We start from the raw sequence: 56,196 nt of genomic DNA, 5'->3' as shown, positions 1-56,196 counted from the left end.
CAGGCGAACCGCATCGTCGCTGTCAAATGTGGCTGCGAAGATGCGCTTGGCAGCGCATCCTACGGGTCAGCGTAACGGCGCACCTAAGTTAGCGGGCGCCCCCGTTGCCACGCGCTCGATCCGCAGCATCCTGCGGATCGGCGCCCCACGTTTACTTCGCCTTCGCCGGCGCGGCGGCGGGCGCGGCCGCAGGCGCCCCACCCGTCAACACCTGCGCATCGCCGTACGGGCCGCGACCGAGCTTGCCGGTCTTGATCCAGTCCAGCTGCATGCGGAAGTAGCCGTCGGCGATTCGGGTCTCGGTGCGTTCGCCTTTGGCGTCGGTTTCGAACTTGAGGATGCCGTGGTCGGTTTCGGGGAACACCACCAGGGTCAACGGGCGGCCTTCGGCGGCCACCGACTGCAGGCGCTGGCGGGTTTCCTCCGGCGGCGCTTCGCGGTCGGCGCCGGCCAGCATCCACAGCTGCGGTACCTTGAGTTCGCGCAGCACCGGCATCGGGTCGTAATCCCAGCTGGTGCCCTTGTCCAGCTCGGGCTCCATCGCCTTGAGCTGCTGCGGCGTGTGCGAGACGACCAGGCCGGTGTACTCGCCCTTCATCGCGCCCCACCACTTCTCCTGCCCGTACTTGTTGCGCGCCACGGTCAGCGCGTCCCAGCCGTCCTTGCCGTGCGAGGCGACGATGGTGCCGGTGGCGTCGGTGACTTCGCGCGCCTTGGCCACCACGTCGTCGCCGTAGCCGGCGTTGCGCAGATCCAGCGCGACCTGGCCGGCGTCCTCGCCCAGGGGGCTGATCGCCATGCCGTAGCCGACCGCGACGAAGGCCGCTTCCGGGGTCTTGCTGGCGGCCAGCGGCGCGATCCAGCCGGCCTGGCTGCCGCCCGAAAAGCCGATGCGGCCGGCGCGCTTGCCGGCCAGGCGCTTGGCCTCGCGCAGCGCGGCCTTGGCGTCGTCGGACAGCAGGTAGAAGTCCTGGGTGTACTTGCCGCCGGATTCGCCGGTGCCGCGCTTGTCGTAGACGAACACGCCCACGCCGTTGGCCGGGAACAGGTTCTGCACGTGGTAGCGGTTGACGCCGGAGTAGTCCTCCGAGCCGTGCACGGTGACGATGATCGGCACCGGGCCGGTGCCGCGCGGCAGCACCAGGCGCCCACGCAGGTTGACGTCGTTGCCTTCGAAGCGGGTCTCGGTGATGTCGAACTGCAGCTTGCGGCCGTTCTTGCCGTCGAAGGCGATCTTGCCCTGGCCGCAGCCGCCGAAGCTCACGCGCACATTATCGGGGCGGTCGGTCCAGCCCAGAGTGCCGGTCCACTGGCCGTCGCGCTCGCTGATGCGGCCGGTGCGGCCGTCGATCAGGCGCCAGCGCAGGGCGCCTTTGTCGGCGTTGGCCACGTCGACGATGCTGCCGTCGTCCAGACGGTAGGCGCCGGCATGGCAGCTGGTGGTGTCGGTGGCGTTGGAGGCGAACGCGGCCGGGCTGATCAGCAGCAGCAGCGGCAGCAGGGAGCGCGGAATTCGGCTGTACGGCATGGGCTTCTCGGTGGTCGGCGTGCGGCGCCGGGGTGGTATCCACAGGATCGATGCAATAGCGTGCAGTTGGGTTGCAGTTTTTTCTGCACCTTAGCCACAAGTAATGCGCAAGACGATCATAGACCGCGCGCGGCGTACCGGGATCGGGCGATCCGTCGCCGCGGCGCCGATGCTCGCCCGCAGGCAGGCATGCTACGGCAGAAGCGCTCGCAGAGGAGAGGAGGGCCGGGACGCGACGCCGGGCCGGTTGGCAGATGCACCGGCCGCACCGCATCGCGCCTGGAAGGTGCAGGGCCGGCCCGAGGCTACGACCCCGCGGACCGGCCACTGCTGTTGCGCCGGATGGAACGGCCCGATGCCGGAAGGCGCTGACATCGGCGGGAGGCGTCGCCGCTATCGACAAAGCCCGGCGGGCGTCGTCCGCACCACCGGAACATCTCCGAACCGTCCTGTTCCCGGACAGCCGGCGTTCGATCGGACTTCGGTCCTTGCCGCGTCCCGGCCTGGCTCATGCCGCCCGCGGAATGCGTATGGAGCGGGTGCGGTACTGCGATGGCGGGGTCGCAGCTTACGCCGCTCCTACCCCGCGTCGGCAGCTTTGGGAGCCGCGATCGCGAGCGGCGACGGCGCGCGCCGGATCAGCAATCGTCGTGATCGTGTTCCGCCTGCTCCAGGGCATCGCCGTAGCGCGTCAGTTCGGCGGCCGGGGCGCGGCGCGCGCGCAGGCTCACCGGCAACAGGCGCTCGCCGTCGGGACTGAGCCAGCGGCCTTCGAGGCGGTCGCCGTCGGCATGCAGCAGCATCGCGCCGGTGATGCCGGCGCCTGGCACGGATTCGACCAGGCTCAGGTGACGGCGGTCGCGGGTGGCGCGCAGCAGCAACCACTTCGACACACCGTCGTAGCGATAGATCGCGCGCACCGTGCGCTGATCGCCGCCGCAGGGCGCGGGCTCGTCGACCAGGTACAAGGTGACCGCGCGCGTGCCGACCTGGCCGGTGTAAACCCGCTCGGCGGCGGCGTCGCTGGCGCCCTCCTCCACCCAGGCCGGCGCGGCGGGCGGTGCCGCCAGTGCGGGCACGATCGCCAACGCGATCGCGGCCGCGGCGATCCACCGCAGCGCGCGGCGGAAGTATCGGTGCTGACTCATGGCGTGCGTTCCCCGTCTCGCGTCGGCGCGCAGCATGGCATACCCGCGGCCGTCCTCCGGCCTTGGCCGAAGAACGGTGACCCGCCCACGCCGATCAGCGCGACGCGGCGGCCGGCGACGCGGCGTCCGTCGCGGCCTGGCGGTCGGCGACGAAGCGGCGCATCTCGCGCTCCAGCACCGGCAGCGGCACCGAGCCCAGGTTCAACAGCGCGTCGTGGAATTTGGCTTCTTCGAAGCGCGTGCCCAACTGGCTCTCGGCTTCGCTGCGCAGCTGTCGGATGCTGCGGTAGCCCAGGTAGTAGGCCAGGGCCTGGCCGGGCCAGCTGATGTAGCGATCGACCTCGGTGCGGATGTCGTGCGGCGCCAGCGCGGTGTGCTGGGATAGATAATCGATCGCCTGCTGGCGGCTCCAGCCGTATTCGTGCAGGCCGGTGTCGATGACCAGGCGCGCCGCGCGCCACATCTCGAAGCTCAGGCGGCCGAAGTCCTCGTACGGCGTTTCGTACACGCCCAGCTCGATGCCCAGCCATTCGGTGTACAGGCCCCAGCCCTCGCCGTAGCCGGAGAAATAGGTCTGGCGGCGGAAGTCCGGGCGGTCCGGCGCTTCCAGCGCCATCGCCGCCTGGTGGCTATGGCCGGGCACGCATTCGTGCAGGGTCAGCGCGGCCAGGGTGTACAGCGGCCGCGACGGCAGGTCGTAGGTGTTCATCAGGCACGAATCCAGGCCGCCGCGCCCGGAGGTGTAGATCGGCGCGATGTCGTCCGGCACCGGCAGGATCGCGAAGCGCTTGCGCGGCAGCTGGGTGAACAGGTCTTCGAGGCGGCCGTCGACCTTCTTGGTCACGTAGGCCGAGTACGACAATAGTTCGCGCGGAGTCTTGGCGTAGAACTGCGGATCGCTGCGCAGGAACGCCAGGAACTCCTCGAAGCTGCCCTTGAAGCCGGCCTTGCGCATCACCTCGCGCATCTCGGCCGAGATGCGCGCGACCTCCTGCTTGCCGATCTCGTGGATCTGCGCCGGGGTCAGCTCGGTGGTGGTGTATTCGAGAATCTGGCTGCGGTAGAAGGCCTTGCCGTCGGGCAGCTCGCTCGCGGCGGTGCTGGTGCGCGTGCGCGGCAGGTATTCCTCGCGCATGAAGCGCAACAGCTTGGCGTAGGCCGGCGCGACCTCGTCGCGGATCGCGCGCTCGCCCTCGGCCTGCAAAGCGCGCCGCGTCTCCTCGCCCAGGTGCGCGGGAATCGCGGCGAAGGTGGCCGAGAACGGATTGTCGGCGCCGGTCTTGGCATAGGGCTCGATGGTGCGGTCGCGGCCTTCGACCGCGACGCGCGGCACGCTGTAGCCGCGCGCCAGGCCGGCGCGCATGTTGGCGATGTTCTCGTCGAAGTAGCGCGGCAGGTCGTGCAGACGGCCGAGCAGGCGGCGGTATTCCTCGGCCTTCTGATAAGGACGACGCGGATTGAGCCCGCCCCAGAAGAAGGTGTCGCTGTTGAACGGCGCCTCGAAGGTGCGGTAGCGCGCGTTGTTGAGTTCGATCGCCACCGAGGTGCGAAACACCGCGGCGTTGATGCGCTCCTCGTCCGACAACTGCGCCTGCGGCAGCGCGTCGAGCTCGGCCAGGGCCTTTTCCCAGTAAGCGATGCGACGCTGCCAGGCCTGCGGGGTGACGCTGGGCATGCGGTCGCCGTCTTCCCAGCGGCCGTCGGGTTCGCGCACGCGCACGAATTCCTGCTGGCGCCAGCGCCACTCGGCGTCGTACAGCTCGCGCAGGCGGCGCGTGGCCTCGTTGGGCGCGGCGGCGGCGGCGCTGGCTTCGGCGGCGCCGGCCGGCGCTACGCCCGCCAGCGACAGCACGGCGAGCAACAAGGACGGACCCAATAGGCGAACGATCATGCGTGGACTCTCGGCGTAGGCGGATGCGGGCGGGACACGAGGACGCGCATCGATACGGTCGCGTCAGGCGCTCGAATCGAGATCGGCGGTGGTCCAGATTCCGTCGATACAGCGTTGCACGCCGCCGGGGTCGGCGTCACCCAGCCCGGGCGGCAGGCGGTTGCCGTAGCGGTGCAGCACGGCGGAGCGATGGATGGGCGCGGGCATGCCGACCGAAGTGAAGCCGGCATGGCTGGCGCTGGAATATGGCAGGCGTCTGTCATTTGCGAATGCTTGCCAACCGGCACAGCTCTTCTTCGCTCAAGGCCGGCCCGCCCGCGGCAGCGATGAGCTCTGGCGGAAATTGCGGCAACTCGCCTGTTCCCGAACGCCGCAGGCCCTCGCCCGCCTGGATCGGCGGGCCGCCTTCTTCCATGTAGCGCCGAATGTGCTCGTACAGGCGCCAGAGCAGTTCATCCTCCCACCAGCCCTTGTAGCCGATGGTCACGATCTCCTGGCATTGCCTGGGTTGCTTGGGGGCACCCCACAGCAGCGCCAGTAGATACGAAGAGCGCGCCGCCTCACCGGTCATCTCGCTGAGTTGATAGCTGCGCGCATAGGCGTCGTCCCACCGATAGGTCTTGACTTCGCCAACGCCGGCGCGTTGCCAGAACTTCCAGAACCTCATCGGGATGACGGTGAAGAACGAAACCTCTCGGGTCTTGCGATTGAAGAGGACCGGGAGATCGCGGGGAGTAAGAAATCCAACCCTGAAGAAGAATATTGCCGTCACCAGAAAGAACAGCGCTGCGGCCGCCGAAATGACGGAGATCAATGCATCCAACAAATGATCCGACTTGTTGGGATCCAGATCCATGATGGAGTCAACCGCCCCCCATCCGAACAGGCATGCGGCGAATCCGATGAGAATTGTGTACAACCCCATCATGAATGCGATTTCGGTGGTCCCCGCCGGCGCGCCGATGACGATGGCATTCGAATGGACACTCAACAAGGAATCGCACGAACTCGCCTTCCCATGCACCGACTCGTGCTTTTCACGCGGGGCGACGCGCCGGGGAGCCTTTCCTCCCAACAGCGTTTCCTTTCGATCCTTCTCGGAAAATTCGAACTGCGGATCGGGCGCATTCCATTGCGGCAGCCGAATATCGTAGTCCGGATTGTTTTCACGACTCATGATCTGTCACTTGGCGAATGGATCGATGCGGTCGGGACACGAAGACGCGCATCGATACGATCGCGTCAGGCGCTCGAATCGAGATCGGCGGTGGTCCAGATTCCGTCGATACAGCGTTGCACGCCGCCGGGGTTGGCGTCACGCAGCTCCGGCGGCAAACGATCCTGGCGCACGTTGTCGTAGCTGTGCAGCGCGGCGTAGCGGTGGATCGCCGCGGGCATGCCGACCGAGGTGAAGCCGGCATGGCTGGTGCTGGGATAGGGGCCGCCGTGTTGCATGGCCGGGCTCACGGCCACGCCGGTCGGCCACTTGTCGTCGATCAGGCGGCCTACGCGCGGACGCAGCGTCGCGGCGATGCGCGTGCGCAGGGCTTCGTCGCCGCCGTCGGCGGCGCTGTGCAGGCTGCCGGTGAGATTGCCGTCGAAGGCGCGCGCGATCGCGACCGCCTGATCGCCGTCGCGGTAGCGCACCAGCAGCGACACCGGCCCGAAGGCTTCTTGTTGCAGCGCTTCGGCGGCGGCGAGGAAATCCGCGCCGTCCACGGTCAGCAGGCTGGGCGCGTAGCGTGCGCCCGGGCCGGAGGCCTGGGCGGCGCCGGCGGCCAGGTGCGCGCCAGCCGCGCGCAGGCGCGTCACCGCCTGGTCGAGCTGCTGCTGCACGCCCTGCGAGAACAGCACCGCCGGCGCGGCCTCGGCGAAACGCGCCGCGGCCGCGGCCACGAAGGCATCGCCGGCCTCGTCCAGCGGCAACATCACCACCCCGGGATTGGTGCAGAACTGGCCGCTGCCCAAAGTGCAGGAGGCGAAGAACTCCTGCGCCAGCGCCTCGCCGCGCTCGCGCAGCGCGCCCGGCAGCAGGAACACCGGATTGACGCTGGACATCTCGGCATAGATCGGGATGCCGGCGCGATCCGCCGCGGCCTTCAGCGCCAAACCGCCGCCGCGGCTGCCGGTGAAGCCGATCGCGCCCAGGCGGCGGTCGCCGGCCAGCTGCAGGCCACGCTCGGGGTCGAGGTCGTACAGCAACTGCACTGTCGCCTCCGGCAGCCCGCTGGCGTGCACGGCCTCATGGGCGATGCGCGCAAGCGCGCGGCTGGTGCCCGGATGCGAGGGATGGGCCTTGGCGATCACCGGATTGCGCGCGGCGATGGCCGAGGCGAAATCGCTGCCCGCGACCGCGTTGAAGGCGAACGGGAAATTGTTGGGGCCGAACACCAGCACCGGCTTGTGCAACGGCGCGTAGTGCGCGCGCAGGCCGGCCTGGGTGTCGATGACCGGATGGGTCCAGGCGTAGGCGCGCACCGCGGCCGCGGCCAGGCGCAGCTGGCCGGTGGTGCGCGGCAGTTCGACCGCCGACAGGCGCGGCGCGACCGCCAGCGCGGTCTCGGCGTGCGCGATCGCGACCAGTTCGTCCGCGGCCGCTTCGATGCCGGCCGCATAGCGTTCCAGGAAGCCGGCGATGGACGCCGGCGCGGTCGCGGCGAGCTCGTCGGCGATCGCGCTGGCCGCGGCCAGCGCCGCTTCCACGTCGCGCGGCCCCGAGCGCGGAAATTCCGCGCCGATGGCCGCGCCGTTGCTGGGATCGAACGCGCGGAAACCGCCCGCGTCGTCGCGGCTGCGCTGCCATTGGCCTGCGATCAGGATCGGTTCCATGCGCTCACTCCTCGCCGTCGTGCCGCATCAGAGCTTGGGGCGGGTCGCCAGGGCGTGGTCGATCACCGCCAGGGCCTGGGCACGCTCTTCGCCTTCCACCACCAGACGCGGCGCGCGCACGCGCTCGTCGCCCATGGCCACGCGCTGCTGCATCAGTTTGATCAGCTGGACGAACTTGGGCACGGTGTCCATGCGCAGCAGCGGCAGCAACCAGGCGTAGAGTTCCATCGCCGCCGGCGCCCCGCCGTCGCGGGCCTGTTCGAACAAACGCACCGATTCGGCCGGGAAGGCGTTGACCACGCCGGCGATCCAGCCCACCGCACCCATCGCCACGCCCTCGACGATGGCGTCGTCCATGCCGACCATGAGCTCCAGCCGATCGCCCAGCAGGGCCTTGATCGCGGCGAAGCGGCGGATGTCGCAGGAGGATTCCTTGACCGCCTGCAGGGTCGGATAGGCGGCGGCGAGTTCGGCGATGCGCTCGGGCACGAAGTCGGTCTTGTAGGCGACCGGGTTGTTGTACAGCAGCACCGGCAGGCCGGTGGCTTCGAGGATCGCGCGCATGTGCGCGCCCATCTCGCGCCAGTCGGTGGAATACACGTACGGCGGCAGCGCCATCAGCCCGCGCGCGCCCAGGCGCTCGGCGGCCTGGGCCAGGCGCACGGCCTCGGCGGTGGACAGGGCGGCGATGCCGGGGATCACCGGCGCGCGCTCGCCCAGCGCCCCGACCAGGGTTTCGATGATCGCCAGCTTCTCGTCGAACGACAGCGTCGCACCCTCGCCCAGCGAGCCCAGCGGCACGATGCCGGTGCAGCCGGCGTCGATGAGCTGGTTGGCGTGGCGGGCGAGGAAGGCGTGGTCGACCGTGCCGTCCGCGTTGAACGGCGTGGTGATGGCGGGCACGACGCCGCGCCAGAAGCTTGCATTGCTCATGTAAGGGTCCTGTCTCGAAACATGGGAAGGGATTCGCGGCGCGCGGCGTCTACTCGGGACGCACGCCCCAGGCGAAGGGATCGTCGTCCTCGACCAGCAGCTGGCCCTGCGCCATCAGATGCGCGCGGCCGCTGATGCGCGGATGGATGCGGCCGGGCGCGGCGGGCTGGTAGCTGCCTTCGAACACGCTGCCCAGCACGCTCTCCATGCGCGTGATCGCGCCGGGCGCGAGCGCGCCGTCGGCGGCCAGACAGGCCAGCTTGGCCGAGAAGCCGGTGCCGCAGGGCGAGCGGTCGTAGGCCAGGCCCGGACAGAGCACGAAGTTGCGCGCGTCCACGCCGGGCGTGAGCGCGGCGCCGTTGAGTTCGATGTGGTCGATCTGCGCACCGTCGGCGCCGCGCACGCCGGTGGCCTCCAGCGCATGGCGGATCGCCTCGGTGTAACGGGTCAGCTCGCGCCAGTGCGCGACCGCGAGCGGGATCGCGCAGTCGCGCGTGATGTAGAACCAGTTGCCGCCCCAGGCCACGTCGCCGCGCACCTCGCCGTAGCCGGGCACGTCGAGCACGACGTCCTGGGCGTGGCGGTAGCTTTCGACGTTGTCGATGGAAACCAGGCCGTCGTCGTGCAGCTGCGCCACCACCGTGCCCACCGGCGTGTCGATCGCATGCCGGCCCGGGCCGATCCGGCCCAGGTGCGCGAGGGTGCGCACCAGGCCGATGGTGCCGTGGCCGCACATGCCCAGGGTGCCGACGTTGTTGAAGAAGATCGTCGAGGCCACCGAGAACACGTGCTGCGGCGGCAGCAGCAAGGCGCCGACCATGGCGTCGGAGCCGCGCGGCTCGCAGGCGATCGCGCTGCGCCAGCGGTCGTGCTGGGCGGCGAAGACCGCGCGCTGCGTGGCGAGATCGCCCATGCCCAGGTCGGGCAGGCCGGACAGCACCACCCGCGTGGGTTCACCGCCGGTGTGCGTGTCGATGTAGTCGATGCTGCGCATGCCGGCCATGGTCCCGCCGGGGGCGCGCACGGGTCTAGCGGGCTTGCGCCGCGCCGGATGCGGAAATCGGCACAAAGTTTCGCGCGCCGCCGCATAATCGGCCGATGCCTTCCGCACCGCTGCCGCTGGTGGATCCGGACCTCCTGCAGGAGCTGTTCGATCGTTTGCCCGACGTGGTGTTCTTCATCAAGGACCGTCAGGGCCGCTACACCCACGCCAACCAGACCCTGGTCCAGCGCCTGGGCCTGGGCGGGCGCGAGGCGGTGATCGGCCGCAGCGCCAACGAATTGTTCCCGCCGCGCCTGGGCGACGGCTATGCGGCCCAGGACCGGCGCGTGCTGGCCGGCGGGCGCATCGAGGACCAGTTGGAAATGCACATGTTCCAAAACCGCGCCGCCGGCTGGTGCCTGACCAGCAAGCAGCCGCTGTGGCATGACGGCCAGATCCAGGGCCTGATCGGGATTTCGCGCGACCTGGCCCAACCCGACGGCCGTCATCCGGGCTACGCGCGCCTGCGCCGGGTGCTGGACCACATGGAAGCGCATTACGGCGAACCGGTGCGCATGCAGGCGCTGGCGCAGCTGGCGGGGCTGTCGCTGTCGCAGCTGGAGCGGCAGTTCCGGCGCGTGTTCCAGTTGGCGCCGCAGCAATGGCTCACGCGCCTGCGCATCGAGGCGGCGATGCAGCGCCTGCACGGCGAGGACACCATCGCCGCGATCGGCCACCTGTGCGGCTTCACCGATCAAAGCGCCTTCAGCCGCCAGTTCAAGGCCAGCGTCGGCCTGACTCCTCGCGACTACCGCCGGCTCAAGCCCGCGCCGCCTTGCGCGCGGACATGAGCATCTGCGCGGCCGCGTACAGCACCACGATCACCACCAGCCAGCGCAGCCATTCCAGCGGCAACGACTTGACCACGAAGGCCGCGATCAACACGCCCGGAATGCCGCCCAGGGCCAGGCCCAGCGCGGCGCGCAGATCGTAGCGCCCGGAGCGCACGAAGGCGGCGCCGCCGACCGGCATCAGGAAGGCGCAGGCGCCCATCATGATCGGGAACGCGGCGATCGGATTCATGCCCAGCAGGCTGACCAGGATCAGGCAGGGCGCATACAGGCCGATGCCCAGCATCATCAGCGCGCCCAACAGCAGACTCACCGCGATCGCGAACGCCAGCTTGCCGCGTTCCAGTCCCAGCGCGTCGCCGCCGCCGGGCAGCCAATGCAGGTTGGCCGCCAGGAACAGGCCCGCCGCGATCAGCAGGGCCACGCCCATGCCGATCTGGATCGCGCGCCGCGGCAGCCGCGCGACCACGCGCACGCCCAGCCAGGCGCCGACCACCGCCGCGGCGATCATGCCGATCAGGGTGGCCAGGTCGACCTGCACCACCGCGATGAAGATCAGCGCCTGCACCACCGTCGGCAGGGCGTGGCCGACGTTCAAGGTGCCCGGGATGTGCTCGTCGGCGATGCGGCCGCGCAGCTTGAAGATGGCGGTGGTGGTGGCGAAGGAGCCGATGCCGAGGGTGTCGAAGAAGTTGGCGACGAAGCCGGTGGCCAGATCGCGCGCGTCCGGCCGCCGCGAGGCCTCGGCGGGCGCCTGCGCGCGGCGCGCGCGCTCTATCGCCCACCAGCGCCAGGCATAGCCCAGGGCCAGCAGGCTCAGCGCGGAAAGCAGGACGATGCTGCCGTGCTTGGGATCCATGGTCCGACTCCCTGCGCACGCGGACGCGTGCCCGACGCATGTTCGGCGCGACCGGGCGCGCGCGGCTTGTCTCGCTTCCGCGCGCGGCGTGCGGATAATTGCGTAGTCGGCCGCCGCGGCCGCGCCTAGCATCGAGGCTCCTCGTCCGCCCGGGCCGCGCGCTTGAGCCGAACTTCCACCGCGTCTTCCGTGCTCGTGATCGGCGCAGGCGTGATCGGCCATGCCTGCGCGCTGGCCCTACAGCAGCGCGGCTGGGCCGTGACCCTGACCGATCCCGACCTGCAGGGCGCGGCCGCGTCCTGGGGCAACGCCGGCCACATCGCCACCGAGCAGGCGCAGCCGCTGGCCTCGCCGGCGACCCTGCGCTCGGCGCCGCGGCGCCTGTACGCCTTCGGCGGACCGCTGGCGCTGCGCGATCCGCTCAGCATCGCGCCCTGGGTCTGGCGCTACCTGCGCGCCTGCACGCCCTCGTCCTACGAGCGCGGCCGCCTGGCGCTGCGCGCGCTGCTGGCGCAGGCGATGCCGGCGTGGCGGCGGCTGGCGCGGACGCTGGAGCAACCGGACCTGCTGCGCGAGACCGGGCATTGGCTGTGCTGGGAATCCGAGCGCAGCGCGCTGCACGGCCGCGACGGCTGGGAACGCGCGGACATCGGCGACACCCGTTTCGAATCCCTGGCCGCGGCCGACCTGCAGGCCCTGCGCGCCGGCCTGCGTGCGCCGATCGAGGCCGGCATCGCGTTTTCCGGCACCGCCCAGATCGCCGACCCGCGCCGCCTGTCGCTAGCGCTGCAGGCGCGCTTCGCCGGCTACGGCGGCCGGCGCCGGTACGATCGCATCGCGAGCTTGCGGCGCGAGGGCGACGGCATCCTCGCCCGCGGCAGCGACGGCGCCGAACTGCGCGCCGATCGCGTGCTGGTTTGCGCCGGCGCGCGCTCGCGCGCGCTGATGGCCTCGATCGGCATCCATGCGCCGCTGGTGGCCGAACGCGGCTACCACCTGCAGTGGGCGGACCACGACTGGCCGGACCGGCCGCCGGTGGTGTTCGAAGACCGTTCGATGATCGTGACCCGCTTCCAGAGCGGCCTGCGCGCGGCGGGTTTCGTCGAATACGCGCGCGTGGACACGCCGCCCGATCCGGGCAAATGGCGGCGCCTGCGCCGGCACGTCGCCGAACTCGGCCTGCCGGTGCGCGGCGAGCCCAGCGAATGGTTCGGCGCACGCCCCACCCTGCCCGACTATCTGCCGGCGATGGGGCATAGCGCCCAGCCCGGCCTGTACTACGCCTTCGGCCACCAGCACCTGGGCCTGACCCTGGCCGCGATCAGCGGCGAGCTGGTGGCCCAGGCGATGAGCGAGAGCGCACCGCCGCCGGAGCTGGCCGCGTTCGATCTGTCGCGTTTCGACCGCTGACGCCGCCGGATCCGCGGCGCCGCAGGCCGGCGCGGCACGGCCTTACACTGGCTGCATGCCCACCGATCCCGTCGCCCCGGTCGAAGCCGATGTCGTCGCCGCGCAGATCCGCGATGCCTTCGCCGATTACCACGCGCGCTTCGCCGCGATCACCCGCCGCGCCAAGGGCCGCTTCGAAACCTGCGACTGGAACGGCGCGCGCGACGACGCAGTCGAGCGCATCGCGTTGTACGACCGTTGCGTCGCCGAAGCCAGCGACGCCCTGGAGACCCGCCTGGGCGCGCAGGCCCACGACCGCGCGCTGTGGTCGGCGGTGCACGCGCGCTACGCCGAGCGCATCGAGCCGCTGCTGGACCGCGAGCTCTACAAGACCTTCTTCAACACCCTGACCCGGCGCTTCTTCAAGACCCGCGGCGTGGACGCGGCGATCGAGTTCGTGGCCCTGGACATCGAGCCCACCGACGCCATCACCCACCCGGTCGCGCGCCACAGCTACGCGGTGTCGGAGGACCGGCTCACCGAAACTCTCATGCGGGTGCTGGACGATTATCCGTTCGCGGTACCCTACGCGCACCGCACGCGCTGCGCGGCCGGCATCGCGGTGCGCCTGCAGGACGATCTGCACCATTGGGGCCCCAGCCCGGTGCGCGCGATCGAGTTGCTGGACGCGGTGTTCTACCGCGAGCGCCGCGCCTATCTGGTCGGGCGCGTGTTCGGCGAGCGCGCGTTCTCGCCCTGCGTGATCGCGCTGGTCAACGACGGCGGCGCCCTGCGCGTCGACGCGGTGTTGACCCTGCGCGCCGACGTGGTCCAGCTGTTCAGCTATTCGCGCAGCTATTTCCACGCCGACCTGGGCACGGTCGGCGACGCGGTGGTGTTCCTGCGCACGCTGTTGCCGGGCAAACCGATCGACGAGCTCTACACCGTGCTCGGCCGCGCCAAGCAGGGCAAGACCGAACGCTACCGCACTTTCTTCCGCCAGTTCGCGGCCCAGGCCGGCGAGCGCCTGGTGCGCGCCGACGGCGAACGCGGCATGGTCATGGCGGTGTTCACCCTGCCCAGCTATCCGCTGGTGTTCAAACTGATCCGCGACCGCTTCGCCTATCCCAAGGACATCGCGCGCACCGAGGTCGAGGCCAAGTACGCGCTGGTGTTCCACCACGACCGCGTCGGCCGCCTGGTCGATGCGCAGCCGTTCCGCTTCCTGCGTTTTCCGCGCGCGCGCTTCGCGCCCGACCTGCTGGACGAGCTGCTCGGCACCTGCGCCGGCAGCATCACCCAGGACGGCGACGACCTGGTCTTGCACCTGTGCTACGTCGAGCGCCGCCTGCGACCGCTGAACCTGTACCTGCGCGAGCAACCGCTGGAGGCCGCGCGCGCGGCCGCGATCGACTACGGCCAGGCGATCAAGGACCTGGCCCTGGCCAACATCTTCCCCGGCGACCTGCTGCTGAAGAATTTCGGCGTCTCGCGCCACGGGCGCGCGGTGTTCTACGACTACGACGAACTGTGCCTGGTCACCGACTGCCGTTTCCGCGCCGTGCCCGAGGCGCGCAATCACGAAGACGAGATGGAAGCCGCGGCCTGGTTCTATGCCGCCGGCAATGACGTGTTCCCCGAGCAGTTCCCGCGCTTCCTCGGCCTGGCGCCGCCCTTGCTGGGCGCGCTGCTGCATACGCACCCGGAGATTTTCCGGGTGGAGTGGTGGCAGGGCGTGCAGGCGGCGCTGCGCGAGGGCCGCTACACCGACGTCGCGCCGTACCCGCTGGACCGGCGCCTGCCCTAAGCCTTCATGTTCAGTTGTCGCGAAACGCCGCAGGCAGGTTGGGCAACGAGTACAGATCCAGTTCCAGCCGCGTCGGCTCGCCTTCGATCTCGACGCCGACCGTAAACACGCCTGCGGCGATCAGGCGCAGCTCGGCGCGACCCTCGATTGGCGCCACCGGCTTTTGCGACGGATTGAAAGTGGGGTGCAGGTGAAAGACGACCGTGCCCTGCAACGGCGGCGCGTCGTCTGTTGCGCGCACGCTGAGCAGCACGGTGCACAGGCTGCCATCCTGGTTCAAGGGGTTCACCTCGGCGCTGAGCACCCTGCCGTTGGCACTGGCGCTGCCGCCGAACCGTCCCTTGTTCGGATCCGAATCCCACAGCGGCGTGTCGCTGCGCAGGGCGGTCGTGGTGCCGGTACGTTTGGTCGAGGGCGTCGTGGCGGGCGGCGCGGTGCCGCGCGCGATGAAGGCCACCGCGTCGTCCAGCGTAGCCTGGCTTTCGCGCGCGCGCAGCTCGGCATCCTGGCGTCGGCGCCGTTCGGCCGCGACCGCGCTCTGGCTGCTTTCCAGGTACTGGACGAAATCGGTGCGGGTCCAGATGTAGGACGCCAGGAAGCCCAATAGCGCCGCAGTCGCAAGCAGGAACCCGGCGGTGGTCGCGCCGTTCGTCAGCCCCCAGTCGGCAGCCGCTTGCACGGACAGACGGTTGAAACCGACAGCGATTTCGCGCGCCTGCACCAGGCTCACGCCGACGACGATCTTGGTCAGCCAGTCGCTGATCTGTTCGAGGTTGGTGTTGTGGCTGAAGCCTGGATCGGCACGTTGCACTCCGCCTTCGCGCGCAGGGCCGGCGACGATCGTCGGCGCCGGCTCGGTCAGCGCGCGCGGTATGCCGAACAGGAACCCCAGCAGGGTGCCGAGCAAGGCCGCGCACAAGACCCCGGCGACCGCGGCGCCGGTCTTGAGCTGGAAACCGATCGCGGCTGCGGCGCTGAGGAGTATCAGCACCGCCAGGACGGCGGCGACCAGTGCCGCCCGCACGATCGGGCGCGAGGGCGACTCGCCCGGGTCGCGGGCGCGTGGCGGCGGGGAGGTGCGTGGTGTCGGCTGCGTGTCCATCGCGGCGCTCTCGATTCCGTTCTCGCGCTAGTCAACGCGAACCGGCGCGCCCGGCGGCCTTCAGCGCCAGCTGGACGGATCGATCGGCAGGTCCATGCGCGGATCGTGCACCTGCAGCTGGTCGTCGGCGCCGAGCAGGTCGGGATAGACCACCAGGTTCAGGCCGCCGATGCGGCGCGTGGACGGGAACACGATCGCGGCCAGGCCGGCGGCGCGCACGTCGTCGGCGATCACCCAGCTCGGCGGTTCGATCTCGTCCAGGAAGGCCAGGCGCTTCCAGTTGCAGGACAGCTCCTGCCACAGCGGCGCCCAGTGCGCGGGGTCGTAGCCGTGGCGGAAGTCGGCGACGCGGGCGATGCCGACGCGGTAGGCGACCAGGGTGCCGGGGCGTACCAGCGGATCGTCCTGGCGGAACTCCTCGATCGCGGTTTCCGGTTCCAGCGCCAGGTAGAGCGCGTCGATGCCGGGCCGGTTGAGGCGGCCGCCGGCGATGGCCGCGCCGGCGCCGCTGAGCGGCTGGAACGACCAGCGCGGGGTGTGCATGCGATACGCCGGGAGCTCCGGCCCCAGCCCCGCGAGGATCATCCGCTGGCGCCGCCTTCCAGCGTCGCCAGGTAACGGATCACGGCCTCGGATTTGCCGTCGCGCACCAGCTCGGCCGCGGTGCGGTAACCGAACTCGGCGATCGGGTGGTTGATGAACCAGAACAGGGTGCGCTCGCGGTCGTCGTTCACCCGGTAGGCCGCGGCCAGCACCTTGACGATGTCGCGCAGGGCGCCCTGCAACTGCGCCGACTCCGGATTGCCGGTGACCGTGTTGCGGTGCACACGCGCCAGGCCGGCCAGGTCGCTCACGCCCATGTGCAAGGCCTGGGCCATGCGCACCGGCGACAGCGTCGGGCGCGAGGGCTCGCGCAAGGTTTCCAGGAAAGTGTCGAAGGCGGCGGCGGACACGGCGGGCTCCTGCTCGGTTTGGGCCCATGATACGCCCAAATTACGCACAAGCAAGGCCCGCCCGAAGCGCATGAAGCAGAAGGCCCGGACGAACCGGGCCTTCTTAGGGGAAGGAATGCGGGCGACCCAGCACTGTCAGCAGCACGCGCCGATCGCGCCCGGGGCGCCGCAGCTGGCGGCGGCCTGGGAGACGCCCGCCAGGATGGGCTTGGGGGCCACCGCCACCGGCTTGGCGTCCGCTGCGGGCACGGCCTCGGGCGGGTCGAAGAAGCGGTGATCGGTCAGGTACCCCTGCATGAACAGCAGGTCCTTGTAGATGCTCAAGACGCTCATGACGTGCTCCTGGCGGGCCGGACGCCGGTCCGGAATGGACTGGCTTGTTGAGTAGGTTGCAAGTTACGCTTGGTCCTTAGCTTGAAAAAGCGATAATTCTGCAAGCTAGACTTGAATTGAATTCAACATGAGCCGCCCTCCTCTGCACGCCCTGCTGGGTTTCGCCGCCGCCGCCCGCAGCGGCAACCTGACCCGCGCCGCGGGCTCGATGCACCTCACCGTGAGCGCCTTGAGCCACCAGATCCGTGCCCTGGAGGAACGCCTGGGCCGGCGCCTGTTCGAGCGCGGGCCGCGCGGGGTCAAGCTGACCGCCGACGGCGAGCGCCTGCTGAACCGGATCGCGCCGCATCTGGAAGCGCTGGACCATGCCCTGCGCCCCTACGCGCCCTGCCGCGACGACGTGCTGACCCTGAGCCTGATGGCGTCGATGGCCTCGGCCTGGCTGGTGCCGCGCCTGGGCGATTTCCTGGCCCTGCATCCGCAGCTGGAGCTCAACCTGCAATCGAGCACGCGCTTGGTCGATTTCGCGCGCGAGACCAATGTCGACGCCGCCCTGCGCGGCGGCTACGGCGGCTGGCCGGGCGTGGTGATCGAACACCTGTTCGACGAAACCCTGACCCCGGTCGCCAGCCCCAAGCTGATCGAGCGCATGGGCGGGCTGCCGGCGCGGGAGGATCTACAGCGCTGGCCCCTGCTCGGCGATCCGGCCGATCACTGGCGCGACTGGTTCGAGCACTACGGCGGCCGCGAGCCCAACCGCTACGTCGCCCACTTCGACGATTCCGAAACCATGCACCGCGCCGCGGTCGAAGGCATGGGCGTGGCGCTGGCGCGCATGGCGCGCACGCGCCTGCTGATCGAGAACGGCCAGCTGGTGTCGCTGCGCCCCGAACGCCTGCGCACCGACTACGCCCACTACCTGGTGTATCCGCAGCGCTCGGCCGACCACGCCGGCCTGCTCGCCTTCCGCGGCTGGGTGCACGAGCAGGCCCAGGCCTACGTGGCGCGCATGCAAGAGACCCTGCCCAGCGACGAGGCGCTCACGCGCACGGTGCGCAAGCATTCGCAGACCTAGCGCGACCCGGACGACCGGCACTGGTCGCTAACGCGGCAGCGGTTAGGCTGATCGCCCTTTCCGCACCGAGGCCGACGCATGACCGCTCTCCCCCTGCACCGTTCGTTGCTGGTCGCCGTGATCGCCGCCGCGCTGGCGGCCGGCGTCGGCGTCGGCCACGCCGCCGACAAGGCCAAGCCGGCCGCGTCCGCCCGCGCCATCGAAACCGCGCTGGCCAAGCCGCTGGCCGGCGACTGGCGCGACGCCAAGAACCGCGCCCGCGACGTCTACCGCCACCCCGCCCAGACCCTGGCCTTCTTCGGCGTGAAGCCCGACCAGACCGTCATCGAGATCACCCCCGGCGGCGGCTGGTACAGCGAAGTGCTGGCGCCCTACCTCAAGGCCGACGGCCGTTACGTGGCGGCGGTCTGGGACGATGCGATTCCGGGCCAGCCCAAGTACCGCTACGGCCTCAACACCCAGCTGCGCGCCAAGTTCGCCGGCAACCCCGCGGTGTTCGGTACGCCGGACGTGCGCGTGTTCGATCCCAAGGCGCCGAACTTCGGCCCGGCCGGCGCCGCCGACACCGTGCTGACCTTCCGCAACGCCCACAACTGGGTGTCCGACGGCAACGCGCCGGCTTACTTCAAGGCTTTCTACGACGCGCTCAAGCCCGGCGGCGTGCTCGGCGTGGTCGACCATCGCGCCAAGCCCGGCACCGATCTGGAGGCGATGAAGAAGTCCGGCTATCTCACCGAAGCGCTGGTGATCGAACTGGCGCAGGGCGCGGGCTTCGTGCTCGACGCCAAGAGCGAGGTCAACGCCAACCCCAAGGACACCGCCGATCATCCCAACGGCGTGTGGACCCTGCCGCCCAGCAACCAGCACGACGCGGCCGACGACGCCAAGTACAAGGCGGTCGGCGAAAGCGATCGCATGACCTTGCGCTTCAAGAAGCCGGGCTGAGTCCGGCGCCGATACGCGCCACGCGTACGCGGCCGGACCGCGACGCGCGGCGCGCATCGGGCCGCACGATTTCCTCCACGCCCCGGCGCGCGGCGCAGGGCCATCGCGTTCCATTACAGTGAACGCACAACCGCTTGGGGATGTTGGGGATGACGGAAGGAACCAAGGCGCGGCGCCTGATCGCCGGGCTGAGTCTTGCGCTGGCCCTGGGAATCGCCGCCGCACTGGTGCTGATGCCGCAACTGCGCAGCCCCGGCTACTGGACCTCGCTGGGCGCTGCGACGCCGCAGGTGCCGGCGGCCGATGCGGACGCCCAATCGCGGCAGACCGCCGAGGTTCCCGCGCTCGACAGCGCTGCCGCCGAGGCCGTCGCCAGCGCCGTGGCGGTGCCCGGTTCGCAGAACGATGCCGTCGCGGCGGCCGCGCCCGACACCAGTTCGCTGGACGTGCTGCCGGGCCCGTACCGCAACCTGCCGGCCGCCGCGCCGCCGTTCGCGCTGCAGACCGACGTGCGCTACGAAGGCCGTCTGGGATTGGAGGATCTGCCGCCGGTGGTGCTGCCGACCTCGATCGAGGAATCCCTGCAGCACAGCGTCGATTCGGCCTCGGACGAGGACAGCCAGGCCGTGGCGGCCGCGGACATCGAACGCGCGATACGCCGCCGCGGCAAGGCCGGCGCCGAGGTCTGCGCCGGCGAGGCCCTGCAAGCCGGGCAGCGCGCGCTGATGCGCCGGCGCGAATTCGTGCTGCCCTGGGTGCGCAGCGGCGACCTGGTGATGATCCAGGGCGAATTCCCGGGCAACGGCTTCCAGCGCGCCAAGCGCGCCGGCGGCAAGCCCGCGGGCCGGCCGGAAGTGACGATGGAAGCGCACGGCCCGAGCTACGAGTACTTCCGCGCCAGCCTCAACCACGAGCCCAGCGCGCAGGCCGACGACAAGGGCCAGCTGGCCTTGGTGTTCAAGGCCGAGAAGGACGGCGCGTACCGGCTGGCGGTCAAGGTCGACGACTGCACCGCGGCCGGCTCCGTGGCCTACGCGCTGCAGGTGCGGCGCCGCGGCGCGCGCACCCAGACCGCCGACGCCGCACCGGCGGCGACGCGCACCCAGGCCCTGCCGGCGGCGAGCCTGCCGCTGGTCGCGGTCGGCGACACCTATCAAGGCCAGCTGCGGCCGGCGCAGCCGCTCAAGGGTGCGTATTCGCCGTCGACGCTGTACATGACCCTGTTCCAGGACATGCGCATCGGGCCCCTGGCCAAGGGCAAGCGCTATCTGATCGAAGTGGCCAGCCCCGATGTCGATCCGGCTTTGCAGTTGTTCCAGCGCGGTCCGCAGGTCGGCGACACCTCGCCGCGCCAGGACAGCGACGGCGGCGCGCACGGCAACGCCATGCTGGTCTACCAGCCCACGCTGGACGGCCCGCACATCCTGCGCGTGCTCGGCACCGATCCGCGCGACGCCGAACGCGAGAACGCGCGCTTCGGTTACCAGGTGCGCGTGAGCGAATGGACGCCGTGAGCGCGCCGCGCTGACGCGGCGTTTGGCGGCGCGCACGCGCCTGCGCGATCATGCGCGCATGCTGATCGCGTTCAACAAGCCCTTTGGAGTGCTCTGCCAGTTCACCGACCGCAGCGTACCGCCGCGTCCGACGCTGGCCGGCTTCGGACTGCCGCCGGACGTGTACGCCGCCGGCCGGCTCGATCACGACAGCGAAGGCCTGCTGCTGCTCACCGACGACGGCGGCCTGGCCCACCGGCTGACCGATCCGCGCCACAAGCAGGGCAAGACCTACTGGGTGCAGGTGGAAGGCGATCCGTCCGAGGAACAGCTGCGCGCCTTGCGCGAGGGCGTCGAACTCAACGACGGCCGCACCCTGCCGGCGCAGGCGGCACGCATCGACACGCCGGCGCTGTGGCCGCGCGATCCGCCGGTGCGCTTTCGCAAGACCGTGCCGGATGCGTGGTTGGCGCTGACGATAGGCGAAGGCCGCAATCGCCAGGTGCGGCGCATGACCGCGGCGGTGGGGCTGCCGACGCTGCGGCTGGTGCGGGTGGCGATCGCCGAGCATCGTCTCGACGGGTTGGCGCCGGGGGCGTGGCGGGAGCTCTAGCGCGATCGGAGTTCGCCGCCGTTCGGGGTGTCGCGATCGCGGCTTACGCCGCTCCCACAGAAAGCCCATCGCCGCTTTGGGGTAGGAGCGGCGTCAGCCGCGACCACGCCACCTCAGGCACCGCGCACGCCACATGCCCCCTGTAGGAGCGGCGCAAGCCGCGACCGCGCCACCACAGACACCGCGCAAGCGCCGCGCTTTCTGTGGGAGCGGCGTAAGCCGCGATTCGCGCTAACGATGCGGCGACGTCGCCACCGAAGCGCGCCTCGCTACCGCGCACACCCGCGCATCCCCCTCACTCCCGCTCCGCCACCGGCGGCGCCACCGGCACCGAGTTCGCGCCCGGCCGGGTCAGGATCAACACCCCGCCCAGCACCACCGCGGTGCCCACGATCTGCACCGGGGTGATCGCCTCGCCCAGCACCCAGCCGCCCAGGAACACCAGCGACACCGGCCCCAGCACCGACAGCTGCGCCGCCGTGCCCGCGCCCAGGCGCGCGACCGCGGCCATGGTGAAGGTCACCGGCAGGAAGGTGCACAGCAGCGCGTTGGCCGCGGCCAGGCCATAGACCTGCCAGGGCAGCTGCAGCAGGTGGGCGGGATCGCGCGCGACCAGATAGTGGATCAAGGTGGCCGCGGTCGAGACCACCATCGCGTAGGCGACCAGGCGCAGCGAGCCCACGCGCTGGATCACCTGCCCCGACATCGCCAGGTACAGCGCATAGCAGAACGCCGCCATCAACACCAACGCGCTGCCCAGCAGCACGTGCTCGCCTTCCACGCGCAGGTTCTCGGCCATCACCAACGCGACGCCGGCGTAGCTCACCGCCATCGCGATCCATTCCTTGCGCGCGACCTTGCGTCCGAACGCGAACACGCCCATCAGCAGCACGAAGGTCGGATTGAGGAACAGGATCAGCCGCTCCAGCGACACCGGCACGTACTCCAGGCCCCAGAAGTCGAGCAGGCTGGACAGGTAGTAGCCCAGCACCCCCAGCACCACGATCAGGCCCAGGTCGCGCCGGCTCAGGCCATCGCCGCGGGCGCGGGCGCGGCGGGTCTCGCGCAGGCCCAGCAGCGCGAACAGGGGCAGCGACAGCGACATGCGCAGCGCCATCACGTCCAGCGCGTCGATGCCGTAGCGGTACTGCAGCTTGGCCAGGATCGCCTTGGCCGAGAACAGGATCGCGCCGGCGGCGGCCAGGCTCAGGCCGAGGCGCCGGGCGGCGGGGTCGTGGGTGGGGGTCACGGCGGGTTCGCGAGGACGGAGCCCGGCCATGATAGCCGGCACGCCGCTCGGCCGGCCGCCGGGCCGGGCCGCCGGAGCCGGCGGCGGGCGCCCCGGGCCGACGCCGTGGCGTGGGGCCGGCCGCGGCCCTGCGCCCGCCGATCGGAAGCCGTCGCGGCGGCTCCGGCGCCGACGTTGCGAACGCCGGTGAATGGTTCAGACTGTGCCCGGAAACGCGTCGCTACGACGCAGAAATATTCTGCTAAGTTGCCAGCATAAATGCGCACAGATGACGTGTCAGAGGCGCGGCCAGACTCGCCGCAAAGCCCGGCGGTTCCCGACCGCGACGAGCATCTCTTGCCCGATCTTGCGCAGGCTGGGCAGGCTGTGGGGAGCGACACCGGACGTATGACCATCGCTGCGACGTCCATGGGCCGGATACTGGTGGTCGACGACCAAGCCGCCAATCTGCGCGTGGTCGGCGCCTTGCTGCAGCGCCAGGGTTACGAAGTGATCCCGGCGTCCAGCGGCGACGAGGCGCTGGCGCGCTACGCCGAATCCGAGCCCGACCTGATCCTGCTCGACGTGATGATGCCGGGCATGGACGGTTTCGAGGTCATGCAGGCGCTGAGCGCGCAGGCGCCGTTGAAGGTGCCGGTGGTGTTCGTCACCGCCGCCCACGACCGCGACCTGCTGCTGCGTGCCTTCGACGCCGGCGTGGTCGACTACGTCACCAAGCCCTTCCTGCCCGAAGAACTGCTGGCGCGGGTCAACGCCCATATCGGCCTCAAGCTCACCCGCGACCGGCTGGAGCGGGTCGCGCGCGAGCGCGAAGAGCTGGTCAATCTGGTCGCGCACGACCTCAAGAACCCGCTCACCAGCGTGCTGTTCGCCAGCGACCTGCTGCGCAGCGGCGGCTGCAAGCCCGAGCGCGTGCCGCGCTACCTGCAGATGATCCACGAGAGCGCCGACGACGCCCTGGGCTACATCCGCCATTACCTGGAAAGCAGCAGCGCCGGCAAACGCAGCGGCAGCGGCGACGAGCGCGCCGACCTGGGCCAGACCCTGCAATGGCTGGTGCACCGCTACGAAATGCAGTTGGACGCGCGCGGCATCCGCATCGAGGTCGCGCCGCCGCCGGGCCCGGCCCAGGTCGCGATCGACCCGCGCGTGCTGCGCCAGGTCAGCGAGAACCTGGTCACCAACGCGATGAAGTACGCGCCCGGCAGCGAGCTGCTGCTGGCCGCGCGTCCGGGCGCGCCGGGGTTCTGGCAGCTGATCGTGGCCGACCGCGGGCCGGGCATCGCGCCGGCGCGGCAGCGCGAGCTGTTCAAGCCCTTCGTGCGCCTGCACGAGGACGCCGTCGACGACGGCCTGTCCAGCGGCCTGGGCCTGTCGCTGGCGCGCCAGATCGTGGCCAACTTCGGCGGCCAGCTCTGGTACGAAGACCGCCGCCAGGGCGGCGCGCGCTTCGTCGTGGAACTGCCCGAGGCGCCCTAGCGCGGCCCCGGGCGGACGGCCCGGGCCTTATTCCTTATTCGCTGGCGCTGCCCTCGTCGGCCGCGCGACTGCGCCGCCGCCGCGCGCTGCCGTCGGCGCGGCGCGCGTCGATGCGCTTGGCGCTGCCTTCGATGGGCGCGTCGGCGCGGGTCTTGGCGCGATGCCGCGCCGCCAGCCACAGCAGGCCGGCGCCGGCCACCGCCGCCACCGCGATCGCCGGGTTGCGGCGCACGAAGCCGCCGGCCACGCGTGCGCCGGTCTTGACCGCGCCCAGCACGACCCCGGCCTCGAGCAACTTGCCGGCGCTGCCGGGGACCTGTTTGAGACTCTCGCCGACCGTGGCGACGAGTTCCATGGCGCGTTCGGGCAGCGTATTGAGCTTGCTCATCGGATCCGATCCTGAGGCTGGAATGCGGGGTCCAGTCTCCATCGCGGATCGTTGAAACCGCGTGATCGGGGTCGCGTATTGCCGGCCCGGGGCTGAATGCCGATCATGGCCGCACCCGGTCGCCCGATCCGGGACCGACCCCGCGAGCCGCCATGATCCGAGTGCTGCCCAACGTGCTCAACGCCGCCGAATTGCAGGCGGTGCGCGAGCTGCTGCCGCAGGTGCGCTTCGGCGACGGCCGCATCACCAACCCCGACTCCACGGTCAAGCAGAACCTGCAGGCGCCGCAGGAGGATCCGGCCAACGCGCGCATCGCCCAGATCGCGCGCGACGCCTTCATGCGCCACCCCGACGTGCGCGTGTTCGCGCATCCGCGCCAGATGGCGCGGACCACGGTGGTGCGCTACGAGCCGGGCATGAACTACGGCTGGCACGTCGACGAGGCGCTGTTCCCGTCCACGCCGCCGCTGCGCAGCGACCTGTCGTGCACGATCTTCCTCAACGCCCCCGGCGAATACGACGGCGGCGAACTGACCATCGAGCTCGGCGCCCAGCACTTGGTCTACAAGCTCGAGGCCGGCAGCGCGATCCTCTATCCGTCCACCACCATCCACCGCGTCACCCCGGTCACCCGCGGCGTGCGCCTGGCCGCGATCACCTGGCTGCAGAGCTGGGTGGCCGACGTGTCCAAGCGCGAACTGCTGGTGCAGCTGGACGAGGCGCGCGCGCTCGTCGCCGCCCGCCCCGGCGGCCCGGAACCGCGCCTGCAGGTGCTGCTGGAATCGCTGCGCACCAACCTGTTCCGGATGTGGGCCGATACCTGATCTAGCCGCGACGCGCGGCGCGGGCCATGGCTGCCTGCGCGTCGCCGCGTGACGACGCGGCGATGCGGTTCGCCTTCGGCTCACCACATCCTACGGCCCGTGCTTTTCCTCCCCTTTGTTGAGGAGGAGTGCTTTTGCGGCGACGCAGGCCCGCCGCTCATGGTTCGTGGGCTCACCACGAACGGCTCTCGGAGCGGCGGCGTCGCTGCTTTTGCCTCCCCCTTTGGAAAAGGGGGATTGAGGGGGATTTGCTTTGCTCGCAACGCAGCGCATCCGCGCACGCGACCAGAGCTCAGCCGCGCCGGATCAGTCGGCGACGGCCGCCATCAACGCCGGTTCGCGGCGCACGAGCGTGTCGACCCAGGCCTGGCCTTCGGCGATTTCGCCGGCGTGGCGCTGCAGCGCCAGCGCCAGGTCGTGGGCGCGATCGTCGGCGCTGTAGCCGTGCGTCTGCGCTTTCGAGTAGCGGCCCCAGGCCGGCGAAGCCAGGGCGCGCGCTATGCCGTGCGGATCCAGGCCCAGATGCGCGGCCAGGCCTTGCAGGCTGGCTTCGGGCTGCGCGAGCAGGGTTTCGAAATCCACGCGCAGCACGCGCGCGGCGTGTTCGCCGCCGGCATGCGCGGCGAAGCGCGCACGCTCGGCCAGCCAGCCCATCGCGCATTGCTGCGGCAATGACAAGGCGTGCAGGGCCACGCCGGCGGCGTGGCCGCGCGATTGCAGATCGCGCAGGCGTTCGCCGGCGGCGCTGGCCGCGTCCAGCACCGAGGCCGGCGATTTCAGCAAGGTCGCCAGATACGGCCGCAGCGGCATGTCCAGCAGCACCGCGCGCGCGTCGGCGCAGGCGTCCAGCAGCGGCGCGATCAGGCCGTTGCAGCCGCTGGTGGCCTTGACCACGCTGCGCGTATGCGGCGGCAGCGCGCGGCTCCAGTTCGACCACAGCGCGCGCAGCAGCGCGGGCGCTTCGTCCTCGGCCAGGCGCGACTCCGGCCGGCCCAACTGCGGCCAGGCTTCCGCCAGGCTGCGCAGCGGCAGCGGTTCGCGCAGGCCCTGCACCTGCGGCCAGGCGCTGAGCACGCGGCTGAGCAGGGTCGAGCCGCAATGGCCGATGTGGAAGATCGCGTCGGCCTGCGGCCCGCCGTGCGCGGGCGGCAGGGAACTCAGCGGCATCCAGCCGCCCTCGGCCTGGGCCGGCAGGGCGCGGTCGTCGAGGAAGGCGGCTTCGGCGCGTTGCGACGCGTCCAGGCGCAGCCACAGCACACGGCGGCCGACCAGGTCGAGCTTGAACGGCAGGAACTCGGGCAGGTCGGCGGGGCTGGCGCTCATGCGCGGCAAGGAGCGTGGACGGGTGGAGCCTCAGTGTAGGCGATGCGTCCGAAGCCGCGATGCCGCGGCGGATCGCTGCGGTGTGATGGCGCGATGGCGCGCGCGATCAGGTGCCGCGCGGCTTGGCGCGATGGGTCGCGGTCGCGGTCCAGGGATCGTCGGGCCAGGGATGCTTGGGATAGCGGCCCTTCATTTCCTTCTTCACTTCCGGATAGGTGCGTTCCCAGAAGCCCTTGAGGTCCTGGGTGACCTGCAGCGGCCGGCCCGCGGGCGACAGCAGGTGCAGGGTCAGCGGCACGCGACCGTCGGCGATGCGCGGGGTGTCGGCCAGGCCGAACAGCTCCTGCAGCTTGACCGCCAGCACCGGCGCGGCGGCGCCGCCTTCCTCGTCGTAGGCGTAGACGATGCCGCGCTCCATGCCCGAGGGCACAAGGATGCGGGTCGGCGCCAGCGCGTCGATGCGCTGGCGCAGCGACCAGTCCAGGCGCGAGCGCAGGGCATCGCCGAGTTCGCTCTCGCTGAGCGCATCCAGGCGGGTCTTGCCGGACAGGGCCGGCTTCAACCAGGCATCCAGCTCGGCCATCAGCGCCGCGTCGGACAGATCCGGCAAGCCCGCTTCGCCGGCCAGTTCCGGCAGCCAGGCGCGCAGGCTGCGCACGCGCGCGCGCCACTGGATCAGCGATTCGGTCCAGGGCAGCGCGTCCAGACCGAGCTGGCGCACCGCGTCGATCAGGGCGTCGGCGTAGCGCGACGGGTCCGGGCGCGCCAGCGGCCGGCTGTCGAGCACGATGCGGTCGTAACGGCGCTCGCGCACCGCGGCGATGGCGCGCGCGGCCGCGTCCCAGACCACCCGGTCCTCGCTGACGAAGCGTTGCGGGAACTCGCGCTCCAGCCGCGCCTCGTCCAGTGGCGCGGCGCGCAACACGCGCGCGTCGCGCGGATCGTCGCGCAGTTCGCTGATCACCAGCCAGGGTTCGCCGTAGACCGCGCTGTCGTCGAACAGCTTGGCGCTGCGGCCGTTGGCGAGCTGGTAGCGATAGGGGTCGGACGGATGCTGGCGCGCGATGCGATCGGGGAAGGCATGCAGCAGCAGATCGCCGAGCGCGTGCGCGGGCACCTGCGACGGCGGCGCGCGTTCCACGCGCAGGCGACGGCGCCATTGCTTGCTGGCCTGGTCGAGCGCGGCCAGCGCCGAGCGCGAAGCCTCGGCCGGCGCGCGCCCGCCGCGGAATGCGGCCAGCGCCTGCCAGCGTGCGGCCAGGGCGTCGCCGCCGCTGCGCAAGGGATCGCGCGCTTCGATCAACGCGGCCAGGTCGCAGGCCAAGGCGCGTTCGTTCGGATCGGTGGGCGCCAGCAGCATCGCGGCCAGGCGCGGATGCGTGCCCAGGGCGAGCACGCGCCGCCCGAAGGCGGTGATCGCGGCGCCGTCGAGCGCGCCCAGGCGCTGCAGCAGTTCGCGCGCGGCCGCGAGCGCGCCGCCGGGCGGCGCGTCGAGGAAGCGCAGCGAGGCATCGCCCCAGGCCGCCAACTCCAGGGCCAGGCCGGCCAGTTCGACCTGGGCGATCTCGGGCCGGCGCTGCGGTTCCAGGCGCTGCGACTCCGGCCACAGGCGGTAGGCCCAGCCTTCGGCGACGCGGCCGGCGCGGCCGGCGCGCTGGTCGGCCGAGGCCTGCGCGATCGACACCACGTCCAGGCGCGCGAAACCGCTGTTGGGGTCGTAGCGCGGTTCGCGCGCCAGGCCGGCGTCGATCACCACCCGCACGCCGGGCAGGGTCACGCTGGATTCGGCGACATTGGTGGCCAGCACCACGCGACGGCGGCCGTTCGGATCGGGCTGCAGCACGCGCGACTGTTGTTCGACCGGCAACTCGCCGTGCAGGGCCAGCACGTCGACGCCGCGCACCGCCTCGCTGGCCTGCAGCGCGGCATCGACGCGCGCGATCTCGCGCTGGCCGGGCAGGAACACCAGCACGTCGCCGGGGTGCTGGACCAGGGCGTGTTCGACCGCTCGCCGGGCCTGATGCTCGAGTTTCTCTTCGCGGCGCGCGGGATAGTGGGCGATGCTCACCGGATAGCTGCGGCCGGCGCTGCTCAGGCGCGGCGCATCGAGGAACTGGGCCAGGCGCTCGCCGTCCAGGGTCGCCGACATCACCACGATGCGCAGGTCCTCGCGCAGCGCGGCCTGCACGTCCAGGGCCAGGGCCAGACCGAGGTCGGCGGCCAGGTGGCGCTCGTGGAATTCGTCGAACAACAGGGCGCCGACCCCGTCCAGGGTCGGGTCGTCCTGGATCATGCGGGTCAGGATGCCTTCGGTGACGACCTCGATGCGGGTCCGCGCGGAGACCTGGTTCTCGAAGCGGATGCGATAGCCGACGGTTTCGCCCGCGGCCTCGCCGCGCTGGCGCGCCATGAACTGCGCGGCCGCGCGCGCCGCGACCCGGCGCGGTTCCAGCATCACGATCTTGCGGCCCTGCAGCCAGGGTGCGTCCAGCAGCGCCGGCGGCACCTGGGTGGTCTTGCCCGCGCCGGGCGGCGCTTCCAGCACCAGGCGCGGATGGGCGGCGAGGCTGTCGCGGATCTGCGGCAGCAGGGGATCGATGGGGAAGGCGGGAGCGTTCACGCGCGCAAGGATACGCGGGGGCGACGCGCTTGCCATCGCGGCTCCCGCACCACGATGCGCCCGCTTTCCGCTTTCCGCTTTCTGTGGGAGCGGCGTAAGCCGCGATGGGCGCCGGCCATGACGCAATCGGCGATCTCGGCGGACTGGAGCCATCGCGGCTTACGCCGCTCCCACGGAAAGCACAGACCGGAAACACGCAGAGCCCCTGCGGCCCGCATTGCTAAACTGCGCGCTTTGCCAAGCCTGCGATCCCCATGCAACTGCTCGACATCGGCGCCAACCTCACCCACGACAGCTTCGATCCCGACCGCGACGCGGTGCTGCAGCGCGCGCGCGAAGCCGGGGTGACGCAGATGGTGGTGACCGGCGCCAGCCGCGAGCATTCGCCCAAGGCCCTGGCGCTGGCGCGCAAGCACCCGGGCGAGCTGTACGCCACCGCCGGCGTGCACCCGCATCACGCCAGCGAATACACCGCCGAATGCGACACCGAGATGCGCGCCCTGCTCGCGCACGCCGAGGTGGTGGCGGTCGGCGAATGCGGGCTGGACTACTTCCGCGACTTCTCGCCACGCCCGGCCCAGCGGCGCGCGTTCGAACAGCAGCTGCAGATCGCGGTCGACACCAGGAAGCCGCTGTTCCTGCACCAGCGCGACGCCCACGCCGACTTCATGGCGACCATGCGCAACTTCGACGGCCGCCTCGGCGCGGCGGTGGTGCATTGCTTCACCGGCAGCCGCGAGGAGCTGTTCGACTACCTCGACCAGGACTGGCACATCGGCATCACCGGCTGGCTCTGCGACGAGCGCCGCGGCCAACACCTGCGCGAGCTGGTCAGGAACATCCCGGCCAACCGCCTGATGATCGAGACCGACGCGCCCTACCTGCTGCCGCGCACGGTCAAACCGGCGCCCTCGCACCGCCGCAACGAACCCATGTACCTGGCCCACATCGTCGAGGAGCTCGCACGCGATCGCGGCGAGGCGGTGGCGGTGACGGCCGCCAACAGCACCGCGACCGCGCGCGCGTTCTTCCGCCTGCCGGCGCCGTGAGCCGCGCCTAGAACGCGCGGCTGCGGCGTTCGCCGACGGCCGCGAAGTCCGGCGCCGGCGCCGCTGCGCAGCCCCTGCTCGACCCGGCCTGGGCCGCCGCCGTCGATCCCGCCGCGACGCAGTCCACGGCTGCGTCGCAGGCGCTCGGGCGCGCATCCGCACGGCCCGTGGCGGGCGCGGGCGGCAAGCCCAGGCCGGCGAGCACGAACGCCAGCAACCCCAGCCAGGGAATGCGGCGCCCGTCATCGCGCTCACTGCGCGGCGAAGTCACCGCAGCCGTACCAATTGGCGGTCTGCACCGCGCCGGCGATCACCGCGTAGGCGTGCTTCTTGCCAGCGCTGTCGAGGCAGAATTTGCCGCTGGCGACCTTGTTGATCCGCACCACCAGTTCGCGCAGCTGGCCGTTGACGTTGATGCGGCCGATCATGGCGTAGCGGTCGGGCTGCGGTTTGATCTCCGGGTCGGGCATCAGGCCGCCGTAGGCGACGCCGGCCAGTTGCGGCACCACCAAGTCGTAGCGCAGCGTTTTGGCGCGGGTGTCGACGATCAGGCCCCATCCCTGATTGCCGCCGCGGAACACCGCGGCCGGATACGCGGCGGCGGCCGGATCGGCCGAGCGCACCGGCGCCGGCCAGGACGCGAGCACGCTGGCCAGACCCAGGCCGACGATCGCGACAACGAGTACACGCATGGAGCGCTCCTGTGGACGGCGACGGCGGGCTGCCGTCTACCCTTGAGAACGCTCGGGCACGGGCTACGTGAATCGGGCTACGTGAATCGGGCTATGTGAATCGGGCTATGTGAATCGCGCTATGTGAATCGGACCAGGAGACTCGGCCTGCGTGACTCGGCGAGCGCCCGCCGGGCACCGACTCAGGCGATCGCGGGCGCGTCCAGGGCGGCCAGCTTGTCCGGGTTGCGCATGATGTAGATGCGGTTGGCGCGGCCGTCGCGATCGTAGGCGAAGGACAGCGAGGCTTCGACGTGGCCGTCGTGCTCCAGGATCACGCCGCGCGCGCCGTTGAGGTCGCAGACGATCCAACGGTACTCGCCCCAGTATTGGCGCAATGCGCCGAACACGAAGTCCAGCACCTGCTCGCGCCCGTGCATCACGTCCAGGCGCGTGGGCACCTTGCCGCCGCTGTCGGCGCGCAGTTCGATGTCGTCGGCCAGCAGCGCGGCGAAGGCCTCGGTGCGGCCGCTGACGATGGCGCCCTCGAACGCGGCCAGCAGCTGGTCCTGGCGCTGCTGCGGAGTGACGTGGCGCACGCCGCCTCGCTCCACATGCGCCTTGGCGCGCGAGACCAGCTTGCGGCAGGCCGCTTCCTGCAGGTCCAGGGTGCGCGCGATCTGCGCATAGGGCTGGTCGAAGATCTCGTACAGCAAATACGCCGCGCGTTCCTTCGGTGTCAGCCGTTCCAGCAACAGCAGGAAGGCGGTGCTCAGCGACGAGGCCAGGGTCAGCGCGGCCTCGGGCTGGTCCTCGCTGGCGCTGTGGATGGGCTCGGGCAGCCAGGAGCCGACGTAGTCCACGCGGCTGCGATGGGCCGAGCGCAGCAGGTCGATGCTGCGCCGGGTGCAGATCGTGGTCAGCCACGCGGCCGGGTTGTCTATCGCGGCGTGATCGGCGGCCTGCCATTTCAGCCAAGTGTCCTGGACCGCGTCCTCGGCGTCGGCGCGCGAGCCGAGGATGCGGTAGGCCAGGCCGAGCAGCAGGCCGCGCTGGCTTTCGAACGCCGCCGCGAGCGCGGCAGCCTGCGGGGGAGCGGCCTGCGCCATCAGTGCCTCGACACCTGGATGCGGTTCCATAGATTGATCATCGCCACGGTCGAGGTCAGTACGCCGATCTCATTGTCGCTGAAGTGCTGGCGCAGGCGCGCGCGCAGCGGGCCCAGTTCGGCATCGGCCTGCAGCCGGGTCAGGGCTTCGGTCCAGGCCAGCGCGGCGGCTTCGCGCGCGCTGAAGCGGGCGCTCGCGCTCCAGTCCTGCAGGGCCTGCAGACGCTCGGCGGTTTCGCCGTCCGCGAGCGCTTCGCGGGTGTGCAGCTGGATGCAGTAGTCGCAGCGATTGATCTGCGAGGCGCGCAGCTGCACCAGGTGATGCAGGCCGCGTTCCAGGCCGTGGCCGTCCATGGCCCGGTGCACGCTGCCCAGGGCCTGCAGCACGTCGGGGATTTCGCGTTGGTAGTTGATCGGTCGTGCGGCGGTGTCGTTCATGCTTCGCTCCAGGGGCGACGGACCTTTCCGTCTTACTGGAACGACGATCCAGTCCGCGCCGCTGTGACATGCCGGCGCGGCTTGGAGGGCCGCGGCGTCGAGCCGCCGTCGCGATCAATACACCGCCAGGTCGCCGCAACCCTGCAACGGCGGGTCCATGCCTTCGACGTGCACGCTGACGCTGTGCTGGTGCCGGCCGTCGCCGTCGTCGGTGCAGTCCTTGCGCGAGATCTCGATGGTCATGGGCTTGGCGCCCTGAGCGGTGTCCAGCTCGCCGCTGAGCACGATCAGCGAGCTGGGCGCATCCGCGGGCTGGCCGTCGTAGCGGGCATGGCCCTTGGCCTTGTAGCTGCCCGAACCCCAGGTTAAATCCACCGTGTGGTCGAGCTGGCCGCTGGCCTGGATGTCGATCGACCAGTGCTCGCCGAAGCCCTTGAACGCGGGCACCGGGCTGACTTTGCCGACCTGGTCGGCGCCGATCTTGCCGGCCGGGCGTTCGGCGGGCGCGGCGGTGTCCGGCGCGGCGGCCGGCTCGGCCGGGGCGGGGGCGGTGCCGGCGCAGGCGGCCAAGACGGCGCACAGCAAGGCGGCGGACAGACGGGACAGGCGCATACGGTCGCTCCGGATCGTTCGAGGGCGCCAGTAGACCGCATCCCAGGTGGGCGCAGGGTTAACGGCCGGCGAACCGGTGTGCGTCGACGGCCTGCGGCGCCAGCACGATGCGCACCTGCCGCGCGCCGGCGCGCCGGCAGGCGCGGCTGGCGTCGGCCATCAGCCGCGTGCGCACCGCATAGGTCTGGCTGAGATTGTCGTGGCCGGTCAGGCGCGCGACCGCCTGCTGCTCGGGCAGGCTCGGGCGCTGGCAGTCGATCAGCAGGGAATCCGCCTGCGGCGGCGTGGCGGCGGCGGGCAGGACGGCCAGCGCGAGCGCGGCGGTCAGGCTAAGGGCGGACAGGTTCATGGCATGGGGTCCAAGAGCGCCGGACGACCCGGCCCGCACAGGCTCGCGCCGCGCTCCGCCGCAGTCTTTAGGGCGGCATGAGGAAGGTCACTGGGAAGCCTGAGGGCGCAGACCTAAGCTTGGGAAAAGCTTAGGCCGCGTCAGCGCGGTCTGCGCGTAACCGTTAATGGCCCGTCCCCCGATGGCCTGCGACCGCCTTTCATGACCTCAGCCGTACCGCCGCCGACCGACCCTGCCCCGGCCGAGCCCGCAACGCTCGCCTTCGACGCCATCGTGATCGACCGCGGCGGGCGCCGCCTGCTGCGCGACGGCGAGGTCCAGGCGCTGGAGCCCAAGGCGTTCGCGGTGCTGGCGCTGCTGGCCGGCGCGCCGGGGCGGGTGCATGCGCGCGATGAGATCCTGGACGCGGTCTGGGGCCATCGCCACGTCACCCCGGGCGTGCTCAACCGGGTCATGACCCTGCTGCGCCACGCCCTGGGCGAGGACGCCGCCTCGCCGCGCTACCTGCACACCGTGCACGGCTACGGCTACCGCTTCGATCTGCCGGCCTCGGCGGGCGATGCGGCGTCGACGGCGGCCGCCGTGGCCGCGGAGACGAGGGCGGCGGGCGACGCGAACGCATCGGTGCCGGCGCAATCTGCGGGCGACCGGACCGCGCCCGCACGCGGATCGCGCCTGCGCATCGCCCTGCTCGTCGCGCTGGCCTTGCTGCTGGCCAGCGGCGCCTGGGCCTGGTGGCGTTTCGCCGGCGATCGCGGCGGCGATGGCGCCACCGCCGGCGCGCGCAACGAAGCCCAGCCGGTGCTGGCGGTGCTGCCGCTGCGCGCGCTCGGCGACGACCCGCGCAGCCAGGACTTCGCCGACGGCCTGAGCGAGGAACTGATCGGCCTGCTCGCGCGCATCGACGGCCTGCGCGTGACCTCGCACACCTCCTCGGTGCAGTTCCGCGATACCCGGCTGCCGCTGGCCGAGATCGCGCGCCGCTTGCGCGCCACCCACGTGCTGGAAGGCAGCGTGCGCCAGGACGGCGAACGCCTGCGCATCAGCCTGCGCCTGGTCGAGGCCGCCAGCGACCGCACCCTGTGGACGCAGGACCTGGACCGCGAGTTCCGCGACATCTTCGCGATCCAGCGCAACATCGCCTACGCGATCGGCAACGCCATGCAGCGCCAGCTCGGCCGGAAGCCGCCGGCGCCGCCAGCCAACGAAGACCCGGCGCTGTACCAGCGCTATCTGATCGCGCGCAATGCCTCGGCCGGCGGCCTGCGCAACACCAACTCATCCAGCCTGCCGGCTGAGAACGCCTTGCGCGCCCTGCTGCGCGAGCACCCCGACTACGCGCGCGCCTGGGGCGCGCTGGCGGTCAAGCTGTGGCTGCGCTCGCTGGCGCCGGAGCCCGGCCGCGACGATCTGCGCAACGAGGCCGAACGCGCCGCCGCCACCGCCCTGCGCCTGGACCCGCAACAGCCCGACGCCCTGGGCGTGCTCGCCAATCGCGCCTGCCGCGAGCAGCAATGGCAGGAATGTCTGACGCTGTCCAAGCGATCCGTCGCGCTCACCCCCTCGGACTCCTCCTGGCGCGGCGCGCATGCGCAGCGGCTGGCGACCATGGGCTATGTCCAGCAGGCCCTGCGCGAAATCGACGACACCCTGTTGATCGCGCCCTACGATCCGATGCTGCATTTCTGGCGCGGCCGGCTGCTGGACACGCTCGGCCGTCACGACGAGGCGCAGTCGCATCTGGCGATGGCCGATCCGGTCCAGGCCCAGACCGCGCGCTACTTCAACGCGGCCTGGCGCCGCGATTACGCCACCGCCGCGCGCATCGCCCTGGCGCTGCCCTCCGACCAGCCCTGGCGCGACTCGGAAATGGCCGCGGCGGCCGCCCTGCAGGACCCCTCGCGCTGGCCGGCGGTGCTGCCGGCGATCGAAGCCTCCGAACGCAGCCTGCGCTACGGCCAGGTCGATTACGACTTCACCCGCCTGCTGTTGCCGGTGCGCGATTACCGGCGCGATATCGCCGGTTTGGACGCGGTGCAGCGCGCCGGCTACGCCTCCTATCAGTGGGTGCTGTGGCAGCCCGAGTCGCGTGAGCTGCGCCGCGATCCCGCGTTCCAGGCCTATCTGCGCGACAGCGGCCTGATCGCGCTCTGGCGCGAACAGGGCTGGCCGGTGCTTTGCCGGTCCGACGGCGGCGACGGCGCGGTATGCGACTGAGCCTGGCGCCGCGACGCGCACGCGGCTCGCTGCGGCGACGCGATCGGTCCTGACGAGCCGCAACCTAGCCGGCGAAGTTCTCGGTGTAGCCCAGCAGCAGCACCCGGCTGCGCTGGAACGTCGACGACAGCTCACGCCAGACCGCGTCCTGCGCGCTCGCATCGGCCTGTCCGTACAGCCGGCGCAACTCCGCGGCCAGGCGATCGGCCTGGTCCGCCTGCAAGACCTGCTCGCGCACGAAGCCCAGCCAGGACGCGCCTATGCCGAAGAACCGGTAGGCGTAGCGCTGGTGCAGATGCCGGATCACGGCGTGGTTCTGGAACACGTCCCAGTCGCAGGTGAAATAGCCGTTCGGCAATCCCGCGATCAGCAGATCGTCGCGCGCGACCGGCAGGCGCTGCACGTAGACCACCTTGTCCAGCACCGCGTCCGGATCGCGGTTCATCGCCAGCAGGGCTCGGATGTCCTCGTCGCCCGCGTCCAGGGTTCCGGCCACCTCGTCCCAGCTCGACTGCAGCTGCGGCTTTTGCAGTTGCGCCGCCACGTGCTCCAGCCGGCCCGCCTCCCAGGCATGCACGGCCAGCGGATCGTCGAAGTCGACCTCGCCGCAATCGAAGCGGATCCGGTCGCCGTCGCCAGCGTGGCCGCTGGTGTAGCAGCACTGGCCCACGTCGTCGAGCGTGCACAGGAAACCGGCCTCCGGCTCGCCCTCGCGCAAGCGGTCCAACAGCGCCAACACTTCGCTCAGCGAGCCGATATCGCTCAAACGCAGATGGCTGAAGCTGTCCACCTTGCGGTGGGGCTCGGCGTGTCGGAAATCGATCGCTTCGGCGCGCATCGCCGGCTCTCCTGTCTGGGCGGCGCGAGCGCTACGGCGCGGCCGGTTCGGCCAGCAGCGCGTCGACCTCCGCGCGGACCTGCGCGCAGTGCGATGCGCGGTAGCGCTGCCTGTCTTCGACCTGTTCCACCGGCAGTTGCAGCAACTGCGACATGGCCCGCTCCATGCCGGACTGGAAGCCCGCATCGTAGGCCTCCTGGTCGAACGCGCGCCCCGCGGCGCGGTAACGCGCATCGGCGGCGGCGTGCGTGCGTGCGTTCAAGCGCTCCAGCGCGGGTTCTTCGTAACCGCACAGCGAGGCCCGGGTCAGTCGCGTGCCGTCGTCGCGCGCGCTCTCGTGCAGCGCGGCATCGGCAGCGGCGTCGGGCGCGGCGAGCGCGCCGCCGCTCGCGGCCACGCCCAGCAGCCCGGCGAGCGCGACGGCGCGGCGGCTCAACTGCGCAGCCCGACGCCGCGCTTGAGCAGCCACAGCCCCAGCGCCGACAGCGCGACGACGAAGCCCAGCATCAGCGCGTAGGCCACCCACAGCGGCACGTCGGAGCTGCCGAGCAGGCCGTAGCGGAAGGCGTTGACCATGTAGAAGATCGGATTGGCGTGGGTCATGGTCTCCGCCCACGGCGGCAGCAGCTTGACCGAATAGAACACGCCGCCCAGGTAGGTCAGCGGGGTCAGGATGAAGGTCGGCACGATCGCGACGTCGTCGAATTTCTTGGCGTATACCGCGTTGATGAAGCCGGCCAACGAGAAGATGGTCGCGCCCAGCAGCACCGTGGTTAGGGTCACCAACGGATGCGGCACGCTGACCTTGGTGAAGCACATCGCGATCAGCAGCACGATGGTGCCGACCATCAGGCCGCGCAGCACCGCGCCGGCGACGTAGCCGGTCAGGATCACCCAGTTCGGCATCGGGCTGACCAGCAGCTCCTCGACGTGACGGCCGAACTTGGCGCCGAAGAAGCTGGAGGAGATGTTGCCGTAACTGTTCTGGATCACGCTCATCATCACCAGGCCGGGGACAATGAACTCCATGTAGCTGTAACCGCCCATGTCGCGGATCTGCGAGCCGATCAGGCCGCCGAAGATCAGGAAGTACAGGGCCATGGTGATCGCCGGCGGCACCAGGGTCTGGCCCCAGATGCGCAGGATGCGCGCGACCTCGCGCCGCACGATGGTGGCCAGCGCGGTCAGGTTGCGCTGAGCGTTGCTGGGCTGGGTGTTCGGAGCCAGCTGGTTCATGCGCTCTGCTCCGGTTGCGCGGGCACGCCGTTGCCGAGCGGGCCCTTGTCGAGGTTGTCGCTGGTCAGGCGCACGAACAGTTCTTCCAGTCGGTTGGACTTGGTGCGCATCGAGCGCACCCGGATGCCGGCCTCGCCCAGGGTCGCGAACACGCGGTTGAGGTCCATCGCGCGCGGCATTTCCAGGTCCAGGGTGTGGTCGTCGATCGCGCTCAGGGCGGTGCCCTCGATCGCCGGCAGGCGGGCCGGCAGCACGCCGTCGATGTCGAACAGGAAGCCTTCGACGTCGAGCTTGGCCAGCAGCGCCTTCATCGGGCCCTGCTCGACGATGCGGCCGTGGTCGATGATCGCCAGGTTGCGGCAGAGGCTCTCGGCCTCTTCCAGGTAATGCGTGGTCAGGATGATGGTGGTGCCGGCGGCGTTGATCTCGCGCAGGGTCTTCCACATGCCGCGGCGGATCTCGATGTCGACGCCGGCCGTGGGCTCGTCCAGGATCAGCAGCTGCGGCCGGGTCATCATGGCGCGCGCGATCATCAAACGGCGCTTCATGCCGCCCGACAGGGTGCGGCTCATCATCTGGGCCTTGTCCCACAGCTGGGCGCGCTTGAGTTCCTCCTCGGCGCGCTCGATCGCCACCTTGCGCGGCACCCCGTAGAAGCCGGCGTAGTTGACCAGGATGTCGAGCGGCTTCTCGAACATGTTGAAGTTGAGCTCCTGCGGCACCAGGCCGATCAGGCGCATCGCCGCGTCGCGGTTGCGGGCCAGGTCGGTGCCGAAGATCTCCACCGAGCCGGCGCTGAGGTTGACCAGCGAGCTGACGATGCCGATCAGGGTCGACTTGCCGGCGCCGTTGGGGCCGAGCAGGGCGAAGAAATCGCCGGGGGCGACGTCCAGCGAGACGCCCTTGAGGGCCTCGACGCGGTTGTCGTAGGTTTTGCGCAGCGCGCGCACGGACAGGGCCGGCACCGCCGCGGCGCCGCCGGCCGCCGTGGGTGCGGAGGCCGTACCAGCTTGGTTCTGGGTCATTTCGGGAGGCCTGCGCCGCGAGCCGCGCGGCGATAACCGGTAGTATAGGCGCCCCCGTGGTCGCGCTCCGGCCACAGACTGTTGCAGGTTTGTCGGTAGCCGTGGCCATCCAGCATTTCCCCCTCAAGCTCGTTTCGCGCCGCATGCTGGCCCCCACCGTGGGCCACTACACCTTCGTCCGCGACGATGGCCAGCCGCTGGATTACATCCCCGGCCAGTTCATCCAGGTTCACTTCCAGTACGCCGACGGCACCGCGACCAAGCGCAGCTACTCGCTGGCGACCATCCACGACCACGCCCTGGGACCGGGCGAGGCGGTGGAGATCGCGGTGAGCTACGTGCCCGGCGGCGCCGCGACGGCCTTGTTCGAAGGCCTGGACGAAGGCGGCACGGTCGACGCCAGCGGCCCGTTCGGGCGCTTCTGCCTGATGCCGGCCGACGCCAACCGGCGCTACCTGCTGATCGCCACCGGTACCGGCGTGACCCCGTACCGGGCCATGCTGCCGCAGCTGGAAACCCTGATCCGCGAACGCGGCATCGAGGTGGTGCTGATGTTCGGCGCGCGTACTCCGGACGAGCTGCTGTACGGCGACGAGTTCCGCGCCTTCGCCGACCGCCAGCCCAACTTCCGCTTCGTGCCCTGCTACTCGCGCGAGCTGCCGGCCGACCCGCACCCGGACACCCGCCACGGCTACGTGCAGCAGTTCCTGGACGAGTTCGCGCCCAACGGCGAATCCGACATCGCCTACCTGTGCGGCAACCCCAACATGGTCGACGCCTGCTTCGAGGCGCTCAAGGCCCACGGCCTGCCGGTGCCGGCGATCCGCCGCGAGAAATACGTCAGCAGCAAGTAGCCAGGAGTGAGCGTGGAGAAGTGAGGGCGAGTAAGGCTCGCTTCCACGCTCACAGCGTCGCCATGGCGGCCTGCGCTGCGGGGCCGGCGGTGAACGTGAGCGGCGGCTTCGCCGGTGCGCCCCCCGGCCGAATCACGGCGCCGGATTCTCCACCGGGCCTGAAGCATGGCGCCGGTTTGGTCTGGCGAGCTTAGGACGAGAAGCTCAGCGTCGGCGCAGGCTTTCCGTTCTTGATGGCGCATGCCCAGATTCGGCCGGCGTCCCCGCCGGTATCGCTCGAGAAAACGATCTCCCCATCGCTTGGGCGCTCAGCCCAGAAGAAGCATATCTGGGCGATCTTCAGCCGCCTGAGTTCATCGCGCCATTCGTTCAAGGCGGGGTTCTGATCGATCTGCGCCTCGATGAACTCTCTCACTGCGACCGAAAATTCTTCGAAGCGCGCCGCAAGCTGCTCAGCCTCGCCTATCAATCGCAGGGACGGGCCAATGACGACTTGTTCTTTGCCCCAATCCCCCGCGATATGGAATTTGATTTCTTCTCCGCCGATCTTCGCGACAGACTCCCACGCCTCTACATCGTCGTTGAACGACAGCTTCCCAAGCAGATGGCTTTCGACGACTTCCGTTATCTCCCTCTTATCGCCAAACAAAAAACGCTTGATGCCATCAAACATGTCTCCTCCCATTTTTTTTGGAGGGCTACTTCAATCTCACCCTCCACAGCCACAGCTTCCGCTCGAACGATAATCCGTCATAGTCATTGCGGTCGCGGTCGGGATGGCGCCATATATTCCGACCACCGTCCCCTTGAACACCCATTCGGTCGCTATCCTGCCCCAGGTCGATCCGTTCATGTACCGATTGAGCTTAGAGCCAATCGCCATGTAGTTGATCCCTGCATCGAACCTTCCGGTAATTCTCATCCAGCGCTGAGGAATGAGCCAATGGTGCAAATCCAACCCTAGGTTTTGTAAGCCGCCAGCCGCTCTGGAGTACATCTTCCTTACAGCATCGAACCCTCTGCGATCCTGGAAGAGACGACCGATGCCGCGCTCCATCCGCGTCAGCAAGTTTCCTCGGCGCCCCATCTGCATGGCAGCGTTTCTGCCCAGGTGAGCGCCGCCAAAGGCGAGGCTCACGCCGATGCCTGCAGCCTCGCCGCCGGCGTACCATCCGGAGCACACGCTCACCCCACCATCGATGCCCGCCATAGATCGAATGCCTCTTGTAAGGCCGAAGCTAAGCGTATCGCCCATTCCCGCTGAGAAATCCACCAACTCCTGCGGCAACGGATCGCCCCATCTCCAAAGCCCCAATGGGTCGATACCCGATAGCGGATTGTTGCTTATGTAAGCATAGGTATTGAGCCCGCCGAGCAGTCCGGCCGGATCGCTCTGCGTGTATTGCCCCGTCACCGGGTCATAGTCCCGCATATAGTTGTAGTACAGCCCGCTGGCCATGTCGTAGCGCTGGCCGGGGAAGCGCAGGTCGAACACGAAGGTCTGGCCGTTGCCGTCGGGGTCGATGTTTGGCGCGTCGACGCCGAAGCCCTCCAGGCTCTCGTCCCAGCGCCAGACCGCGCGCTGCTGGGTCGGATCGATCACCGCGCGCGGCGTGCCCAGCTGATCGGTCTCGACGTAGCGCAGCACCTGGCTGGCCCCCGATCCGGTCAGCACCCCGACGGGCACGCCCTCCATCCACACGTACTGCTGAATCGGATTGCCGCTCGCGTCGTACTGACCCAGCAGATTTCCCGCCTCGTCGTACACGAACCGCGTGGTCACGCTGGTCTGGCGCTGCACTTGTTCGCCGAAGCCGTTGTAGACGTACGTGGCCTGGATGACGCCGCCGGCCTTGGCGACGCTCATCCGGTTGGCCTGGTTGTAGACGTATTCTTTGCCGGTGCCGCCCACCGTGCTCAGATTGCCGTTGGCTTCGTAGGTGCGCGCGACGCCACCCACCGCGGTCAGACGATGGCTTGCGGCCTCATACGTGTAGTCCGTGGTGGTTCCGGCCGCCGTCACGCTCTGGCGATTGCCGGTGAGGTCGTAGACGTAGCTTTCCAGCACCACACTGGCGCTGTTGCTGCGCGTCAGGAGGCGGCCGGCGGCATCGTAGGCGAACTTCGCCCGTGTCGTGGTGGAGGACAGGCTCGCCGCGCGGATCTCCTTCAGATAGCTGGCGTTGTCGTAGACGTAGCCGATGTTCAGGCCATCGTCCAACAGTCCGCTGCTGGTCGTACTGGTATTCGGGCCGGCATCGTAGACCGTGGTCGCGCGATAGTTCTGGTCGTAGCCGCGCGTCAGGGTGCGGTTGTTGCCGTATTGCCAGCTGCTGGCCGGCCCCGCCGGCAGGTAAGCCGCATTCTTGACCAGCACCTGGCGGGTGCCGCCGTCCGCGGTGACTCCGACCTCCTTCACCCGTTGCTGGGTGTCGCGCACGTAGTCGACCTGCGTACCGTCCGGATACACCAGGTTGGTCAGCTTATTGCTTTTGTTGTAGCCGTAACGGACCACTCTCAGCTGACCGCCGGTGGTCTGGGCCTTGCGGGCGACGTTGCCGAAGCGGTCGTAGCAGTACTCGGTGTCGCCGCTCTCGTCCGTCATCTTGCTCAGACGGCCGATCGCGAAGGTTTCGCCGGACTGGCACACGGCGTTCACCGTGTCGTAGACGTAGGCCACGTTCTCGGCGGCGTTCGGATACGTCACCGAGAGCGGGCGATTCAAGGCGTCGTAGACGTAGGTCGCGGTGATGCCGCGCGCATCGGTCTGGGAGAGACGGTTGTCGGCGTTGTCGTAGACGAAGCCTGTCGTGCCGCTGTCCGGGCTCACCTGCTGGGTCAGGCGGCCCAGCGCATCGTAGGTGTAGCTGGTCGTCAGACTTTTCGGGTCGGTGACCGAGCGCAGATTGCCCATCGCGTCGTAGCTCATCGCGGTCGTGATCTGCAGGCCGCCGCTGGCGCCGTCCAAGACCGTCGCGACCAGGCGGTCGAGATCGTCGTATTGATTGTGGGTCTGGACCAGGTTCGGATCCGTCACCTTGGTCTGGCGACCCGCAGCGTCGTAAGTGAGAGTGTGCGTGGTACCGCTGGTGCCGGTCGCGCTGGCCACCCGGTTCAGTTTGTCGAACACAGCGGTCTGCGTCCGCTTGAGTACGCTTCCGGGGGCGTAGGCCCGGTCGGTCAGGCGGTTGCCCGCCGAGTCGTAGGTGTAGCGCAACTCGTTGCCGGCCTGGTCGCGGACCGTCATCAACCAGTCGCGGTTGTTGTAGGTCATGTCGACGTAGTCGCCGTCAGGTGTCGTCACGCGGGTTGCGTTGCCGCGCGCATCGGCCGTGTAGGTCGTGATCTGGTCGTCCGTGGTCGCTGCGTCGTCCGCGCCGCGCACGATCTGCTGTTGCAGCCAGCCGCGCGGGTGATAGATCATCTCGGCGACGACGCCGTTGGCGTCGCGGATCTTGGTCGGCCGGCCCGCGCCGTCGTAGCGCAGGAACTCCACCTTCTGCCCCAGCGCGTTCTCGATCTCCTTGCGATCGCCCAGGCGATGGCAAGGCTCGGCGCCGGCGGCGCAGCCGCCGGTATCGGTGCTGGTGTAATAGCGGACCGTTACGACATCGTTGACGTCCGTGCGCGGGCCGTCGATCTGCTTGACCAGACGGCGATCGGGGCAGCCTGCGTTGGGGTCGGAGATATCGGTTCCGGTGCAGTAGCCGTAGGTCGTGGTCGCGAAGCTGCCGTCGTCCTTGCGCCGACGAACCTGGCTGATCGCGATGGGCCGCCCTTGCGACAGCACGAATGCGAACTCCGTGCGGAAGACCTGCGGACTGGCGCTGGACACGATCTGCTGGCTCGCTACCCAGCCGTAGTTGTAGGTCCAGGAGGTGGTGACCACCTCGCCGCTGTCCAGCGTCACCGATTCGGTCAGTTTCTGCGACTGCCCGTTATAGGTGCTGTCGATCGCCTTGAGCAGCGCGAACGAACCGTCGGCCTGCTTCTCCCACAACTCGGTGCGGGTCTGATCGCCGTTGCCGTCGTAGGTGTAGCGGACTTCGTTCCCCAGGGCGTCGACTTCCTTGCCGAGATAGCCGCCGGGATTGAAGATCTGGGTGGACGTGCGCGTGCTGGTGGTGCTGCCCAGGTCGACTGTCTCGGTAACGGTCGTGGTATTGGCGGCCGGATAGGCGAAGGTCCACACGGTTTCGCCCTGATTCTGGCGCGTCACCTTGTCCAATGCGTTGTAGGTGTTGACCACGGTGACCGCGCCCGTGCCGTCGGTGATCGAGGTAACGTTGTGCTGATCGTTCGCGTCCGCGTACGCGAAGGCCTGGCTGTAATCGGTCAGGCCGGCCACCGCGACCAGGTTGCCGCGGGTGGCGCCCTGATGGACATCGTGGGTGAAATTCACTTCGCGACCGTCGTTGGCGACGATCTTCGTCAACCGGCCGGTGGTGTCGCTGTACTGCAGATCCAGCGCATAGCCGGTCGGTTGGCCGCTCAGGGTCTTCTCGACGATCCGGACGAGACGCGGCTGGTAGGCGACCAGCATCGGCTTGTTCGGGTCGACGGCGCGCCGCGAGGTGCCGATCAAGGGCAGGCGGTTGCGTTCGTCGTAGATCAGTTCCTGCTGCCAGCCGTTGGCGGCGATGCGCGCGGCCAGATAGCCGCGCGCGTCGTAGATATCGCGCGCACCGTCGCGATACAGGAACTGGTAGCCGCCGCCGCCGAGCGCCAACAGCTGACCGGTCGCGCCGTCGGCGGGCGAAACATAGGCGCCGCCGGAATAGACGTAGCGACTGCGGCTGCCGCAGCCTGTCCGGATCATGATCGAGCCGTCCGGGTACTCGAACAAGCGCTTGTCGTAGTTGTGCGACCAGCCGTAGCCGACCGAACTGTCGTATTCCGAGCGGCTGTCGTAGCGGCGCGTGAACTGGATCGGAAAGTTGGCGCCGACCGTCAGGTCGGTGTAGCTCAGGTACAGGCTGCCGTCGTAAGTCCAGATCGGGTCGCCGAAGCCGGTCCCGTTCGATCCTTGCGAATTTCCCTTGCAACAACCGTCGCTGTTGCAAGGGCGCGAGTCGGGTCCCTGCGGCGCGCTGCCCGGCGTCACGCTGGAACCGATACCGTCGGCGCGGGCCGGGCCGACGGACGTCAGCGGCGAGAGCATGAGCGCGCACAGCAGGCCGAATGTGGCGGCGTACCAGCGGCGGCGGCGGGGTATGCGCGGATAGCCGGAAGAACAGGCCGGGATGGACGAAAGCTGCATGCTCACTTCCCTTCGACCGGAGTGCCGGTCTGCTGCGTGCGGCCGGGCTTGCCCGGCATCACCAATACCTTGACGGTGGCGGCGCCGAAATTGCCTTCGTAGCCGCGAATATTGAGGGTGACGAAGTGCTCGCCGGGATTGAACGCGCTGGTGTCCCAGGTCCAGGTCATCGGCAGATAGCCCAGTTCGTTCTCGTAGGTGAAGACGCCATCGACGTAATAGACGGCCTCGAAGCGCCGTTGGACCACGCGTTCGCGATCGGAATCGGCGACGTCCACGCGAAACGGCACCGCGCCGCTCACGATCCAGCGCCCTTGATCGTCGCGCGCGTAATCGCCGATCGGGACCAATCGCGCGCGCACATCGCCGCGCGTGTCCAACGGCTGCTGGGCGCTGTTGCCGATCTGCTTGCGAACGATGGCCCGTCTTTCGCGCGTAGCCGGGTTGCCCTGCTCGGCGACGAACCGGATCGCCTGCGGCGGCCCGCCGACGAAGAGCACGTTGTCGGGCAAGGTGTATGCGGCCACGACCGGCTTGAGGGCCGGATTCCCGGCTAGGTCGAGCACGCCGGAGGCATCCCGCCCGTCCCAGCGTTCGGCGTGCGCGCCGGCTTGGCGCGGCACCCAGTCCACCACGGTGCGCAGGTAGGGGCCGTCCTCCAGTCCCATCCGCAGATTGACCCGCGCCGGTTTGTCCAGGTAATAGCCGATGGTGCCGGCGGCCGGATCCCAGCGAACGTCGCGCGCCTCGATGCGCTGCCCGCCGGTCAGGTCGGTCAGATCGTGCGTGCTGCTGCCCTTGGCCGTGCGCGCGGTCAAGGTGTAGCTGTAGGCCTCGGCGGGCACCGGCGTGCCCCGCTCGTCCAGGCCATTCCAGCTCAGCGCCCGATCGCCCGCGGCCAAGGCCTTGGCGTGGCGCTGGAATACCCGGTGGTCGCGCCCGTCGTGGATGGAGAGCGTCACATCGGCCGTCTCGCTCAGGTTGAACCTGATCGAGACCGATTCGGATTTGGCCGGATCGAATGCCAGACGATCCGTGCGTACCTGCGCGATCACGACGGCAGGCTGGGCTTGCGAGGTCGATCCTCCCGCCGGCGCCTCTTTCTCGCATCCGGCCACGCAGGCCAGCGCCAGTGCCAAGCACATCGGCCGTACGCGCGCGCTCATCGCCCGCGACCGGATCATGGCCGCGCCCCCGCCGGCGCCCAGACCGGCATGCGTGCGCCGCCGGGCTGACGGGTCAGACGCGTCGCCTGACGGGTGCCGGGATCCATGCGCCACAACTGGTGCGTGCCGCCGTCGCGAGTCGATTCGAAGACCAGCGCCCGTCCGTCCGGCGACCAGCTGGGGCGCGCATCGAGCGCAGCGTCCTCGGTCAGCCGCTGCGGGGCCTTGCCCGGTTTCATCGTCCACAGGTCGTAGTCGCCGCCTTCGTTGCCGGAATAGGCGATCAGACCGTCCGCGCGGACCGCCGGGTCGAAGTGATACAAGGCATTCACCGTCAGCTGCTCCGTGCTGCCGGTGGCCAGGTCGACCTGCCACAGGTCGTGCGCCTGCGGACCGCCGGCCGAGAGGAAATAGATCGTCTTGCCGTCCGGGCTCCAGACCGGGTCGTGCTGCAGGCCGGGCATCGTCGTCAGCTTGAGGCGTTCGCGGGTTCCGAGGTCGTAGGTCCACAGGTCGTTGCGGTCGCCGCTGTCGACCATGCTGATCGAGTACGCGATGCGTCGGCCATCGGGCGAGATCACCGCATCGGCCACGCCCGCGACCGGGAAATCGAGCTTGGTCATGCGGCCGGTGGCGGTATCGAGCTTCGCCAGGCTGCCGTCCTGGAGGTTCAACAACAGCTCGCGCCCGTTGGGATACCAAGACAGCCGAATCACGTCTTCCGTCGCCTTCGACAGCGGCTTGGGCTGCGCGCCGGCGCGCTCGATCCACCAGGCCTGCCACAAGCCGTCGCGCTGCGCGAGGAAGGCGATCGGCGCATCGGCGGGCGCCGATTGGCATCCGCCCAGCAGTAACGACAGCGACAACGCCGCCGCGCACAGCATCCGCCGCGACGGGACCGCCCGTGTGCTGGTCCGCCCCATCACTGCACCATGCTTAGAACGCCGCGATAGACGGTCTTGCGCCCGGTCGCCGGCAGGGTGGCCTCGATCACGAAGGTGTAGGCGCCATCGGCCGCCACCAGCACGCCGTTCGGGTCGCTGTCGTTGAAGCCCTGCCACACCACCGTGTGATCGATCGGCAGGCCGTTGCCGTCGCGCGCGCTTTGCGCGACGTCGTTGAGCAGGACGATGGCCGAAGCATGCGATGGATCGACGATCCCCGGCGGCAGCATCGCAACGCGCACGACGGCATCGGCATCGATGCGATAGACGATGCTCGATGCCTGATCGAAGCTGTGGGTCACCAGGTAGGGATTGGATTTGACCTCGATATTGGGAGCCGCGCCGGTCCCGGTGATGGCGATCGCGGGCTCGAAGACATAGACGCCGTTGGCCCGCATCACCTGCGCGTCGGTCGCGAAGGTGGCGGTCGTTGCGGTGACGAGCGTGCCGTCGGGGCCACGGCCGTTCCAATGGACCCAATGACTGCCGGCCGGATAATGGACACCCTGGAACGCGTAGAACGGCGTGCCTCCCTGCGGCGTGACCAGCAAGGACGCGAGCGACGATTGCGAATAGGTCAGGTAAGCCTTGTAGAACTCGTTCAGGTAAGGGTTGAAGCCGCCGCTCAGGCTGCCGCTGGGCGCGATCACCGTCGTGGGCATCCGCACGTCGAATACATACGGGTCCAAGCCGTCCGTCGCGGTCAAATGCATGCGATGGAGTCCGCCCATGGCCGAGGTGCCCTGGTCGTTGAGGCCGTCCCACTGGAACGCGTATTGCCCCGCCTCGGCATAGGTTTGCGTCCATTGCCGCACGGTCGCGCCGTCGGCATCGCGCATCACGCGGAAAGTCACGTTGCCGCCGCGGTTGAGCGTGAACACGCCTTCCGCCGGCGCCGGAGCGATGAGCGGCCGAACCTGCTGCCTGCTCATCGAGAATCCGCTCAACACCATGGCCGGCACGAAAGGCTCCGATAGCAGATAGCCCGAGGTGTCGACCGTGGTCGACGAAGTGCCTGCGGTATAGAGGGTGGCGGCGATGCCGGCCTCGGTCGCGATTCCCCACCAGTTGCCGATGGCGTCCAGGGTCGGCTTCGGGGTCGAGAACCCGCGGGTGTAGTAGTTGTATGGCGCGTTGGAGAACAAGGCGTTGCCATTGACGACCGGCAAGGCGTTGTAGGCATAGATTCCGTAGTCGTTGTGGGAGATCTGATTGCCCTGATGGATCGTGGGATGTCCGCCGGCCTGCGCGTAAACGCCATAGGTACAGAAGCGAATCAGCGACCGCGACACCGTACCCTGGCCGCCGTTGAAGTCCACGCCCGTCACCGCGTACTCGATACGCGCGCGATCGATCTGCGCAACCGCATTGGCCATGATCTCGATGCCGTACCAATCGCCCTTCGCGGGAAAGGGATTGGCCGAGGTGAAGTGCACGCGCTGGGACGGGCTGCCGATTGCAAGCAAGGTTCCCGACACGCGGATCCTGCGTCCGGCCACCGAGCGGATCGTCGCGCCCGGCGCCAGCGTCCAGGTAACACCGGCCGGCACGGTGACGTCGCCCATCATCAGATAGCTGCCGGGCGCCAGGGTGGCGTCGGCGTTGATGGGCCCGACCAGCGGAACGTCGGTCGACGCGGGTGTCCCACCCGCGCCGCCCAGGTAGCCGGAGAAATCGACATAGGGCGCCGATGTACTGTTTTTTCGATCGCGGATCGTCGCGGCGATGGCGGAGGGATCGGTCGAACCCCACCAGTTGCCGCGCGCGTCGAGCACGATGCCGGCCCCATCGCCGAACGATTGCGCGTAGTAGTTGCTGACCGAATTTCCGTACAAGCTGTTGCCGTTGACGATCGGCCGCGGATCCTGACCGACGCTCCCACCATCGACGAGAATTCCGTAATTGTTCGCCGAGATCAGATTGCCGCCGCTGATCGACGGCCGGCTGTTGATGTCGACATACACGCCGTAGGTATTGCCCTGCAGCGTGTTGCCGCCTGCGATCAGCGGGGCGATCAGGGCCGCGGCCGTCGCCGCGCGGGTGCTGATGCCGCTGGAGCTGTTGAGGAAGCGGGAGTCCCGCAAGGATCCCGTGCCGCCGTTGAACGAGACGCCGATGCTGGCGCAGTAGATATCGGCGTATTCGGCCGATGCGCGGCCGAACGCATTGGCGGGAACCCCGCCGAGCACCTCGATGCCCTGCCAGTCGCTGCGGCGCGGCGTGGTATCGGTGCATGCGGTCGTGGCCGGGCGTAAACGGACGTGCGCGCCGGACGTGCCGCGCAGCGCCAGTTCGCCGTTGGTCTCGACCTTGATCTTGTAGTTGCCGGCGATCTGCACGGTCACGCCCGGCTGCACCCACAGCGCGCCTGTGGCCGATATCACCAGATCGCCGCTCAGGGTATAGGGCGTTCCGTCGCCTGCCGTCCATACGGTCGGCGTGCTGATCGTGGTCGCGCCGTAGCTGCGCGGCAGGCTGTTCGTATAAGCGATCTCCACGGTATTGGAGGCCGGACTCGCGCCCGAGCCGTCGTCCGCGATCGCGTAAATGCTGTTGGGGCCGTCCTCCAGCGGCACCCATGCCGAGAACGTCCCACCCGTCGTGGCCAGGAACTTGCGGGTGTATCGGCCGTTCACGAAGAGACTGACCTCCGAGCCGGCCGGGGCGGTGCCCGTCAGCGTCGCCGGATTGGTCGTGCTGGTCGCCGCCGGCGGGTCGATCGCGGGCGCCGCGGTAGCCGCGCTGACCTCGCCCGATACCGCCGCGCGCTGCGCACGCATGGGGCCGAGCTCGGGCGGTGGATCATGGCGAATGCGAAAGACATCCGAACGCGCCGGATACAGGTGCTTGCCGTCCTCGACGGCCTGCACCAGATGCTCGCCCCGCGACGGCGTGAGCAGGACCACGAAGTCGCCGCTCTCGTTCGCAACCGTCCTGCCCGCGGCCGCGCCATCGACTTCGATGCGGACACGCTGGCCCGGCTCGGCGAGGCCGGACACGCGCAATACCCGCCCATAGTTCGCGGCCGACAATGGATACAGCTGCAGTTCGTCGTCCGCGCCCCGCGTCGCGGATACGTTCAGCAGTGCGGCGAACAGGAGCACGACGGTCGCCACGATCACGAATCGACGTCGGCTCAGTTTCGCGTCCAACGCAGTCCCGCTGCGATGATTCGTCTCGGCCGTCATGCGCGTTTCCTTTGCGATGAGGCGGACCCCGGTCCGCCTGCGGTTGAAATCCGATTTCCTACCGTCCCAACAAGCTCACGCGTTCCGGCGCAGCGCCCGCCAACTTCGCAGCGCTGCGATGACGATGATGGCGGCCAGCAGAACCAGCATCACGCCGCGCATCGCGCCATAGCGCGATTCGGTGCCGATGGTGAAGGCATGCCAGAACGCCAGGCCGAATACGACGGGCCACAACAGGTGGACGAGCTTCCAGCGCTTGGCGCCGCGCATCGTCCTCCATCCCGCGAAGACGGTCAGGCAGAGCAGCCACAGCGCCGCCGCGCCCAGCGCGATGCGGGATCGGTAGTATCCGTGCGTGAAATCCGGCAGCAACAGATCCCAGGCGGGCTGTCCCGTCCTGAGCGATGCCGCCACGACGAACAGGACCACGTGCGCAAGCACCAGCGAGGCGGTGACGAGGCCCAGCTTGCGATGCCAACGCATGTCGCCGGCGAACCATTTCGATAGCGGTGCGACATGCCGCGCGAGCGCGAGCACGCACTGCGCCCAGAACAGGCAGAACCCGAGCAGGCCGGCCAGCTTCGCGGCCAGGTACCACTGCTGGCCCGGAGGCAGCCCGCCCCACCGGACATAAGCCATGGGGTCGTTGACCGTCATGGTCCAGACGATCACCGGCGCGCAGCACAGCGACAGCAATGCCAGCGCGCGAACGCGGTTCGTCGGCAGGACCGCGCTCATTTGCTCGCCTCCCGCATCGCCTTGGCCGGCGACGGCTGCCAGGCCGCCTTGCAGGTCTCGGGCGACCTCACGCATTCGCCCAGCCGGTTGCGCGCCTCGTCCGCCGCCAGGGCCTTCGCCCCCGTCGTCGGCAGCCCTTCGGCGATCCAGCCCTTGGTGCCGTACGGGTTGAGAATCACGGCGTTGGGAATTCCCGCATCGCGCAAGGACCGCGCCATCTCGAACCCGCGAAAATCCTTGATGCAGTAGCTCACGACGTAGTCGGCGCCGCGCAGCTTGGCGAGAGCGCCCTCGTCCAGCGATCGCAGTTGGATGTTCAGCGCCCCGGGGATATGCGACTCGACGAACTCCTCGGGTTCACGCACGTCGACGAAGCGTACGGTGCGGCCGGCTTTCATCTCCGCCATGAGCGTCGCGATCGACAGTTCGGGCACCAGGGGGCCCTGCGCCTGTTGGCTGGCCAATGCATGGCAATCCACGTGCAAGGCATCGGCGTCCAGCGTCGGGGCGGCTTCCGGCGAGGATCGCAGCCGCGCGTAGATCTTGTCGAAGAACGCGAGGTAGCACGCGGGCGCCACCGAGTAACGTCCGTGGCGTTGCTGCAGCTCGCGGAACGCGTGCTCGATCGCGGGCGATTCCGCGGTGTCGGGCGCTCCCCAATAGTTGACCTCGATGTCGCGGACGATCTGCGCCATCCGCGCCAGCGCCGGGTCGGTCAATCGATAATGGTCGATCACGGCCTGGAACGCGGCATGATCGCGCTCGCGCCTCAGCGGCGAGGACGGCACGTCGAATGCGACGCCCTTCGGCAGGGCTTGGCCCTGCGGCACCACGACCAGTTCGGCCCCAGGCTCGGCATGGCGGGCCATCAACCATGCCGTGGCCCATTTGTCGGGGCCCAGGCCATAGTCCGTCACCACCGGGGGCAGCGGTTGCGCGGGCGCGCTGCAGCCGCCCAGCATCGCAATCGCCAACATCATCATTGTCGGCCGTAGCCAACCACCGCCGCATGCGCGCTGCCACATCCTGTGCTTTTCCTGTCAGCTATCGTCCAGACCGCCGAGTACTAGGTAAATCGTTCGACAGGCACGAGTCCGACCGGACCGCCCCGACCCGCCGAGCGGATCGCAGCCCACCTTCGGGTACCGTCGATTTCGCGGACAGTATCACACCCGATTCAGATTGTTGGCGGGGCCGGGACGGTCTTGCCCGCTTTGCGCCAGTCCGTGCTTGCCCTGCGTCCCTGCACTCGGGCTCGACATGGCCCGCCCCACCATGGCCGCTTCCCAGCAGCGGTATCCGCCATGAGCATGCGCAGCGGTTTCACCCGTATCGCCAAGGCAGCCTCCCGCTTCACCGGGCGGCCCTTGTGCTTCGCTCTCGCCACCGGCCTGGTCCTGGTCTGGCTGGCGTCCGGGCCCTTGTTCGATTTCAGCGACACCTGGCAGTTGGTGATCAACACCGGCACCACCATCATCACCTTCCTGATGGTGTTCCTGATCCAGAACACCCAGAACCGCGACACCGAGGCCATGCAGATCAAACTCGACGAGCTGATCCGGGCCACTCGCGACGCCCACAACGCGCTGCTGGACCTGGAGGAACTGGACGAGATCGCGCTGGACCGCTACCGCAACCGCTATCAGGCGCTGGCCAAGTCCGCGCGCGAAGGCGGCGAGAGCGATGAGATCGACGATCCCCGCGCGGCTGCGGGACCGGATATGTAATGCCGGACGACGCGGCGCGGCCTCCCCGTGGGGGCGGCGTAAGCCGCGATCGCGGGGCACCGCAGATCGCATCGCCAACCTCGCAGAGCCGGCGCGCGGCAGGCGCCGGCGAACGGATTTCGCGGTCGCGGCGCGGGCCGCTCGTATCCAAAGTCGGGTTCGACCGGACCGCAATGCCCCTCGGTCACATTTTTCCGCCCGCTCCAGTCTGTCATCCTGAAGGCGCATCGCCTTAGGACGAGAGGGATCCATGCGTATCACCCAGACTTTGACGGCCGCGCTCGCGGCCGCCCTGCTGTTGGCCGGCTGCGGCCAGGGCCCGGCCGCGGAGGATCCGGCCCAGGCCGGCGCCGGTCAGCGCCTGTACGGCAGGATCGCCTTCCGGCCCTGCACGCTGGCCAGCCCGTTCGCGGCCGACAGCATCGCCGCGCAGTGCGCGCGCTACGCCGTGCCGGAGAACCCGGCGCTGCCCAAGGGCCGGCAGGTCCAGCTCAACATCGCCTGGCTGCCGGCCACCAACGAATCCGACATCGCCGCCGACCCGGTGTTCTTCCTCGCCGGCGGTCCCGGCCAAGCCGCGACCGAAGTCTGGCCGATGATGGACTCGGCCTTCCGCGAAGTGCGCAAGCATCGCCACGTGGTGCTGATCGACCAGCGCGGCACCGGCGAGTCGAACCCGCTGATCTGCCGCAACGCCAAGGGCGAGAGCGCGGTGATGGAGGACGACAACGGCGGCGTCGAGGCCGCGGTCAAGTTCGCCGGCGACTGCGCGGCCAAGTTGCAGGCCGATCCGCGCTATTACACGACCAGCGACGCGGTACGCGATCTGGACAGCGTGCGTGCCGCCCTGGGCGCGGTCAAGATCGACGTCGTCGGCGGTTCCTACGGCACCCGGGTGGCGCAGCAGTACGCGCTGCGTTATCCGCAGCACACCCGCGCGGTGGTGATCGACGGCGTGGTCCCCAACGAGCTGGTGCTGGGTTCCGAGCACGCACGCAATCTGGATGCCTCGCTGGCCCTGCAGTTCGAGCAATGCCGCAAGACGCCGGCCTGTCGCCAGCGCTTCGGCGACGATCCGCGCGAACAGCTGCGCAAGCTGATGGCGCGCCTGAAGGAGCATCCGGTCGAGGTCGAGTACCGCGACCCGACCACCGGCGAGCTCAAGCGCGACAAGGCCACCGCCGGCGCGGTCGCCGGCCTCACCCGCATGTTCGCCTACGCCCCGCAGGCCGCGTCGCTGCTGCCGTTGGTGCTCAACGAGGCCGACCAAGGCCGCTACGCGCCGCTGATGTCGCTGGCGCAGATGATCCAGGGCCAGGTCAGCGAGCAGATCATGCACGGCATGCAGCTGTCGGTGATCTGCGCCGAGGACGCGGACCTGCTGAAGGAGGATCCGGCCGACGCCGACACGGTGATGGGCGGCGATCTGTCCACGGTGCTGGTCGCGCAGTGCAAGGCCTGGCCGACCGGCAAGCGCCCGGCCGATTTCCACGCACCGTTCAAGTCGGCGCTGCCGACCCTGCTGCTGTCGGGCGAGTTCGACCCGGTGACGCCGCCGCGCTACGGCGAGCAGGTGCTCAAGGGCCTGCCCAACGGCCGCCACCTGGTGCTGCGCGGCCAGGGCCACGGCAGCTTCGCCTCCGGCTGCATGCCCAAGCTGCTGGGCCAGTTCCTGGAAAGCGCCGACGCCAAGCAGCTCGACGCCAAGTGCCTGGACTCGCTGGGCTACGTGCCGCCGTTCGTCTCGTTCAATGGGTGGGAGCCGTGAAGGCCGGGATTGGAGATTGGGGATTGGGGATTCGTAGAAGCCCTCCCTCGATCCTCTCCGCTTTTGCGAATCCCGAATCCCTACTCCCCAATCCCGGGCGAAGCCATGATCATCGCTAACGATCTGCACAAGAGTTTCAAGACCAAGACCGGCGTGGTCCACGCCGTCGAGGGCGTCGATTTCGAAGCCCGCGACGGCCAGATCACCGGCCTGCTCGGTCCCAACGGCGCCGGCAAGACCACCACCCTGCGCATGCTCTACACCCTGATGCAGCCCGACCGCGGCGACATCCAGGTCGACGGCGTCGATGCGCGCCGCGATCCGGCCACCGTGCGGCGCGCGCTGGGCGTGCTGCCCGACGCGCGCGGCGTGTACAAGCGCCTGACCGCGCGCGAGAACATCGCCTACTTCGGCGAGCTGCACGGCATGTCGCGCTCGGCGATCGCCGAGCGCACGCGCACCCTGGCCGCGGCATTGGACATGGGCGACATCCTCGACCGCCAGACCGAAGGCTTCTCGCAGGGCCAGCGCACCAAGACCGCGATCGCGCGCGCCCTGATCCACGACCCGCGCAACGTGATCCTGGACGAACCCACCAACGGCCTGGACGTGATGACCACGCGCGCGATGCGCGGCTTCCTCAAGCAGCTGCGCGACGAAGGCCGTTGCGTGATCTTCTCCAGCCACATCATGCAGGAGGTGGCCGCGCTCTGCGATCGCATCGTGATCGTGGCCAAGGGCAAGGTGGTCGCCTCCGGCACCGCCGACGAGTTGCGCGCGCAGACCGGCGAATCCAATCTCGAGGACGCCTTCGTGCGCGCGATCGGCAGCGACGAGGGCCTGCACGCATGAAGACTTCCTGGTTCTCCGCCATCTGGGCCGTGGTGCGCAAGGAATTGCGCGATATCGGCCGCGACCGCCGCACCCTCGCCCTGGCCCTGCTGCTGGGCCCGCTGCTGTACCCGGTGCTGATGCTGGGCATGGGCTCGTTGGCCGAAAAGCGCGCCAAGACCCAGCTCGACAAGACCCTGGAGGTGCCGGTGCTCGGCGCCGAACGCGCGCCCAACCTGATCGCCTACCTGGCCACGCGCGGCATCGTCGCGACCCAGCCGCCGGCCGACCTGGACCAGGCGATCGCGCGCCAGGACGTCGACGTCGCCCTGCAGATCGGCGCCGAGTACGGCAAGCAGTGGAAGGAGGGACAGCCGGCGCAGGTGGAGATCGTGCAGGACACGACCCGCCGCGACGCCGAGATCCCCAGCGCGCGCCTGCGCAACGCCCTGGAGAGCTACAGCCAACAGGTCGGCGCCCTGCGCCTGCTCGCGCGCGGCCTGTCGCCGACCATCGCGCGGCCGGTCAACATCGGCACCCGCGACCTGGCCACGCCGGAAGCCAAGCGCGGCCTGATGCTGTCCTTCATGCTGCCCTACCTGCTGATCTTCTCGTCCTTCATCGGCGGCGCCGCCCTGATCCTGGACGCCACCGCGGGCGAGCGCGAACGCCAGTCGCTGGAACCGCTGCTGGCCACGCCGGCCTCGCGCGGCTCCATCGTCAGCGGCAAGATCGCGGCGGCCTGCGTGCTGGGCTTCACCTCGCTGTTGCTGACCTTGCTGGCGTTCAAGCTCAGCGCGCAGATGGGCAGCGGCAGCACGCGGATGCTGGACGTGAGCTTCATGGCCATCGGCAAGATGCTGCTGATCCTGCTGCCGATGCTGTTCATCGGCACCGCCCTGCTGACCTATCTGGCCGCGGGCGCCAAGAGCATCAAGGAAGCGCAGAGCCACATGACCTGGCTGATGCTGATGCCGATGGTGCCGACCGTCATCTTGATGGTGAATCCGCTCAAGACCCAGCTGTGGCAGTTCACCGTGCCGTTCCTGGCCCAGAACCAGCTGCTGCTGAAGGTGATCCGCGGCGAGTTCATCGCGCCGCAGGTGTGGATGGTCTACCTGGCCGCCGGCTTCGCCCTGGCCGCGGTGCTGTGGTTCGCCGCGGTGCGCCGTTACCACAACGAGCGCTTGGCGATCTCGGGCTGAGCCTTTCGGCTCGGCAGGTACGCAAAAGCCCGGCCTCGCGCCGGGCTTTTGTTTTGGCTCGACCGATGACAAGGCCGAAGCCGCAACGGCAACCGTACTCTCGCAGCGTTCCGTAACCCCGCGACGATGCGGTTCGCCTGCGGCTCACCACATCCTACGGCCGACGTCGTTCACGGCAGCGCACCAGTAGCCGCGTCGCCGTCGCCGTTGCTGTTGCTGTTGCCGTTGCCGTTGCCGTTGCCCCGGCATTGGAACCCATAGCCCCGCACCCACGCGAGCAGCCGTAGACCCGAAGGGCGGCGCGCAGGACGCGCGCCGTTTTTCGAATGGACAAGGATGTCCATTCGAAAAATCCCGG

49 protein-coding genes and 1 pseudogene are annotated in these 56,196 nt (G+C 69.6%); 16 read left to right on the top strand and 34 right to left on the bottom strand.

Features of this window, described 5'->3' with window-relative positions; genetic code table 11:
* Positions 1–151 precede the first annotated feature (151 nt).
* The 8 genes from V1318_RS18915 to V1318_RS18880 all read right to left on the bottom strand — a co-directional run bounded on the left by V1318_RS18915 (position 152) and on the right by V1318_RS18880 (position 9,323).
* Positions 152–1,528 carry an alpha/beta hydrolase gene (locus V1318_RS18915; protein WP_332941309.1) on the bottom strand — a complete coding sequence of 459 codons (1,377 nt, stop codon included), beginning with the start codon at positions 1,526–1,528 and terminating at the stop codon, positions 152–154.
* Positions 1,529–2,166: 638 nt separating this feature from the next.
* Positions 2,167–2,676, bottom strand: a complete 510-nt coding sequence (locus tag V1318_RS18910) for a hypothetical protein (RefSeq protein WP_332941308.1) — start codon at positions 2,674–2,676, stop codon at positions 2,167–2,169.
* A 94-nt stretch (positions 2,677–2,770) separates the two neighbouring features.
* Positions 2,771–4,567: a DUF885 family protein gene (locus tag V1318_RS18905; RefSeq protein WP_332941307.1), complete on the bottom strand. Its 1,797-nt coding sequence runs from the start codon at positions 4,565–4,567 to the stop codon at positions 2,771–2,773.
* A 63-nt stretch (positions 4,568–4,630) separates the two neighbouring features.
* Positions 4,631–4,774 carry a hypothetical protein gene (locus tag V1318_RS18900; RefSeq protein WP_332941306.1) on the bottom strand — a complete coding sequence of 48 codons (144 nt, stop codon included), beginning with the start codon at positions 4,772–4,774 and terminating at the stop codon, positions 4,631–4,633.
* A 52-nt stretch (positions 4,775–4,826) separates the two neighbouring features.
* Positions 4,827–5,744, bottom strand: coding sequence for a DUF6708 domain-containing protein (locus V1318_RS18895; protein ID WP_332941305.1), 918 nt, complete (start codon positions 5,742–5,744; stop codon positions 4,827–4,829).
* Positions 5,745–5,809: 65 nt separating this feature from the next.
* A complete protein-coding gene (locus tag V1318_RS18890; protein ID WP_332941304.1) occupies positions 5,810–7,396 on the bottom strand; it encodes an aldehyde dehydrogenase family protein in 1,587 nt (528 codons plus the stop codon).
* Between the two features lie 27 nt (positions 7,397–7,423).
* Positions 7,424–8,329 carry a dihydrodipicolinate synthase family protein gene (locus V1318_RS18885; protein WP_332941303.1) on the bottom strand — a complete coding sequence of 302 codons (906 nt, stop codon included), beginning with the start codon at positions 8,327–8,329 and terminating at the stop codon, positions 7,424–7,426.
* A gap of 49 nt (positions 8,330–8,378) precedes the next feature.
* A complete protein-coding gene (locus V1318_RS18880; protein WP_332941302.1) occupies positions 8,379–9,323 on the bottom strand; it encodes a proline racemase family protein in 945 nt (314 codons plus the stop codon).
* Positions 9,324–9,442: 119 nt separating this feature from the next.
* On the opposite strand from V1318_RS18880, the gene V1318_RS18875 reads away from it, so the two are divergent.
* Positions 9,443–10,162: an AraC family transcriptional regulator gene (locus V1318_RS18875; RefSeq protein ID WP_332941335.1), complete on the top strand. Its 720-nt coding sequence runs from the start codon at positions 9,443–9,445 to the stop codon at positions 10,160–10,162.
* On the opposite strand, the gene V1318_RS18870 is transcribed toward V1318_RS18875, so the two are convergent.
* Entirely contained in the window at positions 10,131–11,153 is a 1,023-nt protein-coding gene (locus tag V1318_RS18870) for a sulfite exporter TauE/SafE family protein (protein ID WP_332941301.1), read from the bottom strand. The two genes, V1318_RS18875 and V1318_RS18870, sit on opposite strands and share 32 nt — an antisense overlap.
* Positions 11,154–11,183: 30 nt before the next feature.
* Between V1318_RS18870 and V1318_RS18865 the strand changes: the two genes are divergently transcribed.
* Both V1318_RS18865 and aceK read left to right on the top strand, forming a co-directional pair.
* Positions 11,184–12,431 (top strand): FAD-dependent oxidoreductase, encoded by a 1,248-nt coding sequence (locus tag V1318_RS18865; protein WP_332941300.1) that lies wholly within the window; start codon positions 11,184–11,186, stop codon positions 12,429–12,431.
* A 55-nt stretch (positions 12,432–12,486) separates the two neighbouring features.
* Positions 12,487–14,217, top strand: coding sequence for a bifunctional isocitrate dehydrogenase kinase/phosphatase (gene aceK / locus V1318_RS18860; protein ID WP_332941299.1), 1,731 nt, complete (start codon positions 12,487–12,489; stop codon positions 14,215–14,217).
* 10 nt (positions 14,218–14,227) lie between these two features.
* On the opposite strand, the gene V1318_RS18855 is transcribed toward aceK, so the two are convergent.
* The 4 genes from V1318_RS18855 to V1318_RS18840 all read right to left on the bottom strand — a co-directional run bounded on the left by V1318_RS18855 (position 14,228) and on the right by V1318_RS18840 (position 16,605).
* Positions 14,228–15,124: a pYEATS domain-containing protein gene (locus V1318_RS18855; protein ID WP_332941298.1), complete on the bottom strand. Its 897-nt coding sequence runs from the start codon at positions 15,122–15,124 to the stop codon at positions 14,228–14,230.
* Positions 15,125–15,379: 255 nt separating this feature from the next.
* Positions 15,380–15,862: an RES family NAD+ phosphorylase gene (locus V1318_RS18850; RefSeq protein ID WP_332941297.1), complete on the bottom strand. Its 483-nt coding sequence runs from the start codon at positions 15,860–15,862 to the stop codon at positions 15,380–15,382.
* A gap of 38 nt (positions 15,863–15,900) precedes the next feature.
* Entirely contained in the window at positions 15,901–16,272 is a 372-nt protein-coding gene (locus tag V1318_RS18845; RefSeq protein WP_332941296.1) for a DNA-binding protein, read from the bottom strand.
* 135 nt (positions 16,273–16,407) lie between these two features.
* Positions 16,408–16,605, bottom strand: a complete 198-nt coding sequence (locus V1318_RS18840; RefSeq protein WP_332941295.1) for a hypothetical protein — start codon at positions 16,603–16,605, stop codon at positions 16,408–16,410.
* 127 nt (positions 16,606–16,732) lie between these two features.
* Here V1318_RS18840 and V1318_RS18835 point away from each other — a divergent pair, with 127 nt between their 5' ends.
* From V1318_RS18835 to V1318_RS18820, 4 genes are all read left to right on the top strand, one after another.
* On the top strand, positions 16,733–17,680 hold the full coding sequence (locus tag V1318_RS18835) for a LysR substrate-binding domain-containing protein (protein ID WP_332941294.1): 948 nt from the start codon (positions 16,733–16,735) through the stop codon (positions 17,678–17,680).
* Positions 17,681–17,758: 78 nt separating this feature from the next.
* Positions 17,759–18,625, top strand: coding sequence for a methyltransferase (locus V1318_RS18830; RefSeq protein WP_332941293.1), 867 nt, complete (start codon positions 17,759–17,761; stop codon positions 18,623–18,625).
* Between the two features lie 149 nt (positions 18,626–18,774).
* Positions 18,775–20,139 carry a hypothetical protein gene (locus V1318_RS18825; protein WP_332941292.1) on the top strand — a complete coding sequence of 455 codons (1,365 nt, stop codon included), beginning with the start codon at positions 18,775–18,777 and terminating at the stop codon, positions 20,137–20,139.
* 58 nt (positions 20,140–20,197) lie between these two features.
* Positions 20,198–20,731 (top strand): pseudouridine synthase, encoded by a 534-nt coding sequence (locus V1318_RS18820; RefSeq protein WP_332941291.1) that lies wholly within the window; start codon positions 20,198–20,200, stop codon positions 20,729–20,731.
* A gap of 295 nt (positions 20,732–21,026) precedes the next feature.
* On the opposite strand, the gene V1318_RS18815 is transcribed toward V1318_RS18820, so the two are convergent.
* Positions 21,027–21,980 (bottom strand): DMT family transporter, encoded by a 954-nt coding sequence (locus V1318_RS18815; protein ID WP_332941290.1) that lies wholly within the window; start codon positions 21,978–21,980, stop codon positions 21,027–21,029.
* 387 nt (positions 21,981–22,367) lie between these two features.
* On the opposite strand from V1318_RS18815, the gene V1318_RS18810 reads away from it, so the two are divergent.
* Positions 22,368–23,459 carry a hybrid sensor histidine kinase/response regulator gene (locus V1318_RS18810; RefSeq protein ID WP_332941289.1) on the top strand — a complete coding sequence of 364 codons (1,092 nt, stop codon included), beginning with the start codon at positions 22,368–22,370 and terminating at the stop codon, positions 23,457–23,459.
* A 34-nt stretch (positions 23,460–23,493) separates the two neighbouring features.
* Here V1318_RS18810 and V1318_RS18805 read toward each other — a convergent pair whose 3' ends face one another.
* Positions 23,494–23,847 (bottom strand): hypothetical protein, encoded by a 354-nt coding sequence (locus tag V1318_RS18805; protein ID WP_332941288.1) that lies wholly within the window; start codon positions 23,845–23,847, stop codon positions 23,494–23,496.
* A gap of 152 nt (positions 23,848–23,999) precedes the next feature.
* Between V1318_RS18805 and V1318_RS18800 the strand changes: the two genes are divergently transcribed.
* On the top strand, positions 24,000–24,671 hold the full coding sequence (locus V1318_RS18800; RefSeq protein WP_332941287.1) for a Fe2+-dependent dioxygenase: 672 nt from the start codon (positions 24,000–24,002) through the stop codon (positions 24,669–24,671).
* 306 nt (positions 24,672–24,977) lie between these two features.
* On the opposite strand, the gene V1318_RS18795 is transcribed toward V1318_RS18800, so the two are convergent.
* Together V1318_RS18795 and hrpB are read right to left on the bottom strand one after the other, a co-directional pair.
* Entirely contained in the window at positions 24,978–25,994 is a 1,017-nt protein-coding gene (locus V1318_RS18795; protein WP_332941286.1) for a hypothetical protein, read from the bottom strand.
* Between the two features lie 106 nt (positions 25,995–26,100).
* Positions 26,101–28,614 (bottom strand): ATP-dependent helicase HrpB, encoded by a 2,514-nt coding sequence (gene hrpB, locus V1318_RS18790; protein ID WP_332941285.1) that lies wholly within the window; start codon positions 28,612–28,614, stop codon positions 26,101–26,103.
* A gap of 254 nt (positions 28,615–28,868) precedes the next feature.
* Here hrpB and V1318_RS18785 point away from each other — a divergent pair, with 254 nt between their 5' ends.
* Positions 28,869–29,663: a TatD family hydrolase gene (locus tag V1318_RS18785; protein WP_332941284.1), complete on the top strand. Its 795-nt coding sequence runs from the start codon at positions 28,869–28,871 to the stop codon at positions 29,661–29,663.
* A gap of 251 nt (positions 29,664–29,914) precedes the next feature.
* On the opposite strand, the gene V1318_RS18780 is transcribed toward V1318_RS18785, so the two are convergent.
* The 5 genes from V1318_RS18780 to V1318_RS18760 form a co-directional block, all read right to left on the bottom strand.
* Positions 29,915–30,355 (bottom strand): hypothetical protein, encoded by a 441-nt coding sequence (locus V1318_RS18780; protein WP_332941283.1) that lies wholly within the window; start codon positions 30,353–30,355, stop codon positions 29,915–29,917.
* Between the two features lie 182 nt (positions 30,356–30,537).
* Positions 30,538–31,473 (bottom strand): RNA polymerase sigma factor SigJ, encoded by a 936-nt coding sequence (gene sigJ, locus V1318_RS18775; RefSeq protein WP_332941282.1) that lies wholly within the window; start codon positions 31,471–31,473, stop codon positions 30,538–30,540.
* On the bottom strand, positions 31,443–31,880 hold the full coding sequence (locus tag V1318_RS18770) for a carboxymuconolactone decarboxylase family protein (RefSeq protein ID WP_332941281.1): 438 nt from the start codon (positions 31,878–31,880) through the stop codon (positions 31,443–31,445). Before V1318_RS18770 ends, sigJ begins: the two co-directional genes overlap by 31 nt.
* 114 nt (positions 31,881–31,994) lie before the next feature.
* A complete protein-coding gene (locus V1318_RS18765) occupies positions 31,995–32,492 on the bottom strand; it encodes a hypothetical protein (protein WP_332941280.1) in 498 nt (165 codons plus the stop codon).
* Positions 32,493–32,550: 58 nt separating this feature from the next.
* Positions 32,551–32,841, bottom strand: a complete 291-nt coding sequence (locus V1318_RS18760; protein WP_332941279.1) for a hypothetical protein — start codon at positions 32,839–32,841, stop codon at positions 32,551–32,553.
* A 201-nt stretch (positions 32,842–33,042) separates the two neighbouring features.
* On the opposite strand from V1318_RS18760, the gene V1318_RS18755 reads away from it, so the two are divergent.
* Positions 33,043–35,058 carry a winged helix-turn-helix domain-containing protein gene (locus tag V1318_RS18755; protein WP_332941278.1) on the top strand — a complete coding sequence of 672 codons (2,016 nt, stop codon included), beginning with the start codon at positions 33,043–33,045 and terminating at the stop codon, positions 35,056–35,058.
* 64 nt (positions 35,059–35,122) lie between these two features.
* Here the strand turns inward: V1318_RS18755 and V1318_RS18750 are convergent, their stop codons facing one another.
* From V1318_RS18750 to V1318_RS18735, 4 genes are read right to left on the bottom strand one after another with little or no spacing between them, the layout of a single operon-like run.
* Positions 35,123–35,896: a hypothetical protein gene (locus V1318_RS18750; RefSeq protein ID WP_332941277.1), complete on the bottom strand. Its 774-nt coding sequence runs from the start codon at positions 35,894–35,896 to the stop codon at positions 35,123–35,125.
* A 31-nt stretch (positions 35,897–35,927) separates the two neighbouring features.
* On the bottom strand, positions 35,928–36,332 hold the full coding sequence (locus V1318_RS18745; protein ID WP_332941276.1) for a hypothetical protein: 405 nt from the start codon (positions 36,330–36,332) through the stop codon (positions 35,928–35,930).
* Positions 36,329–37,132 carry an ABC transporter permease gene (locus V1318_RS18740; RefSeq protein ID WP_332941275.1) on the bottom strand — a complete coding sequence of 268 codons (804 nt, stop codon included), beginning with the start codon at positions 37,130–37,132 and terminating at the stop codon, positions 36,329–36,331. The genes V1318_RS18745 and V1318_RS18740 overlap by 4 nt, the downstream gene beginning before the upstream one ends.
* On the bottom strand, positions 37,129–38,082 hold the full coding sequence (locus V1318_RS18735) for an ABC transporter ATP-binding protein (protein ID WP_332941334.1): 954 nt from the start codon (positions 38,080–38,082) through the stop codon (positions 37,129–37,131). Before V1318_RS18735 ends, V1318_RS18740 begins: the two co-directional genes overlap by 4 nt.
* A gap of 218 nt (positions 38,083–38,300) precedes the next feature.
* On the opposite strand from V1318_RS18735, the gene V1318_RS18730 reads away from it, so the two are divergent.
* A complete protein-coding gene (locus V1318_RS18730; RefSeq protein WP_332941333.1) occupies positions 38,301–39,011 on the top strand; it encodes a ferredoxin--NADP reductase in 711 nt (236 codons plus the stop codon).
* A 190-nt stretch (positions 39,012–39,201) separates the two neighbouring features.
* On the opposite strand, the gene V1318_RS18725 is transcribed toward V1318_RS18730, so the two are convergent.
* From V1318_RS18725 to V1318_RS18695, 7 genes are all read right to left on the bottom strand, one after another.
* Positions 39,202–39,684 (bottom strand): hypothetical protein, encoded by a 483-nt coding sequence (locus V1318_RS18725; protein WP_332941274.1) that lies wholly within the window; start codon positions 39,682–39,684, stop codon positions 39,202–39,204.
* Positions 39,685–39,720: 36 nt separating this feature from the next.
* Positions 39,721–44,271 carry an RHS repeat-associated core domain-containing protein gene (locus V1318_RS18720; protein WP_332941273.1) on the bottom strand — a complete coding sequence of 1,517 codons (4,551 nt, stop codon included), beginning with the start codon at positions 44,269–44,271 and terminating at the stop codon, positions 39,721–39,723.
* A 2-nt stretch (positions 44,272–44,273) separates the two neighbouring features.
* Positions 44,274–45,551, bottom strand: a complete 1,278-nt coding sequence (locus V1318_RS18715) for a FlgD immunoglobulin-like domain containing protein (RefSeq protein ID WP_332941272.1) — start codon at positions 45,549–45,551, stop codon at positions 44,274–44,276.
* Positions 45,452–46,303, bottom strand: a complete 852-nt coding sequence (locus V1318_RS18710; protein ID WP_332941271.1) for a hypothetical protein — start codon at positions 46,301–46,303, stop codon at positions 45,452–45,454. Before V1318_RS18710 ends, V1318_RS18715 begins: the two co-directional genes overlap by 100 nt.
* A 56-nt stretch (positions 46,304–46,359) precedes the next feature.
* On the bottom strand, positions 46,360–49,569 hold the full coding sequence (locus V1318_RS18705; protein WP_332941270.1) for a FlgD immunoglobulin-like domain containing protein: 3,210 nt from the start codon (positions 49,567–49,569) through the stop codon (positions 46,360–46,362).
* A 75-nt stretch (positions 49,570–49,644) separates the two neighbouring features.
* Positions 49,645–50,307 (bottom strand): ferric reductase-like transmembrane domain-containing protein, encoded by a 663-nt coding sequence (locus V1318_RS18700; protein WP_332941268.1) that lies wholly within the window; start codon positions 50,305–50,307, stop codon positions 49,645–49,647.
* Positions 50,304–51,284, bottom strand: a complete 981-nt coding sequence (locus V1318_RS18695) for a chromate resistance protein ChrB domain-containing protein (protein WP_332941267.1) — start codon at positions 51,282–51,284, stop codon at positions 50,304–50,306. The genes V1318_RS18700 and V1318_RS18695 overlap by 4 nt, the downstream gene beginning before the upstream one ends.
* A 327-nt stretch (positions 51,285–51,611) precedes the next feature.
* Between V1318_RS18695 and V1318_RS18690 the strand changes: the two genes are divergently transcribed.
* The 4 genes from V1318_RS18690 (at position 51,612) to V1318_RS18675 (ending at position 55,838) form a co-directional block, all read left to right on the top strand.
* Complete coding sequence (locus V1318_RS18690; RefSeq protein WP_332941266.1) at positions 51,612–52,034, top strand: low affinity iron permease family protein; 423 nt, start codon at positions 51,612–51,614, stop codon at positions 52,032–52,034.
* Positions 52,035–52,284: 250 nt separating this feature from the next.
* Positions 52,285–53,802, top strand: a complete 1,518-nt coding sequence (locus V1318_RS18685) for an alpha/beta hydrolase (protein ID WP_332941265.1) — start codon at positions 52,285–52,287, stop codon at positions 53,800–53,802.
* Between the two features lie 105 nt (positions 53,803–53,907).
* Entirely contained in the window at positions 53,908–54,654 is a 747-nt protein-coding gene (locus tag V1318_RS18680) for an ATP-binding cassette domain-containing protein (RefSeq protein ID WP_332941264.1), read from the top strand.
* A complete protein-coding gene (locus tag V1318_RS18675) occupies positions 54,651–55,838 on the top strand; it encodes an ABC transporter permease (RefSeq protein WP_332941263.1) in 1,188 nt (395 codons plus the stop codon). Before V1318_RS18680 ends, V1318_RS18675 begins: the two co-directional genes overlap by 4 nt.
* A 170-nt stretch (positions 55,839–56,008) precedes the next feature.
* Here the strand turns inward: V1318_RS18675 and V1318_RS18670 are convergent.
* Positions 56,009–56,196: pseudogene (locus tag V1318_RS18670) on the bottom strand (hypothetical protein); the annotation flags it as partial.

The organism is Lysobacter sp. CCNWLW3, from assembly GCF_036697405.1.
Taxonomy (GTDB): Bacteria; Pseudomonadota; Gammaproteobacteria; order Xanthomonadales; family Xanthomonadaceae; genus Lysobacter.
The sequence above is the reverse complement of the archived record's forward strand: the minus strand, read 5'-3'. Positions and strand labels throughout refer to the sequence as shown.

Bases quoted from the DNA above. Each gene is read 5' to 3' on its own strand.
- V1318_RS18915 (WP_332941309.1), bottom strand. From the start codon at position 1,528: ATGCCGTACAGCCGAATTCCGCGCTCCCTGCTGCCGCTGCTGCTGCTG.
- V1318_RS18910 (WP_332941308.1), bottom strand. From the start codon at position 2,676: ATGAGTCAGCACCGATACTTCCGCCGCGCGCTGCGGTGGATCGCCGCG.
- V1318_RS18905 (WP_332941307.1), bottom strand. From the start codon at position 4,567: ATGATCGTTCGCCTATTGGGTCCGTCCTTGTTGCTCGCCGTGCTGTCG.
- V1318_RS18900 (WP_332941306.1), bottom strand. From the start codon at position 4,774: ATGCCCGCGCCCATCCATCGCTCCGCCGTGCTGCACCGCTACGGCAAC.
- V1318_RS18895 (WP_332941305.1), bottom strand. From the start codon at position 5,744: ATGAGTCGTGAAAACAATCCGGACTACGATATTCGGCTGCCGCAATGG.
- V1318_RS18890 (WP_332941304.1), bottom strand. From the start codon at position 7,396: ATGGAACCGATCCTGATCGCAGGCCAATGGCAGCGCAGCCGCGACGAC.
- V1318_RS18885 (WP_332941303.1), bottom strand. From the start codon at position 8,329: ATGAGCAATGCAAGCTTCTGGCGCGGCGTCGTGCCCGCCATCACCACG.
- V1318_RS18880 (WP_332941302.1), bottom strand. From the start codon at position 9,323: ATGCGCAGCATCGACTACATCGACACGCACACCGGCGGTGAACCCACG.
- V1318_RS18870 (WP_332941301.1), bottom strand. From the start codon at position 11,153: ATGCTAGGCGCGGCCGCGGCGGCCGACTACGCAATTATCCGCACGCCG.
- aceK (WP_332941299.1), top strand. From the start codon at position 12,487: ATGCCCACCGATCCCGTCGCCCCGGTCGAAGCCGATGTCGTCGCCGCG.
- V1318_RS18850 (WP_332941297.1), bottom strand. From the start codon at position 15,862: ATGCACACCCCGCGCTGGTCGTTCCAGCCGCTCAGCGGCGCCGGCGCG.
- V1318_RS18840 (WP_332941295.1), bottom strand. From the start codon at position 16,605: ATGAGCGTCTTGAGCATCTACAAGGACCTGCTGTTCATGCAGGGGTAC.
- V1318_RS18835 (WP_332941294.1), top strand. From the start codon at position 16,733: ATGAGCCGCCCTCCTCTGCACGCCCTGCTGGGTTTCGCCGCCGCCGCC.
- V1318_RS18830 (WP_332941293.1), top strand. From the start codon at position 17,759: ATGACCGCTCTCCCCCTGCACCGTTCGTTGCTGGTCGCCGTGATCGCC.
- V1318_RS18825 (WP_332941292.1), top strand. From the start codon at position 18,775: ATGACGGAAGGAACCAAGGCGCGGCGCCTGATCGCCGGGCTGAGTCTT.
- V1318_RS18820 (WP_332941291.1), top strand. From the start codon at position 20,198: ATGCTGATCGCGTTCAACAAGCCCTTTGGAGTGCTCTGCCAGTTCACC.
- V1318_RS18810 (WP_332941289.1), top strand. From the start codon at position 22,368: ATGACCATCGCTGCGACGTCCATGGGCCGGATACTGGTGGTCGACGAC.
- V1318_RS18805 (WP_332941288.1), bottom strand. From the start codon at position 23,847: ATGAGCAAGCTCAATACGCTGCCCGAACGCGCCATGGAACTCGTCGCC.
- V1318_RS18800 (WP_332941287.1), top strand. From the start codon at position 24,000: ATGATCCGAGTGCTGCCCAACGTGCTCAACGCCGCCGAATTGCAGGCG.
- V1318_RS18795 (WP_332941286.1), bottom strand. From the start codon at position 25,994: ATGAGCGCCAGCCCCGCCGACCTGCCCGAGTTCCTGCCGTTCAAGCTC.
- V1318_RS18785 (WP_332941284.1), top strand. From the start codon at position 28,869: ATGCAACTGCTCGACATCGGCGCCAACCTCACCCACGACAGCTTCGAT.
- V1318_RS18780 (WP_332941283.1), bottom strand. From the start codon at position 30,355: ATGCGTGTACTCGTTGTCGCGATCGTCGGCCTGGGTCTGGCCAGCGTG.
- sigJ (WP_332941282.1), bottom strand. From the start codon at position 31,473: ATGGAACCGCATCCAGGTGTCGAGGCACTGATGGCGCAGGCCGCTCCC.
- V1318_RS18770 (WP_332941281.1), bottom strand. From the start codon at position 31,880: ATGAACGACACCGCCGCACGACCGATCAACTACCAACGCGAAATCCCC.
- V1318_RS18765 (WP_332941280.1), bottom strand. From the start codon at position 32,492: ATGCGCCTGTCCCGTCTGTCCGCCGCCTTGCTGTGCGCCGTCTTGGCC.
- V1318_RS18760 (WP_332941279.1), bottom strand. From the start codon at position 32,841: ATGAACCTGTCCGCCCTTAGCCTGACCGCCGCGCTCGCGCTGGCCGTC.
- V1318_RS18755 (WP_332941278.1), top strand. From the start codon at position 33,043: ATGACCTCAGCCGTACCGCCGCCGACCGACCCTGCCCCGGCCGAGCCC.
- V1318_RS18750 (WP_332941277.1), bottom strand. From the start codon at position 35,896: ATGCGCGCCGAAGCGATCGATTTCCGACACGCCGAGCCCCACCGCAAG.
- V1318_RS18740 (WP_332941275.1), bottom strand. From the start codon at position 37,132: ATGAACCAGCTGGCTCCGAACACCCAGCCCAGCAACGCTCAGCGCAAC.
- V1318_RS18730 (WP_332941333.1), top strand. From the start codon at position 38,301: ATGCTGGCCCCCACCGTGGGCCACTACACCTTCGTCCGCGACGATGGC.
- V1318_RS18725 (WP_332941274.1), bottom strand. From the start codon at position 39,684: ATGTTTGATGGCATCAAGCGTTTTTTGTTTGGCGATAAGAGGGAGATA.
- V1318_RS18720 (WP_332941273.1), bottom strand. From the start codon at position 44,271: ATGCAGCTTTCGTCCATCCCGGCCTGTTCTTCCGGCTATCCGCGCATA.
- V1318_RS18705 (WP_332941270.1), bottom strand. From the start codon at position 49,569: ATGACGGCCGAGACGAATCATCGCAGCGGGACTGCGTTGGACGCGAAA.
- V1318_RS18700 (WP_332941268.1), bottom strand. From the start codon at position 50,307: ATGAGCGCGGTCCTGCCGACGAACCGCGTTCGCGCGCTGGCATTGCTG.
- V1318_RS18695 (WP_332941267.1), bottom strand. From the start codon at position 51,284: ATGTTGGCGATTGCGATGCTGGGCGGCTGCAGCGCGCCCGCGCAACCG.
- V1318_RS18690 (WP_332941266.1), top strand. From the start codon at position 51,612: ATGAGCATGCGCAGCGGTTTCACCCGTATCGCCAAGGCAGCCTCCCGC.
- V1318_RS18685 (WP_332941265.1), top strand. From the start codon at position 52,285: ATGCGTATCACCCAGACTTTGACGGCCGCGCTCGCGGCCGCCCTGCTG.
- V1318_RS18680 (WP_332941264.1), top strand. From the start codon at position 53,908: ATGATCATCGCTAACGATCTGCACAAGAGTTTCAAGACCAAGACCGGC.
- V1318_RS18675 (WP_332941263.1), top strand. From the start codon at position 54,651: ATGAAGACTTCCTGGTTCTCCGCCATCTGGGCCGTGGTGCGCAAGGAA.